Origin of the sequence: Hathewaya proteolytica DSM 3090 (genome assembly GCF_900142225.1) — a bacterium.
Taxonomy (GTDB): Bacteria; Bacillota; Clostridia; order Clostridiales; family Clostridiaceae; genus Hathewaya; species Hathewaya proteolytica.
In genome coordinates this window covers 1-57,671 of the sequence record NZ_FRAD01000007.1, presented here as the reverse complement: position 1 = coordinate 57,671, position 57,671 = coordinate 1, and the positions used below count along the sequence as shown (strand labels likewise).

Below are 57,671 nucleotides of genomic sequence, written 5' to 3'. Positions count from 1 at the left end.
TTACCATGCCTACGGGTTGGAGCAGTTTGGAGACAGCAAAATCTATAAAGGATAGGATAGAAAGTGAATTTGACATCTGTAGTACGGATTACAAAGTGGTAGCTACAGGTTATGGAAGAGTGTCAGTACCCTATGCGGACAAAACTGTCACTGAGATAACCTGCCATGGTAGAGGGGCAGCGCATTTGTATGATGACAACTGCACAGTTATAGATATAGGTGGTCAGGATACAAAGGTTATAACTTTAGAGAATGGAATGGTTACTGATTTTATTATGAATGATAAATGCTCTGCTGGAACAGGACGATTTATGGAGATTATGGCCAATGTTCTTGGTATTAGCATTGATGAACTGTGTGATCTTGCTTCAAAGGGTGGTGGTGTCACCATAAGCTCCATGTGTACGGTTTTCGCAGAATCGGAAGTTATAAGTCTTATAGGTAGAGGTGAGAAAAAGGAGGATATTGCCTTTGCGGTAATTGATTCCATTGTAAGCAAAGTTAAATCATTATGTGGCAGACATTCCTCAGGAAATAAATATTTTTTAACTGGCGGATTATGCGACTGTGATTACATAGTTGAAAGTTTATCAAAAAAACTTGAAAAAGATATAAAGACTTGCAAAGACGCAAGATATGCAGGTGCCATAGGTGCGGCATTGTTGGCAAAGAAGATTTAAATGAAGCAGGGGGAGTAATATAATGTCAAAGGATTTAATGACTCCATTGGAGAGATCAAAGGCAATTGCAAAAGGTGATAGTGCGGACAGATTACCATGCAATCCTAATATAGCCAATGGTGTAGCAAGAATATATGGATGTAAAATATCAGAATTTAATACCAGTGGTAAAGCCATAGCAGAAGCACAAATAGCGTCTTATAGAAGATTTGGTTATGATGGAGTTAGAGTATTTACTGATTTGTTTACTTGGTCAGAGGCCATGGGTGCAAAGGTTATTCTGCCAGAGGATAATACAGCTGATTTGTTGGAGCCAGCTATAAATGAATTTAAAGATATGAAGGAACTAGAAGAAAAAATAGATGCATTAAGAGAAGTAAATCCATACAAAGATGGAAGATTGCCAGTTCATGTAGAGGCAATGAAGTACCTTATAGACGGCGTAGGTACTGAGGTTCCATGTTCAGGTGGCGTAGTTGGACCATTTACAAATGCGTTTTTCCTTGTAGGCGTTCCAGTTATGACGAAACTTATGTTTAAAAGACCAGACTTAGTACATAAACTCTGCGAAATTTCTCTTAAAACATGTATAAATTACACAGAGGCTATTCTATCTTGTGGTCTTACACCAACCATATCAGAACCTATGTCATCTTGTACTGTGGTTAGTCCAAAACACTTTAGAGAGTTCTCATTGCCATATTTAAGAAGGTTGATAGAGTATATCAATTCCAAAGGCAAGGGTGTTACAATACACATTTGCGGAAAAACTGATCCAATATGGGAAGACCTTGTGGAATCAAAAATCACAGGACTTAGCATTGACAATATTGCAGACCTAGAACAGTGTAAAAAACAAGTTGGAGATAGAGTGAAGATCATGGGAAATGTGGAACCTGCCACAGTTATGTATGGTGGTACCCCAACGGAAATAAGGAAATCGGTAATAGATTGTGTAAGTAAGTGTTGGGATTCTCCAAAGGGTTATGTTATAATGTCCGGCTGTAGCTTGCCAGTAGAAACTCCATTAGAGAACATACAGGCTATGATGGATGCTGCAAGGGAAATAGGTTACCCAGTTACAGAAGAAAAACTGCATACATTACTACAGAAATAATTTTTATTGAGAAACAAAAACCATTCCTTTAGGAGTAATCCCGGGAATGGTTTTTGTTTTAGTCTTCTCTAAAAGATTCTTTAAGACTTTGCATGATTATAAGTGCTGTATCTTCAATGGCCCTTTTAGTTACATTTATTTGCTTGCAGCTTAATTTTTTAATTAATTTTTCATAGTAATCGTATTCATCTAAAATTCGCTGATCATTAGCATATTCTACTGCGGAACTGTGCATGTTTCCCAGTCTATGTTTTCGTATTTCAATTAAATGAAGTGGATCTACGGTAAGTCCAAATATTTTTCTCTTATCCATGGCAAACAACTCATCCGGTATTGGTATTTCAGGTATTACTGGTATGTTTAAAGCTTTTATACCCTTGTTGGCTAGATACATTGACAATGGAGTCTTTGATGTTCTAGAGAGCCCAACTAAAATAACGTCAGCATTTTTTATTCCTCTATAATCTTTACTATCATCGTATTGTATTGCAAATTCTATGGCTTCTATTCTTCTGTTGTAAGCTTCATCTATATTCCATACAGCACCTGGGTTGTACTCTGGCACAGTATTTAAAAGTCTTGCAGCCACGTTCATAATTGGACCAAGGACATTTGTTATACTTATGTTTTTCTCAACACACTTTTGTGTTAGAAACTCACGGACATCGGCCAAAACTATGGTGGAGACTACCATGGATTTTTCTGAAGAATCATTATCACTAGCATCTATGGAGTTTATAAATTCACTTACATCGTCCATGCTTTTAACATATGAAACTCTTTTCACATTTATATGTTCTGAAAATTGCCTAGCAGCTGCTTGAGCCACTAGTTCTGCTGTTTCACCTATGGAATCAGATACAGCATATATTGTTAACATTTCGCCACCTGCTTTCAAAATTCAATTATTCTACTATAATTAAATTATAGTCTAGTGATGTACAAAATAAAACACATAATTTATTATTTCTTTGAAGGCTTTATCATACATACACAGTCTAATGAGTGTAATACCAAAAAAGACTGGCCAGTCATATAAGGGGGTGGTTGATGTGGATATGCTTGTAATGAGGGCGAGAAGCAAAGATAAGGAAGCCTTTGTAAAACTTATGGAATTAAACATGCAGAGTATGTATAAGGTTGCCAAAGCATACTTAAAAAATGATGAGGATGTTGCCGATGCAATACAGGATACCATATTAATCTGTTATGAAAAAATAGGGGATTTGAAAAAATGCAAGTATTTTAAAACCTGGATGATAAGAATTTTAATTAATAAGTGCAAGGATTCTTTGAATTTAGGTAAAAAAATATATTTTACCGATGAAATCTTAGAAGTGCCGGTGCAAGAAATGGATTTTGATAGGATGGAGTTTGTGGAACTTCTCAAAATTGTAGATGAAAAATACAGGACAATTTTACTTTTATATTATTTAGAGGGATTTAACACTAGAGAAATATCTGAGATATTAGAGCTTAACGAAAAAACTGTTCAAACTAGACTATCAAGAGGACGTGATTTATTTTCAAAGAAGTACATGATGGAAATGAAGGGGGTTGGGTGTAGATGAATCAGTTTGAAAAGAAGTATATTGACAATATAAAAAAGGATGTGGATATACCACAGGTTGTCATGCAAAAAGCAGAGGATGCTTTTAATTCAATAAAGGATGGGAAGGGGATTAAAGAAATGAAAAGTAAGCGTTTAAAAAAGACTATTATAGGTTTAGGTAGTGCTGCGGCTGTCATGGGGGCGTTTGTTTGTACATGCTTTATGAATCCCACTTGGGCTAGTGGTTTGCCAGTTATAGGAGGGCTGTTTGAAAAGTATGAGGATAAGTCTACCTATAAAGGTAATTTTACTGAAATGGCAGAAAAGCAGAGACAGGAAGCCCTTGAAAAGGATGGAGTTACAAGTCTTCCATGTAGTAAGGAAGATGGAGATATAACTTTTACATTAAAAGAAATGTATTCTAATGATAAAGCTATGTATGCTACTATAGAGTTGAAGAATAAAGAAGGATTTTCAACTAATACTGTGCTTAGAAACGGAAAAGATGAACCTGCACTTCAGATCTACTTTGATAGTCTATTTGGCATAGAAGACAACGATATGGGAATTGTCACTGTGAATGGTGATTTCATAGATGAAAATACTTATGAAGGTGTTTTCAGAATAGGTTTAGATAGCAGGCCTATAAAAGTAGATAATGATAAGATGAAGTTAAACCTTAATTTTACAAAAATACTATTTTCACAGATTGAGAAAGGATACAATGGAGATAAGGCCTTTGAGGGAAATTGGAAATTCAATTTTGATATCAATATAGATAAAACTCAAACAAAGACTATAGTTTTAAACGATATCAAGAAAAATGGTGTAGGTATGAAATCCATAGATGTAACTCCATATGAGATGATACTTCATACTGCTGATATAGACAATGATTATGATAAGAATCCTAATGCTATATTGACTTTCCCTGTAGTTTTCGATGCCAATGGAAAGTACATGGAAACTGGAATGCCTATTGTAGATGAATATCCTATATACGGTAAAGACGTTTCAAAAGTAGACATTTATCTTTGTGAGTATAATGAATATCTTGATAAATTAAAAAGATTTAGAAATGAAGATAATTTTAAACAACTTATGGAAGAAAAAGCACTGTACCATACTACAGTAGAAATTCCATCACTTAAAAATAAATAAATAATAATTTTTCCCCTAGGAATATATAATGGATAAGGTAAGGGATCTAAGATTCTTGCCTTATCTATTTTTTATGTATAATACAATGAAACAGAGATATTCAAAATCATAAAGTTATTTTATTTTCTAACGATATTTCAAAATGGGGGGAATATAAAATCATGATTAATTATATGGGAATAAATATAGTCAATATTTTAGCAATATCTGTGTTAAGTTATATGGTATATCAAAATGAGATTATAGATGCAAAAATGAAAAGGTATTTTTTACTTGCTATTGGAGTAACCATTTTAGTTACTGCCTCAGAAATAGGTACAGTTTATTTTGAAGGTACTGGGAAGTCAATGAGAATATGTTATACAATTTTTAATGTAATTGGTTTTTCTATTTCGCCAATTATACCTGTGTTACTTAGCGCTGCCTTTTGCAACAGGCGTTTTAGCTTTAAAAATTTGTTTACGATTCCATTGGTAATTAATTTTGTATTTACAGTACTTTCGCCAAAGTTTAATCTTATTTTTAATATCAGTTCTCAAAACACCTACGAGAGGGGAAATTATTTCATAGTATATATAATTTCATATATTTCAAGCATGTTGGTGTTATTAAAGGAAACTGTGAAAGCCACTGGGAGGTATGAGAATAAAAATAGATTTACATTGTATCTAATATTTGTGTTTATATTTATAGGAACAACCATTCAAATTCTTATGCCGGATGTACATACTACGTGGATAAGTGTATCTCTTGCTATGACTATTTACTATGCGTATTTTTGTGAGCTTAGTGAAAAATATGATGTACTTACCAATCTATTTAACAGGAGGGCCTATGAGCACGAACTTCAACGGCTAGAGGAATTGGAAAATGCTGCTATTATCATACTTGATGTTGATGATTTTAAAGAAATCAATGATACGTATGGTCATCAATGTGGAGACCAATGTTTAAGTGGCATAGGTGAAATTATAAAAGATACTTTTGGGAATATTGGTTCTTGTTATAGAATAGGTGGGGATGAGTTTTCTGTTTTAAGTGAAAGTGCAACAGAAGATGACATTTTACATACTTTAAGTGATTTCCTATATAGGATAGAAACTTATAGAACAGAAGATAGTAGGATGCCATGGGTTTCAATTGGATATGCCTTTTATCATAAGTCCAAGGTTCCAATAGAAAATGTTGTAGAAGAGGCGGATAAGCAATTATACAATTATAAAAAGCAGCATAAATTGAACTCTCGTTAGATAAGACGAGAGTTTCTGGCATATTTAAAAAATTTAATAAAGGACCTCAGTAGGTTTACTGAGGTCCTTTATTGATTGCTTGCATAAATTGTTATTCGTACATTTTTGCCACGGATTTTTGTGTTTCTTCATCTTCCATGTATTCATCAAAAGTAACTTGCTTGTCGAAAACTCCATTTGGAGTGATTTCAATAATTCTGTTTGCTATGGTCTGAATGAATTCGTGGTCGTGGGATGTAAATATCAAATTACCCTTAAAGGCTATGAGCCCATTGTTAACAGACTGAATAGACTCTAAGTCTAGGTGGTTTGTTGGTTCATCTAAAAGCAACACATTGGCACCCGAAAGCATAAGCTTAGAGAACATACATCTCACCTTTTCTCCTCCGGATAATACATTTACCATCTTCAACGGTTCATTGCCAGCAAAAAGCATCTTGCCTAGGAAGCCTCTTATAAAGGTTTCAGTCTTATCTTCAGAGTATTGTCTAAGCCAGTCTATGAGATTCATATCTACACCATCAAAGAATTTACCATTATCCTTTGGTAGATAGTCTCTAGATGTAGTAACTCCCCATTTAAATGATCCCTCATCTGCTTCCATTTCACCCATTAATATTTGCATTAAAGTAGTTTTTGCAACTTCATTTCGTCCAGTAAGAATGACCTTATCATCTTTATTTAGGGTAAAGGAAATGTTGTTTAGAACCTTTACTCCATCTATGGTCTTGCTGATGCCATCTACTGTTAATATTTCTTTGCCTGCCTCCCTTTCTGGAGTGAATCCTACAAAAGGATATCTCCTAGAAGAAGGTTCTATGTCATCAAGAGTAATTTTCTCTAAAAGTTTCTTTCTAGAAGTAGCCTGCTTAGCTTTAGAAGCATTGGAACTAAATCTTTCGATAAATCTTTGAAGGTCTTTAATCTTGTCTTCCTTTTTCTTGTTCTGATCCTTCATCATCTTTAATGCTAATTGGCTGGATTCATACCAGAAATCGTAGTTACCAACAAATAATTTTGCCTTACCAAAATCAATATCCATCATATGTGTACATACCTTATTCAAGAAATGTCTATCATGGGATACCACGATGACAGTTTTCTCAAAGTGAAGAAGGAATTCCTCTAGCCATCTTATAGCTTTATAATCAAGATGGTTTGTAGGTTCATCTAGAAGAAGTATGTCAGGATTTCCAAAAAGTGACTGTGCAAGAAGCACCTTTACCTTTTCACTACCGTCTAATTCATTCATTTTCCTAGAGTGAAGTTCTTTTTCTATACCAAGACCCATTAACAGCTTCTCAGCATTTGTCTCAGCATCCCAACCGTCCAATTCCGCAAATTCAGCCTCTAACTCGGAGGCTTTTATACCATCCTCTTCCGTAAAATCAGCCTTTGCGTACAGAACATCCTTCTCCTGCATAATTTCATAAAGGCGCTTGTGCCCCATGATAACTGTTTTCAATACTTCACAATCGTCAAATTCAAAGTGGTTCTGCTTTAAAACTGCAAGTCTTTCCCCAGGAGTTATTGAAACCTCACCACTGTTTGCATCAATCTCACCAGACAATATCTTTAGAAAAGTGGATTTTCCGGCACCATTAGCCCCAATTACACCATAGCAATTTCCCGGTGTGAATTTAACATTTACATTTTCAAATAATTTTTTATCAGCGAATCTTAAGCTTAAACCTGTAACTGTAATCAAATCAATATCTTGTTATACGAAAATACCGTATAACGTCTCCCTTCTAATATTTTATGTAAAATATAATACAAGAAATGTACTATAGTATAGTCACTATCATAGTGTACACTATTTAGGCTACATATTAAAGAGATTTTTGAAAGTAGTACAGGTAGTACGGAAATGGAAATAAGCAGAGAGGGAGTGTTACAACATATAGCCATCAGATAAAAGAAGCTGCCTTGTATTAAAGCAGCTCTTCAAAGTTATGGATATACATGCTGCAGTGTGCCATGATTTCTTCCTTGTTATATGAAGAAAAACTGTCGTATACTGCAATGGTTTTTGTGCCAGCGGCATTTGCTCCCTTAAGGGCATCTAGTATGTCCTCGAAGGCTATGCATTGTTCTGGAGGTAATGCCATTTTTTCGGCACTCTTTAGGTATATATCTGGGAAGGATTTGCTTGTCCCAACTTCATCAGATGTGGTGATGGCGTCAAAATATTTAAGGATTCCCAGATTATTAAAACAAGGACATATAAGTTCCCTACAGTTGCTGGTGGCTAGGGAAATTTTTATGCCCTTATTTTGTAGCCTATCTAGCAATTTTAATGCTCCCGGCTTTAGGGGTACAGCAGTACTGTATTGTTCTATGGACATATCGTTCCATTGTTTTTTTATCTCCTCTTCTGTGTAAGGCAAATTGAATCTATTTTTAAAATATGCTGCGGTTTGTTCGTAGGTCAAAGATTCTAATTCCTTATTGAGATTTTCAGGGTAAGCTATATTATGTCTTCCTAAATACAACTTGTCTATTTCTCTCCATACCCACATGGAATCTACCAAAGTTCCATCCATGTCAAAGATAACACCTTTTATATTATCAAATATTTTATTCATATACTTATCCCCATTGTGAATTATTTTGTAAATTAAATATACTTAATAATATTATAGGTAAAAATCCACCTTGTCAATTGAATTTCTAGTAATAATTTGTAAGGAATATGAATATAATGATTTTATGTGGATTTTGTCATGATGTTTCAATTGTATTTGTGTTGTCAATTGTATATAATAAAGGATATGTGTGAGATAATAATTGATGAAAGGAAGGGTGCATATGAGTTTTTATGTATATAATACGTTAACAAGAAACAAAGATGAATTTCAGTCTGTAAATCCTGGGAAAGTTGGTATGTATACATGTGGACCTACTGTGTATAATTATGCTCATATCGGTAACCTTAGGACATATATTTTTGAAGATGTTTTGAAAAAATCACTTGAATACACTGGGTATAAAGTGAAGCATGTAATGAACATTACTGATGTAGGTCATCTTCAATCAGATGCGGATGAAGGGGAAGATAAGATGGCTCTTGGAGCAGCCCGAGAGCACAAAACTGTATGGGAAATAGCAGAGTTCTACGAAAATGCATTTTTAGATGACTGTGCAAAATTAAATATAAAAAGACCTACAGTTATTTCGAGAGCTACTGACAATATAGACGCCATGATCAAGTTTATTGAGAAGTTAGAGGAAAAAGGCTATACCTATAAGGCCAACGGAAATGTATACTACGAGATAGATAAGTTTTCTGAGTACAACAAGCTAGCCAATCTTTCACTAGATGAATTAGAAGCAGGAAGCAGAATAGAGGTAGATCCAAATAAGAAAAATCCTCTTGATTTTGTCCTTTGGTTTACGAATTCTAAGTTCTCAAATCAAATAATGCAGTGGGATTCTCCGTGGGGTAAAGGCTTTCCAGGATGGCATCTAGAATGCTCGGCTATTTCTATGAAGTATCTTGGTGAAAACATAGATATCCATTGTGGAGGTATAGATCATATTCCGGTGCATCATACCAATGAGATAGCACAGTCAGAAGCTGCTATAGGGCACAGATGGGTTAATTACTGGATGCATGGAGAGTTTTTGGTGCTAGACAATGGTAAAATGTCAAAATCCAAGGGAGAATTTTTAACCCTTAGCAGAATCATAGAGCACGGGTTCTCACCACTTGATTATAGATTTTTCTGTTTGCAGTCTAGATATAGAAAGCAATTGCTATTCAGTTTTGATAATTTAAAGGATGCTCAAACTGCATACAGCAGATTAAAAGAAAAGATAGCACTTGTAAAGGGTGCCGTAGAGATGTCTGATACTTTGGATGAAAATAAAATGAAAGTATATGATGATAAGTTCATAAAAGAAATCAGCGACGATCTAAATATGCCAAATGCATTTACTGTTTTATCTGAAGTAATAAAGGCAAAGGATTTGAATAATAAGGAAAAATTTCAACTAATAAAGAAATTCGATACAGTGCTTTCACTGGATTTGGATAAGGTAGAAGCTGAAGCAGACATAAGTAAGGCGGACGTGGATGCGGAACTTATTGATAGACTTATAGCCGAGAGAAAAGAAGCTAGAGAGACTAAAAACTGGGCTAGGGCTGATGAAATAAGGGATGAACTTGCATCAATGAATATTGAACTTCTTGACACAAAAGAAGGAACAACTTGGAAATTAAAATAGTATAGTATTTAATATAGCGACTACATTAGAACTTTTGATGTAGTCGCTTATTGTTATAAACAGAATTGCAGGGTATGTTACAACTGCTAGCCATCAGATAAATTTTTTTTATAACTTTTTATAATGTTAACTTAATATTAATAAAAAAATATAAATATTAATATAAAATTAAAAAATATGATATAATAGATACAAGGGTGACGTATATTAGTAATAATATGGTTAAATACAAAAACTAGAGAAGGAGGAGCCGTATGAATTGCTGGGAAACTTTAGGAGTAGGTCAAAATGCTACAGTAGAGCAGTTGCAAATTATTTATTATAATAAGTTAAGACAATACAGTGCTATGAGTGATAAGGAAAAGCGAGATGAACTAAAGAGAGCATATGATGAGGCACTAAATATAATAAAATGTGATAAAAGGGATGAGATGACTAATGAGTTTTTTATAGAGCTTGATGATTTGTATAAGGATTTTTCTAAGCGCATTAGTTTAACTAATTGGCAACAGTTTATTGATAAACACTATTCAGCCGAAGAAGCATTTAAAATGGGCTGCAATCTTTTGGAATTTTTGCAAACTCATAAGTATTTACCACACGAAGTATGGAAGCTTCTCTCTGAAAAATTTAAATGGAAATATTTCAGGGGAGAATTATACACTAAATTCTCAAAAGAATTTGTAGATTATGTATTAAAGTACTCTAGAAAAGAATTATACGTGGACTACGGTAGAATATACGTAGAAAACAGTGATATAGATTATGATGGCTTTATTGAAGCTATTTCCAATACTATGGAGGCCATATTTAAAGGCAAGGTAGCGGAGGCACAACAGTATTTTAATATTGCTAGAGAAAAACATCCTTCTAGTGTAGATGTGAAAATCATATTTATAAGATATAAAAAGTTAAAGGGCGAATTGGATAGATGTATAGAGTTATGCGATGTGCTTTTAAAGTCAATACCTGAAGAGAAAGTGTTGTACTCCATTAGGGGAGATGCATTTATTAAGAAAAATCAACTTGAGGATGGGTACAATGATTTTAAGAAGGCTTTGGAGCTAGAACCTATAAATAATGAAGATTATTATAATATGGCTTTTGTGTGCTTTATGCTCAGGAAAACAGAAGAGGCAAAAAAATATATAGAGCTAATTGCTGATGATGAAATATACTTGTCCTTGTCAAGAGAGCTTAGCAAGGATATTGACAGATTGGTAAAGGAATCAGAATTGCCTTATATATTGAGCGAATTAAACAAAAATCCAATGAACCTTGATCTGTATAGAAAGGCCTATGACCTTTACTATAACGTAGAGGAATACTACGAGGCGTACAATATTTTAAATAAGTTATCAAAGATAAATCAATTGGATTGGGATTTATATATGAAACAAGCCAACGTATGTATGAAATTGAGAAAGTTAGATGAGGCTCTTTTGGCAGCATACAATGGCAATAAACTTGAGCCCAACAGTTTAGAGAACATCGTGCTACTAGCAGATATTTTAGCACAATTGAACAAAAATGAAGAGGCTCTTAACCAGTACGATTCAGCATTATCAATAAAACCTTATGACCAAGATGTAATTGTAAAAAAGGCATGGGTATTGTACAATGCTGGTAGATTTAAAGAGGCAGAGGAGTATTGCAGAATATTAGATAAGGATAATCAAGAAAGCAATGTGCCCAATTGTGAAAATCTGAGCAATTTAATTGTTTCATTGCTTATTGAACTAGGCAATTATTCTGAAGCTATGTATAAGTGTGAATCCATGTTGATATACAATCCAACTTCAAGGGAAGCTTGGTTAAATAAAATCAAATTGCATAATCGATTAGGTAAGTCTCAAGATGTAATGGAAATGATGGAAGTGATATCTTCTAACTATGGTGATGATGCTAGATTTATTTATGAAAAGGCATCAGCCCTTTACAATATGTCTGCAATTGATGAGGCAAAGGGAATCTGTAAAAAGCTAATTGACGACGAGTTTGTATTCTATGGTCCTTATTATTTGTTAAGCAAAATTTTCTATAAAAATAATAAACTAAAGGATGCGCTTAAGTATGGTTTAATGGCTTTGGAAAAGAGCGCTTTCAATGTAAAGATTATGTTGTTGGTGTCCAAGGTTTATAAGGCTTCTGGGGATAAGGAGAATGCACTTAAATATGTGAATAAAGCTATTATCCAAAACCCAGAATTCGTAGGAGCATATATAGAAAGAATGGACCTGTATATGGATGAGGGTAGATACGAGGAGGCACTAGAAGATGTAACAATGTGTCTTCAGTTAGAAGAATCTCCAATATTGTATTTGAGGCTTGGAATGTTGAATGAAAAAATGGGCAACAATCCTATTAAGTTTTATGATAGAGCTATAGAGATGGACAAGTGTAATATAGACGTGTATTTAAACAGAGGTGTGTATTATGCTAAAGTTGGAAAGCATAAGGATGCTTTTCAGGATTTTGACATAGCTATACAAATTGACAGCTCATCTCCTCTACCATATTATCAAAAGGGTAATATATATATGAAGTCTGGAAAGATGTCTGAGGCTATGGAAGAGTACAATGTGGCCGTGAAGCTTGGTGTAGCTGACTGCGAAATTTACTCAAGGCTTGGTGAATGTTACAGAGCTCGAAATAACTATAAAAAATCTATCGAGTATTGTAATAAAGCTATAGAAAAAGATAGAAGTAAGGTGGATGCCTATAAAACACGAGCTATTTCATTCTACAACATTTCAGAGATAAAGCGTGCTCTTGCGGATCTAAATGTTTGTGCAGCATCTAATGAACTAAATAGTAGCTCAAAATCCAGTATATATAAGTACATGGCATACTGCTATAAAAAGTTAAATGATATTAATAATACGGAAGAGTGTTTCAAAAAAGCATTGGAATTTGAACCTAATAACTCAAATCTAAAAGAGGAATATGAGCAATTTTTAAAACAAAATTCTGGTTTTGGAAAATTAAAAGGGATATTTAAGAAAAACTAATAAAAGTCCGGCAATTTAATTTGTTTTATTGCCGGACTTTTTCCTTATAATCTATATTTCTTTTAGAAACTCTTCTCCGATTTTGTAAGCATCACCTGCGCCAAGGGTAATTATGACGTCACCGCTTACACACACTTTTTTCAGATAGCTTACTATCTCGTTAAAGTCATTCATGTACATGCATGGAGTGCCGCACTTGGTTATTCCTTGGCATAGCATTTGAGAGTTTATAATACCTGTATCTTTTTCACGAGCAGGAAATATATCTGTTATGATGAGGTTATCCATTCCTTCAAAGCAAGTGCAAAATTCATTGAACAAGGCATGGGTTCTACTGTATGTGTGAGGCATAAATATACAGTAGATATTCTTATGAGGATAGTTTAATACAGTTTTTATAGAAGCTTTAATTTCTGTAGGGTGGTGACAATAGTCGTCTATAACTGTTATATTATTTTTTACTCCTTTTATCTCAAAGCGTCTGTGTGTTCCTTTGAAGCTCAGCAAACCCTCTTGTATAAGCCTAGTATCTATGCCTAGAAAAAGGTAGGCACTGATGGCTGATAGGGCGTTAAGGATGTTATGCTCTCCAGGAACTGATAATTGGGCATTGAATAGAAATTTGCTACCATCGAACACCTGGAAGGACGCACAGGAGTGATTATCATAGGAAATATTTTTAGCTTGTATACGTCCTTTATTTATTCCGAAATCTATTATATTGCACTTGAAATTGTTGCTTTCTATCACTTGGCAAAGATTTTTGTCCTCGGCATTTGCAACTAGGCATCCGTCGGAGGGTATAAGATTTATGAATTTTTTAAAGGCTGTCTTTATTTCGTCTATATTGTGGTAGTAATCCATGTGGTCTTCTTCTATATTCAGTACAACCCCAACGTAAGGGGAAAACTTTGTGAAGGATTCTCTGTATTCACAGGCTTCAGTCAGTAAATATTGGCTGTTACCTACTAAGATGTTGCCATTTATAGCGTCTAGATTTCCACCTACCAAAATTGTTGGATCTAATTTTGCAGAAAGGGCGATGTGGGCTGCCATGGATGTAGTTGTGGTCTTGCCATGAGTTCCAGAAATAGCAATATTGTATTTGTGTTCCTTCATTAACTCTCCTAGTAGTTCTGCTCTAGTGTATATAGGTAGATTTCTATTTCTTGCCTCTAATAGCTCAGGGTTGTCTTCGCTAATAGCCCACGTGTATATAATTAAATCTGCATCTGAAATATTTTCAGCTTTTTGTCCTATGAAAACTTTTGCTCCGAGTTTTTCAAGTTTATCTGTGGCTTCACTTTTTTTTGAGTCAGATCCAGACACCTTGTAATTTCTATTTAAAAAGATTTGAGCTAAACCGCTCATGCTTATACCGCCAATACCGATAAAAAATATATTAGTATTTTTATTTTTTAATATATCTGATAACATTAGTTTTCCTCCCACTGTAACATAGTTATAATTTAATTAGTAGCTAATATAATATTATATTATAATTATATACAAAAAGAAATGATGTATACGAATAATTTCTAGTTTATAGTGGTTAATTACTGCATAATAGTGTAAAATATAATAATGAACAATGATCGTAAAGTAGATAGAAAAGTTCGTATATTTTAATAAAGGTGATGTCTATGGAGAAAAAATTTACAAGAAATGAGAGAATAAGCGCTATAACAAAACTATTAGTGGAAAATCCAAATAGAATAGTGAATTTAAACACGTTTACTAATATATTAAATGCTGCAAAATCGACTATAAGTGAAGATGTAGTTATCGTGAGGGAAAGTTTAGAAAAGCAGGGATCTGGCAAAATAGAAACTGTTTCTGGAGCTTCAGGTGGTATAAAATACGTCCCACAGGTCAATGAAGATGACAAAGAATATTTTATGAAGGAAATCTGCGAACTTCTTAGGGACAGGGAGAGAATAATTCCAGGGGACTTCCTTTATATGACCGATCTGTTATACCATCCACAAATCGTAGCTAGAGCTGGGCGTTTGTTGGCTAGTAGTTTTAAAGACAAATCTCCAGATTGCATTATTACAGTGGAGACAAAGGGGATTCCTTTAGCTTACGAGGTGGCAAAATGTTTGGGTGTAAACTTAGTCATCGTACGACACGACAATAAAGTTACAGAGGGTGCTACTGTAAGCATAAATTATGTTTCAGGAAGCACAAAGAGGATACAAACCATGACTTTGTCTAGAAAGGCTATTAAAAAAGGAAGTCAGTGTATTTTTATAGATGATTTCATGAAGGGTGGTGGAACTGCCACTGGTATCGTGAACCTTTTAGAGGAGTTTAATTGTAATTTGCTTGGCATAGGTATATTTATAAAAGACATAAGTATGCAGGAAAAAGTAAATATGGAGTATACATCATTGCTTACATTTAATGGCATAGACCAGGATGGAAGCGCTATTATTTGCCCGTGGCAAGAATAAAATATGAATTTTATTTGAACAATAAAAAATAATCGTTAAAAAAGACAATTATTTATTAAATATTTTTAAAATTTAGAAGGGAAATTAATGTTTTTGTAGAATTTATAATGTGGTAGAATAATTATATCATAGTGTAGTTATAACCAATATTGCAATATTGGTTGTATATGGAACTATGTAAACATAATTTTGGGGGTGGACTAATGCAAATTACAGATGTAAGAATTAGAAAAATTTCTTCAGACAACAAAATGAAGGCAATAGTATCAGTTACTTTCGATGGAGAGTTCGTAGTACACGATATTAAAGTTATAGAGGGTAAGAGTGGCCTTTTTATAGCTATGCCAAGTAGAAAAACTCCAACGGGAGAGTTTAAGGATATAACACATCCAATTAACACAGATACTAGACAGAAAATCCAGGACGCTATATTGGATGAGTATGAGAAGGTTAAAAACCAAGTTAGTGTTGATGGGGAAGATTTATTGGAAGAGTAAAGGGCTACTTAGTTGAGATAAAGGGGCTATAGACTTATCGAAAACTATCTTTACAGAGTATGATATTTAGCTGTTAACAGGAAAAATAGTATGATATTTTGATTTTAAATACCTAGCAGTGTTTGCTGCTAGGCATTTGGAATCATATATTGATCATTTTTTACAATACAATTTACCTTGATAATTATTCTGCTATGCTGTTTATGAGAGTGATCCATACTCTATGTTAACAGCTTTTTTCTTTTTATATAACTTTTTCACATCTAAATTCATTTTATAAGGTTGAAAATATTAGTTCTTTGCCATATAATTATATATGGTTTTCTAATTTAAATAATATTTGTATATAAAACGAGGTGTTTGTTTTGAAAAGAAGCGTTGTTGTTCTTGCAGCTGGTCAGGGTACGAGAATGAAATCTTCATTGCACAAGGTTTTACACAAAATTTGCGGTAAGGAAATGATAAATCATGTCATTGATACCATAAGGGAATCTGGTATTGAGGATATAAATCTTGTAGTCGGCAAAGATGCTGAAAGGGTTATGGAAAACACTGCAGATAGAAATATAAGTTATTCTGTTCAAAAGGAACAGCTTGGTACTGGTCATGCGGTTATATGTGCCAATGATTTTTTAAATGATATGCAAGGCAACGTTGCTGTATTTGTGGGGGATGCTCCTTTAATAACAGTTCAAATGGTGCAGGAACTTTTTAAATTTCATGAAGAGGGCCATTATGCAGCCACTGTTATAACATCTGTAGTTGAAGATGCTAAGAAATACGGAAGGATAATTCGCGACTCTAAGGGCCATGTTGAAAAAATCGTGGAGTTTAAGGATTGTTCTTGTGAAGAACTTCAGGTAAAAGAGATAAATTCAGGAATGTATTGTTTTAAGACAGAGTCACTTCAAGAGGCACTTAAAGAACTTAAAAATGACAATGCACAGGGCGAGTATTATCTTACAGATGTAATCAGCATATTAAAGGATAAATCCAATAAAATAGGAGCTTTTCAGGTTCATATAGAAGATATTACCGCAGTGAATTCTAGAGAAGAACTATCTGATGCTGAGCTTATAATGAGGAAGAGAATAAACAAAACACATATGAGCAATGGCGTTACATTGATAGATCCCAACAATACGTATATTCAATGGGATGTTAAGATTGGAAAGGATACTATAATATATCCTAACAATGTTATAGAAGGTGCTACTGTTATAGGGGAGAATTGCACTATTTATCCTGGATGTAGAATAGATAATAGTGATATTTCAAACGAAACTATCATACAAAGTTCAGTTATTATAAATAGCCGTATAGGAAAAAATGCTACAGTGGGTCCTTTTGCGTATATAAGGCCTGAAAGTAGCATAGGTGATAACACAAGAATAGGGGATTTTGTGGAGATTAAAAAGTCTACAATAGGCAATGGTACTAAAGTATCACATTTGACATACATAGGAGACGCCGAGGTTGGTGAAAAGTGTAATTTCGGTTGCGGTACTGTCATCGTAAATTACGATGGCCAATTCAAAAATAAAACTACCATAGGAGACAACGTTTTTATTGGTTGCAACTCTAATATCATTTCTCCTGTGGAGTTAAAGGACAATTCATATATCGCGGCGGGTTCCACAATTACTGAGGAAGTTCCAGAGGGAAATTTAGCGATTGCCAGAACCAGACAAACTAACAAAGCTGGCTGGGTAGAGAAAAAAGGACTAAAGAAATAATAGGAGGGTGACAAATGTCTTTTTCAGAGAAGAATATCAAGATCTTTACCGGTAATTCCAACAAAAAACTGGCTATGGACATAGCAGAAAGACTTGGATTATCACTAGGAAACTCAGAGGTTACTACTTTCAGTGACGGAGAAATTTCAGTAAATATCAACGAAACCGTGAGAGGAAGAGATGTATTCCTAATTCAATCAACTAATGAACCAGTAAACGACAACTTAATGGAACTTCTTATAATGGTAGATGCTATGAAGAGAGCTTCAGCAGGAAGAATAACAGCTGTTATTCCATACTACGGTTATGCAAGACAGGATAGAAAAGCTAAGGCAAGAGATCCAATCACTGCAAAGCTTGTAGCAAATATACTTACTGCTTCAGGTGTAAATAGAGTTCTTACAATGGATTTACATGCTGCGCAGATCCAGGGTTATTTTGATATACCTGTAGACAATTTAATGGGATGTCCAATACTTGCAAATTATTTCATCGAAAAAGGATTCAAGGACAGAGACGATGTGGTAATTATATCTCCAGATTTAGGAAGTGTTACAAGGTCGAGAAAATTTGCTGACAAACTACACGCACCTATTGCTATCATCGACAAGAGAAGACCAAAAGCCAATGTATCAGAAGTTATGAATATTATTGGAGAAGTAAAAGACAAGGTATGTATAATGATTGATGATATGATAGATACAGCGGGAACTATAACAAATGGAGCAGAAGCTCTTAAGAAGATGGGAGCAAAAGAAGTTTATGCTTGCTGCTCACATGCAGTTTTGTCTGGTCCAGCCATCGAAAGATTAGAGAATTCTGTGTTAAAAGAAGTTATAATGCTTCACACTATTGACTTGCCAGAAGATAAGATGATAGACAAATTCAAGATCCTACCTGTGGCACCTATATTTGCAGATGCAATAAATAGAATTCACGAGGATGTATCGGTAAGTAAATTATTTGAGGGATAAAAATAAGGGGCTAAAACTTAGTTTTGCTAAGTGAGCCCTTTTTTTACTATGAAAATCAAGGGTATTTATGAAATATTAAATTTTGTTTAAAAAATATTTATTACTTTTTCTATAATTATCACACAAAGGACAAATTTTGTGGTAAATTAATATATATAGTTCTATACTTTTTTTGAATGGAGATGTTAAGATGGATGGGTTAATTGCAAAGGTATTAATAGTAGATGATGACATAAATATTTGCGAAGTAATAAAAATGTATCTTGAAAATTCGGGATATAGTACTGAAATCGCTTACAATGGCAAGGAAGCGCTTGAAAAATTCAGTCAGTACAAACCGGATATTGTAATCTTGGATATAATGCTTCCATATATAGATGGTATTGACGTATTAAAGGAAATAAGAAAAAACAACGAGGTACCAGTGATATTGTTGAGCGCAAAGGGAGATACCTTTGACAAGGTTTTAGGACTAGAACTAGGTGCTGATGATTACATGGTAAAACCTTTTGAACCTAAAGAACTCATTGCTAGAGTTAAAGCTGTCATGAGAAGGTACAATTCAGATAATACCAATAAAGAGGTTATAAAGTATGATGATTTAAGCATTGACATTAATTCTTATATAGTAGTATACAAGGGAGAGGAAGTAAAAATGCCTCCTAAGGAATTTGAACTTCTGTACTATTTAGCAAGCAATAAGAATAAGGTATTTACAAGGGAACAGCTTTTATGTGAAGTATGGGGATATGACTATCCCGGAGATTCAAGAACAGTTGATGTACACGTTAAAAGGTTAAGAGAAAAGCTTCATGGAACTTTAAAATGGCAGATTGAAACAGTGTGGGGAGTTGGCTACAAGTTTGAGGTGAAATAGTTGAGAAAGAACAGCTTATTTACTAAGATGGTTGAGACATATATGTGCATTGTTATTGCCAGTTTTATAGTAGTTACAGTGGTGTTGGCAATGTGGTTTAAGGACTATTATATAAAGCAGATTAAAAAGCAAATAGACGATCAAAGAGCGGTGATAGCCAACAAGGTGCAGATGTATAGAAATGGCTTTGTTTCCTATGAAGAATTGGAGCAGCTTCTTGTAGTTACATCGGGTTATTTTAAAGCTGATGTATGGGTATACGATTATCATGGCTTTATATGTTGTGTCTCAAAAAAAGAACAGCAGAATCTTTTGGGAAAATATCTTCCCAAAAATATAAGGACAAATGGAAAAATAGATGGATGCTATGAGTTGAAAACTACCTTTGAAAATATATATAATGACCCTGTTTACAGCCTTCAGTTTCCCTTAATAAGAGGAACTACCGATTATATGGGTGGAGTAGTTGTGAATATACCCTTCGAAAATATAAGTGGACCATTGAACAGGTTTTATTGGGTTATTTGGGTGGCTGCACTGGTGGTTATGATAGGCTCATGTATAGCGATATACATATTTTCACAAAGGACAATTATTAAGCCACTGAATAACATTAATACAGTGGCAAAAAAGATAGCTAAGGGTGAGGTTGATAAGAGAGTTGAAAACAACTCTGAAGATGAAATAGGTGAGCTCAGCAGTTCCTTTAATTATATGGCAGATTTTTTAGAAAAAATTGAGGAGAACAGAAAGCAGTTTATGTCAAATGTTTCCCACGAAATAAGATCTCCTATAACCTCTATTAAGGGTTTTATTGGGGCCATGTTGGACGGTGTTGTCCCAAAGGAAAAACACGACTATTATCTTCAATTAACCTACGATGAAATACAGAGGCTCACAAGGCTTGTAAATGAACTTTTAGATTTATCTGCACTGCAGGATGGAAAGTTTAAGCTTATCATTGATGAATTAGATATTAATGAGCTTATAAGGGTTACGGTTATAAAATTTGAGAGCAGAGTAATAGAGAAAAATCTAAATATTGATGTTTTATTCCATAAGGATAAATCTATGGTCTTAGGTGATAGGGACAAATTGGCACAAGTACTCACAAATTTATTGGACAATGCTGTGAAGTATTCGGATGAAAGTACGACTATAAGTGTACGAGTAAAAGAAAAAAACAAAAAATATGTTGTGTCTGTGAACAACAAATGTGAGCCTATACCTGAAGAGGAATTAAATAAATTATGGCAAAGGTTTTATAAAGGTGACAAATCGCGAACTGTTAAAAACAGTTCCGGATTAGGCCTTTCTATTGTGAGAGAAATACTTACTCAGTTAAATCAAGAGGTTTGGGTTGAGAACGAGGATGGAGGCGTAACATTCTCCTTTACCCTTGACAAGGTTAAATAAAGTGAATAGTGGAAGGGATAAAATGAAGGAAAAATCTGATGCATTAACTAATACCAATGCTAATAATGACAATTTGGACGTTTCTGCAATAAAATTCAGAAAGAACGAATTTAAATCCTATATGCGATTATGGGTGGTGGGTATATTATTCCTGTCAGTTACAATTGTATGTGCATTTTTGTTTTACCGCTCTCATACCAAAAATTACGAAGTGGCTAAAAGCGTTATACTTAAAGAAAAAAGTGGATCGCTTTATGCTGACATAACTAAAATCGAGTCAAGCAATGTAAGTATATCAAATTGTGTGGTGGTATGTGCGGATGATTACAAGGATATAGGACTTATTTTAAATAATAATGAATATGTAGTAACTAACCTTAAGCTTATATCTAAAGCAAAGAATATTTTTGTTAAATTACCTGGTGGTGGTATACTAAAGGGTGACATGATAGACAGTGATAAGCATAGAGGACTAGCGTATTTAAAAATGATTCCATACTTAAGTGGAGAAGAGGAAAATCTAGAGGATTTAGACCCAAAGCAATATATTCATTACAGTCAGTTGCTGGATTTAAATAAAAGAACATTTATCGAAAAAAAATTGGACAGAAGAAATATTATGATTGGCGGGCAGGATGTTTATTGCATTACTGCCAACGTGGAAGAGAGAAATATCACTTCTGCCGAAGAATACTATTTGCGTGGGATAGTATTGTGCAATCAATACGGAAACGTTCTAGGTGTTGATTTTATAAATGGACTTGAAATGAAGCCCGATGATATTTATAGTTTTGTGGATATGGACTTCATAGGTCAGGCTGTGAAAAGGGTTTCTGACGATGCGTATATGATGATGAAAAAACTGGGTATGGAAGTCAGCTCTGCCACTAATAAGGACAAATTTGTAGGTATATACGTAAAAAACATTGAGGATAAGAGTCCTATGTGCGTATCAGGGGTTTTTCCTACAGATATCATAACCAGCTTACAAGATAACAACATATTGAGCATGGAGCAATTTATATCTTTGTTGGGAATGTATAAAAATAATAATAAACTACGGATAAAGGTATTGCGAAATGACCAAGTTATACAAAAAACAGTAATTGTAAATTCAAACTAACTTTTTAAGCTTTAGATGGAGTAACATTTATCTAAAGCTTATTTAGATACCAAGGAGGAATTGGATGTTTTTGATAGTGGGATTAGGAAATGTTGGAAAGGAATACGAAAAAACTCGCCATAATATAGGCTTTGATGCTATAGAAAGTTTTAGTGAAAGGTATAATATACCAATTAATGGGGAAAAATTTAAAGGTACCTATGGTGAAGGCAGAATAAATGGAGAAAAAATAATTTGTTTAAAACCTTCCACTTATATGAACCTTAGTGGTGACAGTGTAAAGTTAGCCATGGATTATTATCATATTGATTTTAATAATCTTATTATATTGTATGACGATATTACTCTTGAACCGGGAAAAGTGAGAATTAGGGCAAAAGGAAGTGCCGGAGGGCATAACGGTATAAAGGATATAATAAAAAAGCTTGGCAGCGATAGTTTTTTTAGAATAAAAATTGGTGTAGGTGCTCCAAAGGACAATCTTGTAAACCATGTTATAGGAAGATTTTCTAAGGAGGATAGAAATTGCGTAGAAAAAATATTGAATATATGCCCAGATATTATTCAGTGCATTCTTGAAAAAGGAATTACAGAAGCCATGAACCAATACAACGGTGTAGACTACAGAAAAGCTGAAATATAATGGTGAGGTGCGTTTTATGAGATATAAAGGAATAATTGAACCTCTTATAAGGGATTCGTCGTTTCAAGAGGTTACAAAGTGTATCAGAAGTGACATCTATCCCGTGGAGATAGATGATATATCTGATTCAGCACGTGCCCTCGTTACAAGGGGCATTTATGAGAGCACAGAGAAATCAATACTGGTGTTGTGCCACAATGATATAGAGGCTAGAAATATGTATGAGGATCTTAGTATACTTGTTCCCAATACATATTTTTTGCCATGCAATGATATCGGTTTTTACAACTTAGATGCTATTTCTGGGGATGTAAGGTGGGAAAGACTAAAGGTTTTGCAAAAAATATTGGAAGACAATAAAAAAATAGTTGTCACAACCATGGATGCTGTGACGAGAAGATTTATCCCAATAAATATGTTTCAAGATAATGTATTTAAGCTTTCAGTAGGGGATGTGGTGGAAACAAATGCCCTAATAAAGAGACTTATAAATATAGGCTACGAAAGAGTTCTTACTGTGGAGCAAAAGGGTCAATTTTCTATGAGAGGTGGAATAATAGATATTTTTTCACCAGTAAACAGTATGCCTTATAGAATAGAATTATTTGATGATGAAATAGACTCTATCAGAATGTTTAATGCTGAGACTCAAAGGAGTACTGATAAGGCATTTGTGGTGAATATTTTCCCTGCAAAAGAGGTTATCTTATATGATGAAAATATAGAGCGGGGTATCAATTTAATTGAATCAGAGCTGGAATCCATATCAGAGGTGTTTAAAAAGGAAAATTTGAGAGAGGAACTTCAGAAGATAAGAACCATAACAAACATGAACTTAGAAGCTTTGAGGGAGAAATCCACCTTTGAAAACATAGATAGCTATTTGCCATATTTTTATGAAGAAACATCAAGTCTCTTAGAGTACATGGGGGACGTCCTAGTGGTGGTTGACGAGCCCAAGAGAAGTGTAGGAAGACTTGAAGCCATCTATAACCAATTTAACTATGACTACAATCTCTACATTAACAGAGGAGACATATTGACTGGTCAGGCAAATTTAATAATAGAGAAAGATAAGGTAATTGATAGCATTGAGAAAATGCCATTGATCACCTTTCAAGGCATTGTGAAACCTCTTAATGAGTTTAAAGCAGTTAAAAATATCAGTATTAACGCCATTACTTTAAATGGGTTCAATGGACAACTGGATTTACTATATGATTATATAAAAGAGAAAAAGTCGCTTAATTATAAAACAGTTATTTTTTCAGGAAGCAAAAGTAGAGGTCTTAGACTAATAGATACCCTTCGAGAGAGGAATATAGAAGCAGTTTATAGGGAAAAAGCAGAGGAGCTTTACCAGGGTGAAGTAATAGTAACGGAAGGTGTACAACATAAAGGATATGAATTTCCTGAGTTAAATTTGGCAGTGGTATCTGATAGGGACTTCTTTGGAGAGGTTAGAAAAAAAAGCGTAAAGAAAAAGCCAAAGAAGGGTGTAGGAAAAATTAAAAGTTTTACAGAACTGAAGCCAGGGGATTATGTGGTCCATGAGAGCAATGGTATAGGTGTATATAAAGGTATAAAGCAAATTGAGATAAAGGGTATAAAAAAGGACTACTTGGATATCGAATATGCTGGCAGCGATAAATTATATGTTCCAGTGTACCAATTAGATCTTGTTCAAAAATATATTGGCTCAGAAGGAAAAACACCTAAGGTAAATAAACTAAGTAGCATAGAGTGGACAAAGGCAAAGAAAAAAGCTAAAAAGGCAATAGAGGAAATCGCAGAAGAGTTAGTAAAATTGTATGCAGAGAGAAGCCTGGTGAAAGGCTACAAGTATTCAGGTGACAATGTATGGCAGAAGCAGTTTGAAGAAGAATTCCCTTATGTGGAGACTGATGATCAAATAAGTGCCATAGAAGATATAAAAAGAGATATGGAATCCGAAAAAATCATGGACAGACTTCTTTGCGGAGATGTGGGTTATGGTAAAACAGAAGTGGCATTAAGGGCTGCCTTTAAGGCTGTTATGGATGGAAAACAAGTTGCGGTACTTGTACCAACTACCATATTAGCAAAACAGCATTATAGCAATTTTCTAAAAAGGTTTTCTAGTTTTCCTGTAAATGTAGACATGGCATGTAGATTTAGAACTCCTTTGGAACAGAAAAAAACCCTAAAGAACCTTAGTGATGGTAGCCTTGATGTGATCATAGGTACCCACAGAATACTTCAGAAGGACGTAAAGTTTAAGGATCTTGGTCTTCTTATAGTTGATGAGGAGCAACGCTTCGGGGTGAAGCACAAAGAAAAAATCAAAGAGCTAAAGAAAAATGTAGATGTACTGACCTTATCCGCGACGCCTATACCAAGAACTCTTCATATGTCTCTTACAGGGGTGAGGGATATAAGTGTTATTGAAACTCCGCCGGAGGAAAGATTCCCAATACAAACTTATGTGGTAGAATTTAACGATCATATGATAAGAGATGCTATTATACGTGAGATATCAAGGGGAGGACAGGTATTCTTTGTTTATAATAGAGTTGAACATATACATGAAATGAAGAGTTATTTAGAAGAACTAATACCCGAGGCCAGGATAGGTGTAGGGCACGGCCAGATGACTGAAAGGGAATTGGAAAATGTAATGGTGGATTTTATGGACAATAAATATGATATATTGTTGTGCACTACCATTATTGAAACAGGCATAGATATTCAAAACTGTAATACAATGATAATTTATGATGCTGATAAGATGGGGCTTTCACAACTTTATCAGCTGAGAGGAAGAGTTGGCAGATCTAATAGAATCGCATATGCCTACTTTACATATAAGAAGGACAAAGTTATTACAGAAGTGGCAGAAAAAAGATTGAAGGCAATAAAAGAGTTTACGGAGCTAGGGTCTGGATTTAAAATTGCCATGAGAGATTTAGAAATAAGAGGAGCAGGAAACATGATGGGTTCTGCTCAGCATGGACAAATGGCTACCATTGGCTACGATTTGTACTGTAAGATGTTAGAGCAAGCTGTGGCAGAATTGAAGGGTGAAGTAGATGAAGAAAAGATGGAAACTTCTATTGAAATCAAAATAGATGCTTATATTCCAGATACCTATGTTTCATCACCATTGCAAAAAATTGATATATACAAGAAAATTGCTGCTATTGCCGAAACTCAGGATGTTGAGGATATTAGGGATGAACTAATAGACAGATACTCTGATATTCCAACGGAAGTAAATAACTTAATTGAAATCTCTTATATGAAAAGCTTGGCAAACAAGTTGGGAGTATGTGATATAAAAGAAAATGACGATAAAATCCTTTTTGTATTTGCTAGCAGAGATAAGTTGAGTAAAAACATCATAAATAGGATAATGAACAATTACAGAAACAAGCTAATGATAAAAATGGATGAAAAACCAGTGGTGATGTACAATATAAACTCTGTGAAAAGAGAAAAAATGTTAACAAAACTAATAGAAATATTCACAGATTTACAATGTCATGTTTAAATATTCTAATCAATGTGATAAAATATAGCATAAGAGCTTAACTAAATTAAAATAACTAAAAATTTGCGTACACAGTACATCATTAGGAAAAGGTGGGAAAACAATTGAAGAAAAGCAGAAAAATTATAAGCGCGGTACTTACACTATGCTTGGGACTTAGCATAACAGGCTGCAAAATGATAGAAAAAACGCCTGAAAGAATAGCAAAGCAAGTTGTATTTAAATTTGATGGGAAAAAGGTTTTGAGAGGTGATATAGATTCTAGAATAACATACCTTCGAAATTCATTGGAAAGCAGATATGGAAAAGATTTTGAAAAAAAGAAGGAAGCCCAAGAGCAATTACTGTTAGCAAGGGAAAATGTATCTAACGTCCTAATCAAAAATATGATTATTGACAAAAAAGTTAAAGAGTTAAAGCTTAAAGTTGATTTAAGTAAGGTAGATGAGGCCTGCGAAGCTAAATTCAAAGAAACTAAGGATAGTTTCAAAACGGAAGAAGAGTATAAAAAAGCTTTAGAAACAGAAAAACTCACAGAGGCAGTTTTAAAAGAAAGACTAAAAGATGACATAATAGCACAAGCTAATCTTGATGCCTTGTTTGCATATTACACCAAAGATGTGAAGGATGTGGGAGAGGATAAGGCAAAGACTTACTATGCTGCTAACCCTGATGAATTCACAGAGAAACAGAATGGATACAATTTATCACAGATAGTTTTAAACTCTAAAGAGGATGCCAATGCTGTAAAGGCAGAGCTTGATAAGGGAGCAGATTTTGAGAAACTTGTGGCTGAAAAGAGTGTAGATGAGGAGTCTAAGAAAAAGAAGGGTAAGGTAGACTTTATTCCTGCAAAACAAATTATGTATTCAAATCCCTATACAGAGTGCTCAACTAAAAAAACAGGAGATATAGTGGGACCTGTAGAGTCAGAAGGAAAATTTTATGTAATAAAAGTAGTTGAGAAGATTGATACTCCTGCAAAGCCTTTCAATGAGGTCAAGGAAGAAATTATTAAAAAGCTTACAGATGAAGAAAAACAAGCAAAATATGCTGAAGAGGAAAAGAAATTTATTACTGAAATGCAAAAAGATTTAAAGGTATACAAGGATAATTTAAAATAATAGCGTGAGTAAAGAGAAGTCATTATGGCTTCTCTTTATTTTTGAAAATAATTTGGAAAACCAGTACAAACTTGAATAAAAATATAAAAATGACAAATAATACTTTCATAGGCAAAAGATATGTAATTAATTCAATGTACATAAGAGAAAAGGAGTATGAGACATGAAGGCAACTGGAATTGTAAGACGAATTGATGATTTAGGAAGGGTGGTAATACCAAAGGAAATAAGAAAGACCCTTAGGATAAGGGAGGGTGATCCTCTAGAAATATTCACTGATAGAGATGGTGAGATAATACTTAAGAAGTATTCTCCTATGGAGGAACTTGGAAACTTTGCAAAGGATTATGTGGAGGCTTTACAGCAAGCAACTGGCGGAAATATTATAATTACTGACAAAGATTGCATTATTGCTGTGGCAGGAGCTCCTAAAAAAGAGTATATAGATAAAAAAATTAGCGCTGATTTGGAAGACCTTATGGAGGAAAGAAAAACGGTGATACTTGGCAAGGGTTCTGGTAAGGTAATAGAGCTTTATCACGATGAGCCTGTGGAAAAATATAAATATCAAGTGGTTTCTCCTATTATAACAGCTGGGGATACAGTTGGCAGTGTGGTTTTTTACACTGAAACTGAGGATGAAAACTTTGGAGAACTCCAAGTTAAACTAGGAGAAACGGCAGCAACTTTTCTTGGAAAACAGATGGAATAGTTTATTTTTAGGGTATGGAATTATATTCCGTATCCTTTTTTTACGGAGTAGGACTTCAATATCAAATGTGTTGTAATAATAAAATACTAAGTGAAATAAACTTTAATAAGGTGAAATATCGTTGAAATCTACATTCAATGAATAATCCAATCTAGATGAAAGAGAGGTGAAATGTGGTGGGACCACGGATGATATGTTAGAACCCGCCACTAAATCATGAAAAAACAAACCTTAATTAAAGGAACTTTAATCCTTGGTATGGCTGGAGTGTTCGCAAGATTTCTTGGGCTATTTTTCAGAATTCCCATGCAAATTCTTCTTGGAGATGAAGGAATGGGGTATTATCAAATGTCATATCCCTTGTATATGACATTTATAGCTGTATCTTCGGGGATCCCCATAGCTGTTTCTAAAATAATATCTGAGATGAGCGTGACCAATGATATATGCGGTATGAAAAGAGTTGTACGAGGAAGTTTTTATATAATGATTCCTATAGCTGCTTTTTTTTCTATTGTCTTGCTTATATTTGCTAAAAGTATAATATTGTATCTAAACTGGGATATGAGATCCTACTATGCTTTGATTGCCACTGCCATGGCACCTATTTTTGTGGTTATTATGGGGGTATATAGAGGTTTTTTTCAAGGACTACATAATATGACTCCCACAGCAGTATCTCAAATATTAGAGCAAATTGGAAGGGTCTTAGGCGGCGTTGCTTTGGCCTACATATTTATTGATAGGGGATTAGAGTATTCAGCAGGGGGGGCGGCACTTGGTGCACTTGTTGGAGCTGTTATAGGATTGCTGTATTTGCTTATAAAATTCAATAAAAGTGTGAAGATAGATTTATACGAAAAGGATAAACCCTCATTGTCCACAAAGGAGTCCAAACATATAATAAAAAAAATATTAAAAAATGCAGTTCCATTTTCCTTTGGTTCTGTTATAGGAACTATTATGAGTCTTGTGGATTCAATTATTGTGCCTAGCAGGCTTGTTTTGGCGGGGCTTACTACTAGGGAATCAGCTATACTGTATGGGCAGCTAACTGGCAAGGCTTCTACTATAAGCAACGTCCCACTGGCACTTTCTATGGCAGTTTGTACTACTATAGTCCCAATAATTGCTGAGGCTTATGTAAAAAATAATAAAGCTGAGTTAAAAAATAAAATAGAGACATCTATAAAAATGGGATGTGTTATTTCTATACCTTCAGCTATGGGTTTGTTTTTTTTAGCATTTCCTGTGATAAATTTAATTTTTAGAGGAGATGCGGGAGGCTATGAGATATTAAAATACATGGCTATTTCAATTCCCTTTATTGTAATGACTCAATGCACTACAACTGTGCTGCAAGCTACAAACAATTTTTATGAACCTATAAAAAATCTTACAGTGGGGTGTGCTGTCAAAATAGTTCTTACATATGTTTTGACTTCAATCCCTAACATAAATATATACGGTGCAGTCATAGGTTCCACAGTGGGATATATAGTAACTTGTATACTAAATATGAGGTTGATTAAAAAGAGGTTAGACTTAAAAGTGAGTATATATAAGACTACAATAAAACCTATGTATGCAGCAACTTTTATGAGTATAGCCGTTATATTATCATACAAATATTTTATAGATACTATTAAAAGTTATAATATTGCTTGTATTGGGGCTATATTAGTGGGTATAATAGTTTATGGCATATTTATATTTATATTAGATATTGTTTCTTTAAAGCAAGTAAAGAAAAGAATTATGAGAAACAGAATTTAAACAATGGAGGGAATTTATGATAAAGATAGTAGGACTAGGTCCTGGGGATAAAGAATCTCTTACCATGGGCACAATAGATTGTTTAAAGCAGTGCAAAAATATTTTTTTTAGAACAGAAAAACATCCCACTGTGGATTATATAAAAGACTTGGGTATTAATTTTCATTGTTATGATGACGAATATGAAAGTAAGGAGAGTTTTGACCAAGTATATCAATCCATTGCTAGAGATTTAATATGCAGAGAGAAAAAACTAGGAGATATAGTTTATGCAGTGCCAGGCCACCCCATGGTAGCTGAAAAATCTGTAAGATTGCTTATTGACATTTGTACTGCAGAGAATATAAAATATAGTATACTACCAGCTGTAAGTTTTCTAGAAGCTATGATGCAAGCTCTTCACATTGATCCAGTACAAGGTTTGAGGGTTATTGATGCTTTTGAAGCGAGGAACTGCAAATTAAGCAATAAAGAAGCTGTGGTCATTACTCAAGTATACAATAAGTTTATGGCCTCAGAGGTAAAGCTTGCCCTATGCGAGTACTACCAAGAGGAAGAAGAAATATACTTTGTAAGAGCTGCGGGTATTAAAGATGAAGAGAGCATAAGGAAAATCAAGATATACGAGTTAGATAGACAGGATGATATAGATTATCTTACATCCTTATATATCCCTGCTGGTATAAAAGCCTATGGAGATTTTTATGAACTAGTGAGTATAGTGAAAAAGCTTAGACAGCCCGATGGATGCCCCTGGGATAAAGAACAAGATCATTTTACAATTAAGAAAAATCTTCTTGAGGAGTGCTACGAGCTAATAGAAGCTATAGAAAATAGGGACGAAGAATCCCTTATTGAAGAACTTGGGGACGTACTTTTTCAAGTGGTATTTCACTCTCAAATTGGTAGCGATGACGGATATTTCAACATATATGACGTAACAGATAGAATATGTAGAAAGATGATTGAAAGACATCCACATGTATTTAGCAATTTAAGTCTTGACAGCACGGAAAAAGTGTTAGATAATTGGGACAGCATAAAAAAGCAAGAACAAGGATTGAAGACTTATACCGATGAATTAAATCATGTAGCAAAAACTCTTCCTGCTCTTATGAGAGCAGAAAAGGTTCAAAAGAAAGCAGCCAAAGTTGGCTTTGATTGGAATTGTGTTGAACCAGCCTTAGAGAAGGTGAAGGAAGAATTTTACGAGTTGCTTCAGGTATATAATTGTGAAAATATGTCAAGAATACTAGATGAAGTTGGTGATTTACTGTTTTCAGTTGTGAATGTGTGCAGATTTCTTAACATAGATGCTGAAGAAGCCTTATCTCACACCACAGATAAGTTTATTAAAAGATTTAGCTTTATTGAGGATGCTGCAAGGGAAAAAAACATAGATATGAAATCTATGACCTTAGAACAGATGGATGAACTTTGGGAAGAAGCAAAAAAATAAAGAATGTCGTTATATTGCTATTTATATAGCTTTATATAAAAAAATATTGTGAAAAAGAAGGATTTTATTAATCCTTTGGAGAATAAGCTATTTTATGGTGTGTGAAATACACATGTCAATTTAAGGAGGTAACTAAGGTGAATAAAGCGGAACTAATTACAATTATGAGTGAAAAAGCAAATTTAACTAAGAAGGATACTGAGGCAGCATTAAAGGCATTTATTGAAGCTGTTGAGGAAACTCTTGAGAAAAACGAAAAAGTACAATTAATTGGATTTGGAACTTTTGAAACAAGACAAAGAGCTGAGAGAGAGGGCAGAAACCCTAAGACTAAGGAAACTATAAAAATACCAGCATCAACAGCTCCAGTTTTCAAAGCAGGAAAAGAGTTCAAAGAAAGAGTTAATAAATAGTTTTTACTATCTTAAAGCTTGGATTATTGTACATAGTCTAGGCTTTTTGTTTTATTAAGGTGGGATAATATGAGATTAGACAAGTATCTTAAGGTATCTAGGATTATTAAGCGAAGAACAAAGGCAAAAGAGATTTGCGACAGCGGTAGAGTTTACATCAATGATAAGGTTGCAAAACCCAGCACAGAAGTTAAAGAAGGAGATGTCATCTCCATTGTATTTGCTAAAGACACGTTAAAAGCGAAAATAGTCAACATAGCTGAACATGTTAGAAAAGAAGAGTCAAAGCAGATGTATGAAATTATTTCTGGTGCAGATGCAGAAGAATAATCTAAAATAAAAATAGTGAACACAAGAAGAATTGAAGTTAGAAAAAGGACACTTTTTATAACTCTCAATTCTTTTTTCATTAATGGAGAAACTTTTGTGCATTAAATTTACCCGTAGGCATATATATATATTGATATTTATATTTGTAAAGGGAGGCAGTTGTCATGGAAGTGGCGACTAAAAATGTATGGAATCAAGAAAAGATAATAAGCTTCTAGAAAATAAGGGCAATATAGATATTGTAGATAGAAAAAGGATTAATATAACAGGGGTTTGCGAAGTTATCAATTTTAATGAGGATGAGATAAATCTCAGCACAAATTTAGGTGGATTAAACATAAAGGGAGAGAATTTAAAGATGAATAAACTAGATGTTGCCAATGGGGAAGTGAGCATTATAGGGACAGTTAACTCCCTTACGTATAAGAATAATAAGAACTACAATAAAAAAGACAGTATTGTAGCTCGATTATTTAAATAATGATTTTAAATTTAAAGTTTCAACTCACCTTATTTGTTTTTAGCCTTTTATCAGGTATAATGATAGGTATATTTTTTGACATATATCGTATGATAAGAGGCATAAATTCCCCCAATAATATCATCACCTTTATTGAAGATCTGTTATTTTGGCTATTGATGTCTACAATTGTATTTATTTTTCTGTTGTACACTAATTATGCATATGTTAGTATATATGTGTATGTATTAATTTTTTTTGGAATGTATTTATATTTAATGCTATTCAGTCGATATATATTAAAGACACTTATAATTCTTAAAAATATCCTATTGAAAGTTTTAAGGATTACATTCAAAAACTTGTTTTTTGTCTTCGAATTGATTTTTAGCGGTTTTAAGAAAATATTTATTAATAAATAATTTACCAAATGTGAAAGGTGTGATATACTATGAAAAGGTTAAAAAAGAAAAATATATTATATGTAGTTGCCATAGTATACGTCCTTTATACCTTTGCGAGTCAAGCTATTACTTTGCAAAATCAAAAAAAAGAAATAGCAAAATACAACCAAGAATTGCAGAGGGTTAAAGCTGAGAATCAGCAGCTGCAAGATGATGCTAGCATAGCCGATACAGATGAATATTCTGAGCGCCTTGCAAGAGAACGCTTAGGTCTGGTGAAGGATGGAGAGGATATCATTATACCAAAGAAGTAGTAGGATTTTTAAAATACATTTTTATAAATATTTTTGTTTAATTTAAGGAGGATACTTTTTCAATGTCTTTACAACCAGGAAACATTTTAGAAGGCAAAGTGGTTAATATTACAAAATTCGGTGCATTTGTTGAGGTGGAGGATAAAATAGGTTTACTACATATATCTGAAATATCTAAGACCTTTGTGAAAGATATTACGAAACATTTGCATGAAAATGATGTAGTAAAGGTTAAGATCATAGGTATAGATGATTCGGGGAAAATCAGCTTATCAATAAAACAAGCTGAAGAAGAGATGGCAAAGAAGGCTAATGCACCGAGAGAGATTGATTGGGACAAGGAGAAAGAAAAATGTAAAGTCAGTCCCACGAATTTTGAAGACAATCTTTCTAAGTTTTTAAAAGAAAGTGAAGAGAGATTCAAGGAAATGAAGACTTACAAGCTATCCAAGAATCAGAGTACAAGTAAAAAAAGAGCAAAATAGCTTTAAATTTAAAGAACCTTGATAAAAGGTTCTTAATTATTTTTACTAAAGATTTTTTTTATAGAAATTTAAATTTATAAAAAAGTGTTGACATGAAAAACATATTAATATATAATAACACTTGTCGTTGGTTTCATAAAACCAATACAAGGTTATTTATGCTGGAGTGGCGGAACAGGCAGACGCACAGGACTTAAAATCCTGCGGGACTAACCTCCCGTACCGGTTCGATTCCGGTCTTCAGCACCATATAATAACGCGGGGTGGAGCAGTTGGTAGCTCGTCGGGCTCATAACCCGAAGGTCGTAGGTTCAAGTCCTGCCCCCGCAACCAATGTGGCGGAATAGCTCAGCTGGCTAGAGCATTCGGTTCATACCCGAAGTGTCGTAGGTTCAAGTCCTATTTCCGCTACCATTTTTTTTATTTTAAAATTCAATATGCTGGAGTGGCGGAACAGGCAGACGCACAGGACTTAAAATCCTGCGGGACTAACCTCCCGTACCGGTTCGATTCCGGTCTTCAGCACCAAAACACTAGAATTTCTATGGAACTCTAGTGTTTTTTGATATTATATAGGTAGGAGGGTGGGGCTGTATAAGTATAGCCTGTGGAGATAAAATGAATATTGAAAAGAAGAGAGCCTTTATTATTGACTTTGTTTATGCTGTTATTGTTATAATGCTTGTATACATAGGTATAAAATACGTTGTACCTAAATTTATGCCTTTTATAATAGGGTTAGCCGTTGCCATGATATTAAAACCTTTGATAAATTTTATCTCAAGGAAAACGGGCATAAAGAGAAAACCGGTAGCTATGATTATGGTGCTAATCTTTTACGTAGTTATAGGAAGTATACTTACCCTTATATCTATAAAATTGTTTGGATCTTTAAGGGTGGTATTGGGTAAAATTCCCGATATGTACTCAGAAACAATAAAACCTGCCATTTTGGATTTGTTTACAGCTCTACAGAACAAATTATCATCCATTGATCCATCTTCGGCCAAAGCAGTACAAAACATTGTAGATAATTTTTCAGAGCATTTGGGTGGTATAATATCCACTATTTCTTCAGGTCTCTTAGGAGTGCTTTCATACACGGCGTTTTTACCTGGGATTGTTATAGGCATTGTATTTTCTATAATATCTTCCTTCTTTTTTGCTGTAGACTATGAGAAGGTAACAGGTTTTATATTAAAGCAGCTTTCACCTAAAGTGAAAGATATTTTGTTTTCAATAAAGAATTACGTTGTGGGTACAGTGCTACAATTTATAAAAGCCTATGGAAAAATAATGTCCATAACTTTTGTGGAATTATTTATAGGGTTTACCATACTGAGAATAGAAAATGCCTTTACTATTTCTCTGATAATTGCCTTGCTAGATATAATGCCAGTGTTAGGTACTGGAGGAGTAATGATTCCCTGGGTGCTTGTAGAGATAATTAAAAGGAACTTCCCTTTGGCATTTGGATTGGGGTTATTATACATAGTAATAACAATTATACGAAATATTATAGAGCCTAAGATCGTAGGGGATGAGGTTGGATTACATCCATTGATAATGCTTATATGCATGTTCCTAGGTGTAAAACTTTTTGGGGCTCTTGGATTGTTCCTTATGCCAATAACTGTGGTGGTCATAATCAATTTAAATAGTACAGGAAAGATAAATTTATTTAAATAAAGAATAAGGTTTTACGAAATCTGTAGAGTTTTCTACAGATTTTTTTTATAAAAAATATATCGTAATATGTCTTACGAAAGTTCATATTCATGTACATAAAACGACAAAAATATCTCAAAACAACTGGTATAATATGGATACAAAAATATCTAGTGAGGTGTTATTATATGCAATATGGAATAGAGATATTACCTTATAAACGTTCAAAACAAAAGAAGAGTGATGAGGGAGGCAAAAATAAAAAACAAAGAGTGTTAGAAGCTGCCAAACCCTATATATTTTTTGGGTTACTCACTTTTTTATTTTCTAGAGTAAGGCTCATAAATGGAATGGCCCCTTTTGGCATCGCTTTTATACTTTGCATGGCAACGGGTGTGTCTAAGGAGATTTTTATATCAGTGAGTGTATCAGGAATTTTAGGTTACCTTACACTTATGAACAAAATAGATTTCATTGGCCAGTACATAATATGCTGTAGTGGGCTTATTTTACTCAATAATCTGTTGGGCAAGGAAAAAATTAAAATTAGATTTATTTCTATGACAAGCTACATATTTACAGAGTATGTAATAATGAAGATCTTGTTTTTTAACTATAGTGTTGTAAGTGCTTTAATTTACTCTCTTATGGAAATTGCCATAGTTCTGTCAGTATATTATATTATAAATAAAGGAATATTATGCTTTAAAGAAATGGACAATAGGAGATTGTATAGCAATGAAGAGTTGATAAGCATGGCTGTTATAATGGCCATAGTCATAACAGGTACATGGGGTATAAAGATAATGAGCGTAAGTTTAATCAACGTTATTGCACTATACTTTATTGCCATGGCGGGGTATATATGCGGAGTAGCCAAGGGAGCTGCCATAGGGGTTACTCTAGGAGTAATTGTAGGTATGACACTTGGAAACATGGCTGTATATATATCTATATTTGGAACTTGCGGCATTATAGCAGGGGTCTTTAAGGATACAAACAAGTATTTTATGTTGTTGGCATACGTAACTACATTTTTTATTATGCAAATATCTATGAACGGTAGGAGCCAGCTTTTAGGGGTGGAATTAGTATTAGCTGTTGTGGCCCTTGGGTTTACATCAAAAAAGTGTATTGATAAGCTTAATATGGATTTTAATTTTGAGTTTAAGAGGGAAGAAATAAAAGAAGATTATTCTGAGAAGATTAGGGCAGTGTACCATGGGCGGATGAAAAATCTTTCCGGATTGTTGTATAACATATCAGAAACGTTGGACAACCTTGTTGACAATGAAAAACTAGAGTTAAAAGAAAAAAGTTCTGCCATAATTGAGAACTTGGCGGATAGGGTTTGCAGTAAGTGTTCTATGAGAAGTACATGTTGGAAGAGAGAAATGCATTACACCTATTCGGCTTTCTCACAACTAATACAGAATTATCAAGAAAATATAAAAGAAATACCATTTGAATTGGAGAATAAGTGTATAAATAGAACCATATTAATGAAAAATACAGAGGAGATTGTAAATAAATATATTCTAGAAGAAATGAAACACAATAGCCTTTGTGAAGGAAGAGAGATAATAGCAGCTCAAATGAATAATATGGCCCACACTATAAACGATATAGGTGGCGAGATTGGTGATAAGATATATATAGACATAACTCTAGAGACTAAAATAAGAAGGCTTTTAGACAAGAATTCTATACCCTATCTAGATGTGATGTGTATAAGAGAAGGTGCTCATAGGAACACAGTAAAGATAGTTGTAAGGGCTATAGCGCAGAAGTATTGTCAAAAAGAAATTCTAAGTCTTGTAAGTGAGGCCAACAATTCTCCAATGATCATAAACAAAGAAGGTTGTGTAATAGACAGCTCTAAGAATACCTGTACTGTGGTGTATGAAGAAACTCCTAAGTACCACATTGATACTTATGTGGCTGTGAAATGCAAAGAGGGTGAGAATTGCAGTGGAGATAGCTATATGTTTGAAAAGTTAAGGGATGGAACTCACCTAAATATAATAAGCGATGGCATGGGGACTGGTCCACAGGCAAAAATCGAAAGTGAGGCCGCTGTGAAGCTTATTCATGAATTCTGTCAAAGTGGTTTTAGCAAAAATGCTGCCATCAGCACAATCAATTCAATCATGGGTATTAAATTCTCTGAGCGAGAAAAATTTGCTACTATGGATCTTTGCAGCGTGGATTTGTACACAGGTGAGGCTCAGTTTATGAAGGTAGGAGCTGTGGACAGTTTTGTAAAGAAGAAGGGGAAGGTGAAGGTTATAGGGTGCAGCTCTTTGCCTTTTGGCATATTAGATAAAGCAGATGTGCAGGTTGAAGAGGTGGATTGCGAAAATGGGGACCTTATTGTCATGGTAAGCGATGGTGTTATAGATTATAACGAAAGTGACAATCTGGACAGCAATTGGATGGAGCAATACATGAAGACTACAGAATTAAATACTCCTAAGGAGATTGCTATGGATATCTTAGAACAATCACTTTCTAGAAACAATGATAAGGTTAAGGATGATATGACAATACTCGTTTCAAAAGTTTACGCTGTATATTGATGTTAAAAATATTGTATAATAGTATTGCATTATATGAGAATAATAAATATAATTAGTTTTAACGTTAAAAATATTGAGGAAATGATTGAAATGATTGAAATGATTACAGAAAGAGTGTATAAATATATAATTGAGAATAGTATGATCAGTGAAGGCGATAAGGTTCTCGTAGCATTTTCAGGAGGCCCTGATTCAGTATGCCTTTTAAATTTGTTATATGAACTACGTGAAAAGCTTAAAATAACCGTAAGCGCTGCTCACCTAAACCATGGTTTAAGAGGATGTGAAGCAGATAGTGATGAAATGTTCTGCAGAGAATTTTGTAAGGAAAGAAATATACAGTTTTTTTCAAGAAAAGTCATGATAGATGAAGTCCGTGTAGAAAAAGGGGTATCTTGTGAGGTGGCGGGTCGAGAAGCCAGGTACTCCTTTTTTCAAGAGCTTAAAAAACAATATGATTTAAATAAAATTGCATTGGCACACAATGCCAACGATCAAGCAGAGACTGTTTTGCTTAGGATGGTGAGAGGCACTGGAATCCATGGATTGTGTGGAATTAGACCTGTACGGGATGGTATTTATATTAGGCCAGTGCTGTGTTTAGAGCGAAATCTTATAGAAAAGTATTGTGAGGAAAAGGCTTTGAGTCCTCATATCGATAAAAGCAATCTAGAAAACATTTATACGAGAAATAAGGTGCGCCTTGAACTTATACCCTATTTAAGGGATAATTTTAACTCTGATATTGTGGGTACTTTAAATAGGCTTTCTCACGTGATGCAACAGGAACAAGAGCTGATTGACACCATCATGGTGAGATACTATGATATGTACTGTACAAACAACTTAGGTGAGGTTACAATAAAAAAGGAAGCTTTTAAAGAAGAAGATGGTTTATTGTCACAATTAGTTAGAATATGTTATGAGAAATTCAATGGACATCTTAAGAATTTAGAAAAATGTCATATTTTTGATGTTATTTCCTTGGGAAGGGGTAACACAGGAAAGTATATCATGTTGCCCAATGGAGTAAGGGCATACAATGATTACGGCGATGTCATATTCCGACGTGGCGAGGCTCTTGAAATTCAAACCCAAAGGGAACAGGAGTATGTTCTCAGTTTGGAAAAGGTGAATATTGTCCAAAATATGAAAATTACTATGGAAATTATTAATAATCATAAAAAAATTAAATTTGATGACAATAATTTATACAAAAGATATTTCAATTATGATAAAATAATAGGAAGTATCTATTTAAGGTACAGAAGAGAAAAAGATGAATTTAATCCGCTGGGTATGAAAGGGACAAAATCTCTTAAAAAGCTTTTTATTGATATGAAAATATCTAGAGATCAAAGAGACAATATACCGCTCATTTGTTTTGGTGATGATATTGCTTGGATTGTAGGGTATAGGGTATCGGAAAAGTACAAAATTACAGGCCATACACAGCGAGTATTATGCATAAATTTTGAGAGGTGAGTATTAAGATGATGAATGATATTGAAAAGGTACTTTATACGGAGGAACAACTAAGAGAAAAAGCTAGGGAGATTGGTCGAAGGGTAAGTGAAGATTACAAAGGCGAGGAATTAGTTGTTGTTGGAATATTAAAGGGCTCTATTATGTTTATGGCAGATGTTTTAAAGGAGATTACTATACCGTGCGTTATGGATTTTATGGCTGTATCGAGCTATGGAAACTCCAGCACTTCATCGGGGGTTGTTAGAATACTTAAGGATCTTGACCAGCAAATAGAAGGTAAGCATGTACTTATTGTTGAGGATATAATAGATTCAGGTACTACACTTAAGTATCTTGTAAAGTATTTTGCAAATAAAAACACGAAAAGTGTAGAAATCGCATGTTTGTTAAATAAACCGGAGAGAAGGAAAGTTGAACTTGACATAAAATATTTAGGATATCAGGTTCCAGACTATTTTCTTGTTGGATACGGCCTTGATTTTGCCGAGAAGTATAGAAACCTTCCGTATATAGGCATACTAAAACCAGAGGTATACGAGGGTAAATAAATATACTTGTTGTAAATAAAATTTTGCTATGATAGAATTTTATATGTTGGATATGTATAATTTAGTAATGAATTGTTTTATTATAAGCGAAAATAATAATATAAAAAAGAGAGGGGGGCCAGCATAAATGAAAAAAGTTTCAAGTGCAATGGTCTGGATAATAATTTTGGGTATTGCCATGTTTGCCGGCATGTTATATTTAAATTCCGACAGTGGTTCGAATGCGATGGTTTATAGCGACTTTGTACAAAAAGTCAAAAGTGACAGTATCGAAAACGTAAAGGTGCAGCAGGAGGGGAGTATTTCTGTTGTTACAGGAGAGTTAAAGAGCAGTAAGGAGAAATATGAAGTTACCATATCTACAAGATTATTGGATGAGTTAATATCTAGCGGTAAATTAGACAACTCAAAAGTTGAATATATAAAGCCAGAGAGCATTCCTTTATGGATGCAATATTTGCCACAAGTGATTCTTGTAATAAGCATAGTATTTTTTATATTTTTCATGTTCGCGCAACAGTCTCAAGGTGGAGGCGGTCGTGGAGTTATGAGCTTTGGTAAGAGCAGAGCAAAGATGGCTACTCCTGATAAAAAGACTGTGGGATTTAAGGATGTTGCAGGTGCTGATGAAGAAAAGGATGAGCTTGCTGAAGTAGTTGATTTCTTAAAACAACCTAGAAGATATGTAGAAATGGGTGCTAGAATTCCTAAAGGAATACTCCTTGTGGGACCACCAGGAACAGGTAAAACCTTATTGGCAAAAGCTGTTGCGGGGGAAGCTGGTGTTCCATTTTTCAGCATTTCAGGTTCAGATTTTGTAGAAATGTTTGTAGGTGTTGGTGCATCTAGAGTTAGAGATCTGTTTGAAAAAGCAAAGGAAAATGCACCTTGTATTATATTTGTAGACGAAATTGATGCAGTGGGAAGGCAAAGAGGAGCAGGTTTAGGCGGAGGACACGATGAAAGAGAGCAAACTCTAAACCAATTGCTTGTTGAAATGGACGGTTTCTCAGCCAATGAAGGCATTATAATGGTGGCTGCTACTAATAGACCTGACATTCTGGATCCAGCATTATTAAGACCAGGAAGGTTTGATAGACAAATCCTTGTGGGCGCACCTGATGTTAAGGGAAGAGAAGAAATTCTAAAGATACATTCAAGAAATAAACATCTAGCAGAGACAGTAGAGTTAAAAGTACTAGCAAAGAGAACTCCTGGATTTACAGGTGCTGATCTTGAAAACCTTATGAATGAGGCAGCGTTGCTTGCTGTTAGGGAAAACAAAAAGGTAATAGGTATGGACGAATTAGAAGAAGCTATAACAAGAGTTATAGCGGGTCCAGAAAAGAAGAGTAGAGTTATAAATGATGAAGATAAAAAGCTGACAGCTTACCATGAAGCAGGTCACGCAGTTGTTATGCAGCATCTTAAACACTCCGATCCAGTTCACGAAATAAGCATAATACCAAGAGGCATGGCTGGAGGATACACCATGAATCTTCCGGAAAAGGATACTAGTTATACATCAAAATCTAAACTTTTAGATGAGATGGTAGGTCTTCTTGGGGGAAGAGTGGCTGAAAAGCTTGTTCTTGGGGATATTAGTACTGGTGCAAAAAATGATATTGATCGAATGAGTTCTATAGCTAGAAAAATGGTGCTTGAATACGGTATGTCTGATGAATTAGGACCTTTGTCCTATGGAACCAATCACGGTGAAGTTTTCTTGGGCAGGGATTTAGGTCATGAGAGAAATTACAGTGAGGAAGTGGCTGCAAAAATAGACAAAGAAGTTAACAAGCTTAGCTTTGATGCTTATGATAGAGCTGAGACCATCTTGAAGGAAAATATAAAGGAACTTCATGATGTGGCAAATGCCCTATTAGAAAGAGAACGTTTATCAGGAGAGGAATTCCTTATGGTTCTTCAGGGAAAAGAACTACCACCTGTAGAGCATTCAGAGGATGCAAAGGGTACATCATCATCTCCAGTTGAGAACAGCAAAGAAAAACAAGAAGATGTGGTAGATGTTAAAGAAAAAACGACTACAAATTCAGAAGAAGAACTATTGCTTCAAAAAGATGAAAACAAAGAAGAACTTAAGGACGAAGAGAAGTAAGAAAGTCCATGTTCTATAGGTTAACTTAAAATGAATTGACGGACGTATAAAATGGAAAAATACATTTTGTACGTCTTTTTTGTCAAATGTGTTTATTTTATCGTTAAAAAATTGTTTTTTATAGGATATATGGGTTTTATGTGATATAATAAACGCATAATCTTTATTTATGCAGTAAAAAATATTCGTGTTTAATTATAAGGAGGATAAGCCATGAAATCAGACATTGAAATTGCACAGGAAGCGAAAATGTTAAACATAATGGAAATTGCCAGAAAAATCAATGTTCAAGAAGAGGAAATTGAACAATACGGAAGATACAAGGCTAAAATTAGTTTAGATGTTTTGAATAAAGACAGTGATAAAAAAGGCAATCTTATTCTAGTTACTGCTATAAACCCAACTCCAGCAGGGGAAGGCAAATCTACAGTTACTATAGGCTTAAGTCAGGCGTTGAATAAAATAAATAAAAATTCCATTGCTGTTTTAAGGGAACCATCCTTAGGACCTGTATTTGGTGTTAAAGGAGGAGCAGCTGGTGGAGGATACGCTCAGGTTGTTCCTATGGAAGATATAAATCTTCATTTTACTGGAGATATGCATGCTATTACTGCAGCAAATAATTTATTAAGTGCAACTATAGACAATCATATACATCAGGGGAATCAATTAAATATTGACAGCAGAAGAATTAAATTTAAAAGAGTAATGGATATGAACGACAGAGCTCTTAGAAGCATTGTAGTTGGCATGGGTGGAAAACCAAATGGATATTTAAGAGAAGATGGTTTTATGATAACTGTGGCTTCTGAAATTATGGCTATTCTTTGCCTTTCAAAAGATCTTATGGACTTAAAGGAAAGAATGGGGAACATACTTATTGCATATTCCGTGGACAATAAACCTATATATTGCAAGGATCTTAAAGTAAATGGAGCTATGGCTCTTCTTATGAAGGATGCTATAAAGCCAAATCTAGTGCAGACTTTAGAAAACACTCCTGCTATAATACATGGTGGTCCGTTTGCTAACATTGCCCATGGTTGTAACAGTCTTATTGCAACAAAGATGGGATTGAAATTATGCGATTATGCAGTAACAGAGGCAGGTTTTGGTGCTGATCTTGGTGCTGAAAAATTCTTCGACATAAAATGCAGATTTGGAGGATTGAAGCCGAATTGTGTAGTTATAGTTGCTACAATTAGGGCTTTAAAGCATCACGGTGGAGTTAAGAAGGATGAGTTAAACAATGAAAATATGGCTGCTCTTGAAAAGGGTATAGGAAACCTTGAAAAACACATAGAAAATGTGAAGAAATATGGTGTTCCTTGTATAGTTGCTATAAATAAATTCTCTAGTGACACTGAAAATGAGGTTAAGTTCATCGAAGATTTCTGCCGTAGCCATGGAGTGGAAGTATCTCTTTGCGAAGTATGGGGCAAAGGTGGAGATGGTGGAGTAGATTTAGCAGAAAAAGTGGTAGATTTAATAGAAAGAGAAGAAACACATTTTAAACCTATATATGATGAAAATTTATCTATAAAGGAAAAAATACAGATTATAGCCAAGGAAATCTATGGTGCTGATGGTGTAGAATTTGAAAGTGGAGCATTGAAGAACATAAAAGAAATCGAAGACATAGGTCTAGATAAAATGCCTATTTGTATGGCTAAAACACAGTATTCTCTATCTGATAATCCATCTCTTCTTGCAAAACCAAATGGATTTAAAGTAACAGTAAGAGAAGTAAGAGTTTCTAGTGGAGCTGGATTTATTGTGGCTCTTACGGGAAGCATCATGACTATGCCTGGACTTCCAAAAATACCAGCTGCAAACAATATGGATATTTCAACAGATGGTGTAATTACAGGCTTATTCTAAAAAAAGTACCTAGGTATAAAAAATAGGATAAATATTGGGTCTCTACAGGAATTTTTCTGTGGAGGCCTTTTTCTACAGGAATACTTGTTGTTAATACAATTAAAATGATATAATAGCTGTAAACATAATTTTTAGCTTTATAATTGATAAATGAGGTGAACAAATGTGAATGCCTATAACATAATGTATGTGTGTATGGACATGGTGGGAATTGCTATTTTATCATTAATGTACTTTAACTTTGGCTACAAATATATAAAAAAAAGTGAGATGGATGATAAATTATTTTCAGTTATGCTTGTTCTGAATATACTATTATTAGTGACAGATATGCTCATGTGGTTGCTAAACGGCAAAATGTTTTGGGGCGCAAGGAATATGAATATTGCCTCTACTGTCGCGTATTACATTATGCATCCTATGATATGTTGCACTTGGCTTCTGTACTGTGATTACAAAATTTATGAAGATGTTAGGAGAATAAAAAAGCGAATTATTATATATATAATGCCTATATTGATTACTTTAATACTTATTTGGAAAAGCTTCGCTTCGCCTATCTTGTTTAACATTAGTGCTGAAAATATATATAGCCGTGGGAAATATTACTTTGTATGTGTTATTATTAATGTAATGTATTTTGTCCATGCTTATCTTGTAACCATATTATTTCTTAGGAAAAGCAAACAAATTTTAAAGAAGGAAAAGATCAAATTTTTATTGAAATATCCCATAGTGCCAATTGTAGGTCTAATTATACAAAATTTATTTCTAGGTGTGTCAGTGTTGTGGACTTCCTCTGCCATAGCATTGCTAATTATCTATATTAACCTTCAAAACACTAAAATGACTACGGATGCACTTACGGGGATTAATAATAGGTTAACATTCGAATCCTACATAGATTACAAGATTCGATATAGAAATAAGGGGAATTTACTATTTATTTTGATGATAGATATTGATAAATTTAAAAGCATTAATGATAATTATGGCCATTTGGTTGGCGATGAGGCTTTAAAGGACGCAGCTAAGATCCTTGCTAGTTCAGTAAAGCGGTCAGATTTTGTGGCTAGACTAGGTGGAGATGAATTTGTAGTTATTGGTGAAAGAGGTAGAGAAACGGCGGTTATAGATACTATAAAGACAATAAACGATGAAATTCACAAGTTTACAATGGAATCCGACAAACCTTATGTTTTGTCTATGAGTATTGGGTACGCAGTATTGGCACCTAATGAAATTAAAAGCGTGGATGAGCTTACCTCTGAGGCTGATGAGAGGATGTATATACAAAAGCAAAGCACTAAATAGCCTTACTTCCCATATATAGACATATGAAGATATAGTAAAAATTTAAATTGATTATTAAATTAACTTGACAAAAATATTTCAATTGATAAAATTAGAGTATTGATTATAGGAAAATAAAAGCGGCTTTGTGCTGCTTTTATTATTGCTAGGAGTATTGCTAGGAGGTGTTTTTTTAAGTGATTCTGGTTATGGATATAGGGAATACCAATATTGTTATAGGTGCCTATAAGGATGAAATTCTTCAGGGATATTGGAGGATGTGTACAGATACCAGTAAAACCTGTGATGAATATGGTGTTTTGATTTGCAAAATGTTTGAAATAAGTAATATACATATTGATGATATAAAAGGTGTTATTATCTCTTCTGTAGTACCACATATAATGTATACTATAGAGCATATGGTAAAAAAATATTTCGACAAGAAACCCGTCATCGTGGGGCCAGGTATAAAAACGGGAATAAATATAAAATATGATAATCCTAAAGAGGTTGGGGCTGACAGAATAGTCAATGCTGTATCTGCCTACGAGAAATACAAGCGCCCTCTAATCGTTATAGATTTTGGAACAGCTACTACCTTTTGTGCTATAACAAAAAAAGGCGATTATTTAGGTGGAACCATATGCCCAGGAATTAAGATTTCTACGGAAGCTCTAATTCAAAAAGCAGCAAAACTACCGGAAGTAAACTTGATAAGGCCTAAACAAGTTATATGTACCAATACTATTTCAGCAATGCAATCTGGAATTATATTTGGGTATGTAGGTCAAGTGGATTACATCGTCAATAAGATGAAAAAAGAAATGATGTCTATGGGAGAGGATGAGCCATATGTAATTGCAACGGGTGGTCTATCTTCGTTAATATATGAGGATTCTATTACTATAGATAAGATAGATCCATTTCTTACTCTTGAAGGGCTAAAAATTATATACAATAAGGCTATGGCAAAATAGAAGGTAAAGGATGAAAATATGAAAATAGGCGATTTAAAATTTGATGTACCTGTGTTCTTGGCACCTATGGCAGGGGTTACAGATGTAGCCTATAGAGAGATCTGTTCCTCCATGGGGTGTGGATTAACTTACACTGAAATGGTCAGCGCAAAAGGATTATACTACGGCAGTGAAAACACTGAAGCTCTAATGAAAGTTTCAAGGGCCTGTGGACCTAGCGCCATACAGATTTTTGGCAACCATGCTGAAATCATGTCTGAAGTTTGCCAAAGATATATAAATCCAAACCCAGATTTTTGCCTTGTAGATATTAATATGGGATGTCCTGTGTCTAAAATAGTTAAAAACGGAGAAGGCTCTGCGTTAATGAAAGAGCCTTTGTTAGCTGGGCGTATTGTGGAGGCTATGAAAAAGGTAAGCACCAAGCCTGTTACTGTTAAGATGAGAATTGGATTTGACGATGAACACAAGAATGCCGTTGAGTTTGCCAAGGTGTTAGAGTCCTCTGGGGCTGATGCTATAGCGGTTCATGGAAGAACGAGACAGCAGATGTACGAGGGAAAAGCTGATTATGATATGATAGCAGAGGTGAAATCAGCTGTGGCTATACCTGTAATTGGCAACGGTGATGTTTTTTCCGCTGAGGATGCTAGAAATTTAAGAAAGATTACTGGCTGTGATGGTATACTTGTGGCTAGAGGGGCCATGGGGAATCCATGGATTTTCCAACAGATTGACTCCATGATAAGGGGCGAAGAAGTTGTTTACCCTACTGACAAGGAAAAGGTAGCGCTGTGTATAGAGCATTATGAATTGGCCTTGAAGTATGAAAACGAGTATAAGGCCGTAAGAGAAATGAGAAAGCAAATAGGGTGGTATCTTAAAGGAATTCCACGTTGTACTGACATAAAAAAATTAGTAAATTCAGATACAAATCCCGAAAAGGTACTAGAAATTTTGAAGGCTTATGAGAATGAAATTCCTATGTAAATCATATAATCAGCATATGATCGCGGTATTTCTTGACTTTGTATAGCTACTGTTTTATAATGATTAAAAGTTAATTTTAGGAACGAACAGCGAAATGAAGGGAAAAGGAGAATTTAACATGGTGGAAGCAAAAAAATTCATGATGACTCCAAATGGAATCAAAAAATTAGAAGATGAATTAGAATTTTTGAAAACTGTAAAGAGAAGAGAAATTACAGAGAAAATAAAAGTGGCATTATCCTTTGGTGATTTAAGTGAAAATGCAGAGTACGATGAAGCTAAGAATGAACAGGCATTTCTAGAAGGAAGAATAGCCGAAATCGAAAATACACTTAGAAATGCAGAAGTTATAGATGAAACAGATCTACAAGATGATATCGTAAATTTGGGTTGTATAGTAACAGTAAAGGATTATGAATTTGATGAAGAAATAGACTTTAGTATAGTCGGAACTTCTGAAGCTGATCCTATGAATTATAGAATATCAAATGAATCTCCTGTAGGAAACGCTCTTATGCGCAAAAAAGTTGGAGATGAAGTTGAAATAACAACACCAGATGGCGTTGTTAAGTACAAGATATTAGAGGTAAAAAGAGGATAGGAGGAAAAAGAATGTCAGAAGAAAAGCAATTAACAAAAGAACAGATAAAGGAACAGCGTTTGGCTCAAAAAGCTGAACAAGAATATAATGAACAGATGGGACTTAGAGTTGCAAAATTGCAGGAACTACAGAAAGACGGAAGAGATCCCTTCGATGTGTATTCTGTAAATGTAACTCATTCTTCAAAGCAAATTGCAGATAATTATGAAGAACTTGAGGGCAAGGAAGTAACCGTTGCCGGAAGACTTATGTCAAAAAGAGTCCATGGTAAGGCAGGTTTTTCAGATATTTTCGATAAAGACGGAAAAATTCAGATGTACATCAAGGTGGATGACGTTGGAGCAGAAAAGATACAAGAGTTTAAATCTTTTAATATAGGAGATATTCTTTCTGTTACTGGTCTTGTATTTAAGACTCAAACTGGTGAGGTATCTATACATATAAAAGATTTTCAGCTTGTTTGTAAGTCTATTAGACCTCTTCCAGAAAAATGGCATGGATTAAAGGATCCGGATTTAAGATACAGACATAGAGAAGTAGATGTTATAATGAATCCTGAGGTAAAAGAAAGGCTTAGAAACAGAAGCAAAATCATAAGATACGTAAGAGAATTTTTAGACAATATGGACTACTTGGAAGTTGAGACACCTATTTTATCTCCAATTGCAAGTGGTGCTGCTGCTAGACCATTTGTAACTCACCACAATTCTCTAGGTATAGATATGCACCTTAGAATAGCAACAGAGCTTTTCCTTAAGAGATTAATTGTGGCAGGTTATGACAGAGTATATGACTTAGGAAAGAACTTCAGAAATGAAGGAATAGATATAAGACACAACCCAGAGTTCACCATGATAGAGTTATATCAGGCTTATGCTGATTACAATGATATGATGGAGATTACTGAAAACATGATATCCTACGTATCACAAAAAGTTCTTGGCACTATGAAGGTAAACTACCAGGGTACTGAAATAGACTTAACTCCTCCATGGAGAAGGATTACTATGGTAGATGCAGTAAAAGAACATGCTGGGGTGGATTTCTCACAGATTAAAACTGACGAAGAAGCACAGGCTCTTGCAATAGAAAAACACCTAGAATTCAAAAAAGATATTAAGCACTGTACAAAGGGTGATATCTTAAATGCATTCTTTGAGGAGTATGCAGAGGAGAAGATGATACAACCAACTTTCATATGTGACTACCCAGTAGAAATTTCACCTCTTACAAAAAAGAAGAGAGGAAATGAAGAGTTTACAGAGAGATTTGAAGGCTTTATATATGGAAGAGAAATCTGTAATTCTTACTCTGAGTTAAATGACCCAATAGTGCAGAGGCAGAGATTTGAGCAGCAAGCCAATGAAAGAGAGCTTGGAGACGATGAAGCATACCAGATCGACGAAGATTTTATGTACTCTCTTGAAATCGGTATGCCACCTACAGGAGGGCTTGGTATAGGCCTTGATAGAATAATCATGTTCTTGACAGATGCTTATTCTATAAGGGACGTAATACCTTTCCCAACCATGAAGCCATTGAGCACTGGTTCAGAAAGTTCCAAGGAAGCACCAGCACTTGCTCACAAGGTTTCAGAAAAAGCTGATTCAGTTTGTGAAAACATAGATTTTTCTAAGGTTGAAATCGAACCTTTGTTTAAGGATTGTATAGACTTTGAGACTTTCGCTAAGTCTGATTTCAGGGCTGTGAAGGTTAAAGAGTGTACAGCTGTGCCTAAGAGTGCAAAACTTCTTAAGTTTGTTTTAGACGATGGAAGTGGTGAGGACCGTGTAATTTTAAGTGGCATCCACGATACCTACGAGCCAGAAGAACTAATTGGAAAGACGCTTATTGCAATTACAAACCTTCCTCCTAAAAAGATGATGGGTATAGATTCTTGTGGTATGATTATTTCAGCTGTTCACCATGAAGAGGGTGTGGAGAAACTTCATTGCCTAATGGTAGACGATCACATTCCAGCAGGTGCAAAGCTGTATTAAATTTTAGGAATAGATATTTGTATTTTAAAGAGGAAACCCTATGGTAAATATTTAAAAGGGGGTTCCTCTTTTTTATTGTAGTTATAAACTTTAGTTGCCCTAAAAGGAAAAAAACTATATAATCTATATATCTAATGAAATAAGATTAGGAGTGAAAATTATGGCAGTTGAAAAAACTATGGAAAAAATCGTTGCACTGTGTAAGACTAGAGGCTTTGTCTTTCCAGGGTCAGAGATATATGGAGGACTTGCAAATTCGTGGGATTATGGTCCTCTTGGTGTAGAGTTAAAAAATAACGTTAAAAAAGCATGGTGGAAGAAGTTTATACAAGAGAGCCCTTACAATGTAGGTATAGATTCGGCTATAATCATGAATCCAGAAACTTGGGTAGCTACAGGACACGTGGGAAACTTCTCCGATCCTCTAATGGATTGTAAGGATTGTAAGTCTAGATTTAGAGCAGATAAAATCATTGAGGATTACATGACATCCCAGGGTGCAGAAGTGGCATCAGCAGATGGGTGGACTAATGAACAGTATGCCGCTTACATTAAAGAACACGAAATAGTGTGCCCAAACTGTGGAAAAAAGAATTTTACAGATATAAGAAAGTTTAATCTTATGTATAAAACTTTTCAAGGTATAACAGAGGATTCAAAATCAGAAGTATACCTAAGACCAGAAACTGCTCAAGGGATATTTGTGAACTTTAAATCTGTGCAGAGAACTACAAGAAAGAAAATCCCCTTTGGTATAGGACAAATAGGAAAATCCTTTAGAAATGAAATTACACCAGGTAACTTCACTTTTAGAACAAGAGAGTTTGAACAGATGGAATTAGAATTCTTCTGTAAACCAGGTACGGATCTTGAATGGTTTGCATTCTGGAAAGAATATTGCCTAAATTTCCTTTACAATTTAGGATTATCAAAGGAAAATGTAAGATATAGAGATCATGAGGAGAAGGAATTATCCTTCTACAGTAATGCCACTACAGATATAGAGTACTTGTTCCCATTTGGGTGGGGTGAGCTTTGGGGCATAGCCGATAGAACAGACTACGACTTAAATAGACATGGAACACATTCAGGCACTGACATGAGCTACATGGATCCTAATACTAATGAAAAATATGTACCATACTGTGTTGAACCATCTGTAGGTGCAGATAGAGTTACTTTGGCTTTCCTTGTAGAAGCTTATGATGAGGAACAACTTCAGGATGGAGATTCAAGAAATGTACTTCATTTCCATCCAGCCTTGGCTCCGTTTAAAGCTGCGGTCCTACCTCTTTCAAAGAAGCTTTCTGAAAAGGCCGATGAAGTATATGCAGAGCTTAGAAAGAAGTACAATGTGGATTATGATGAAACAGGAAGTATAGGAAAGAGATATAGAAGACAGGATGAAATTGGTACTCCGTATTGTATCACTGTGGACTTTGATACCTTAGAGGATAACACTGTAACTGTAAGAGATAGGGATAGCATGGATCAGATAAGAATAAAAATAGAAGAGCTAGATAAATTCATAGAAGAAAAGATTCAATTCTAGAACTAGAATTTAGGTGGCATTTTTAGGTGGTGTGAAAATGAGAAAGAACTTTGAAGAATTTAAAAAATTCATAAAAGGTAAAAACGTAGCAGTGGTGGGTGTAGGAATAAGCAATATGCCTCTTATATTCTTCCTAGTAGAGCTTGGGGCAAAGGTAACTGCCTTTGATAAGAAAACTGCAGATAAAATTGATGATGAGTTTATGAAAAGAGCTAGGGAAAATCATGTGGACCTTGTACTAGGGGAAGGATATTTGGATAAACTTGTAGGTTTTGATGTGGTGTTCAAAACTCCTGTTATGAGAATAGACAATGCTGCTCTTGTAAAAGCAAAGGAAGAAGGGGCATATATAACTTCGGAAATGGAGGAATTCGTCAAATACTGTCCGTGTAAAATTTACGGTGTGACAGGTAGTGACGGAAAAACTACTACCACGACCCTTATATATAAAATGCTTTCAGAGCAAGGATTTAAAACATGGGTCGGCGGAAATATAGGAAAACCTTTATTTGCCTCTATTGAAGAAATAACAGCTGGGGATAGAGTGGTTGTAGAACTTTCAAGTTTCCAACTTATGACCATGGACGTTTCTGTTGATATAGCAGCCATCACCAACTTAAGCCCAAATCATCTTGATATGCATAAAGATATGCAGGAGTATATTGATGCAAAGAAAAATATTTTTAAATATCAGCAACATGATGGAAGATTGATATTGAACAGGGAAAATGAAATAACATACTCCATGATTTCAGAAGGAAAAGGATCCGTCGAACTTTTCAGTAGTAAAAGGGATATTGAAAGCGGGGCATACTTTAAGGAAAATGTATTGTATGTTAAAGATAAAGCAGTTTGCAAAAAAGATGATATCGTGATAAAAGGTATGCACAATGTGGAAAACTATCTAACAGCGTTTTTAGCTGTAAATGAGGAAGTTGATATAGAAAATATGAAGAAGGTTGCAGAAACCTTTGCTGGTGTTGAGCATAGGGGTGAATTTGTAAGAGAAATTAAAGGCGTTAAGTACTTTAATGACTCTATTGCCTCTAGCCCAACGAGAACTCTTGCAACTATGAGTTCTTTCCCTCAGCCGGTGATACTTATTGCCGGGGGCTATGATAAAAATATTTCTTACCAGCCCTTAGCTGACCAAGGTTATAAATATATAAAGTCCATGATTCTTTTAGGTGACACAAAAGTGAAAATTCAAGAGGCATTCATGAAACTAAAAGAAGAGAAAAATATAGAAATTCCTACTTGTGTTGTGGATAACATGGAGGAAGCTGTGAATAAGGCTAAAGCTATTGCAGAAAATGGGGATTATGTACTTTTATCACCTGCCAGTGCTAGTTTTGATATGTTCCCCAATTTTGAAGTGAGAGGCAATATATTTAAATCAATTGTGAACAACTTAGAGTAGTCATAGTTTTAAAATGGTTTAAGTGTGAAATTATTTATTAATAAAGAGCAGTGTTGCTTTGATTGTACATCATGGTAGCGCTGCTCTATTTTTGCGCCCTTTGATGGAAGAGGAGAAGGACAATTTGTGAACTTTTTTTGAACTTTTTTAATTAGTTCAAAAACAATATTAAAAAAAAATAATTATTGAATACCAAAAAAATACATAAATATAGAAAACCTTATCATTGTTAAATAAATAACAATAAAGTTTTAATGAAATTTAAGGTTTTCGCAAATTTTGTTTTATATAATATATAAATTAAAAACAAATAATATTTAAGAATCACCAAGGCATACATATAAAGGAAATTTTTTTTGAGAAACATATATTTATTTATAAAATGTATTAATTTATCCAGCGATAATGTGAACAAATTTTGAAAAATAAAAATCGACATGACAATACAATAACATTATACATAATATTGAGAAAATTATAAAATGCACTTTACAAAACGTTAAAAAAGTATTAACATAATATTAACCTAAATAAACAAAAGCTTTTCACGGAAACACAAGTGATTGCGATACTAGAATAGTTTTATTTGATTTTATAATAATTTAAGAAATATGTATTTATAATACAAATTCTGCAAGAACATTAAGGCGTAATTGCAAAATTGTTGCCGGTGATGATTTTAATAATTATTATAATAGGACAATCACTTTCGTTTAAATAAGCCTTTGTTAACGAAATAACTATATTGCTAAAAGGGTGATTTAGGCCAATTGCTTTATTAAAAAAAGGTTTCTTGCTTTAGCAAGGGTTGCTATAGCTAAAGCTTGGAACAATTAATTATTGTTCAACACAAAAATAAAAAAATAAAAGGAGAGGGAAAAAATGAAAAGAGAAACAAAGAAATCTAGCGGATTAAGACAGAAGTTAGCTCTAACATGTGTAGCTGTATTTACAGCTGTAAATACAAGCTCAGTAGTTCTTGCAGCAGCACCAGTAAGAAACATGGTTCCAGTTAACCAAAAAATCCAGAAGGATCAGAAGACTTTGGATTTAAGCAGTGCAAGCAAAGATGAAGTAACTAAGGCTATAATGGGAATGAGAGAGGAATCATCAGATGACTTCATGTTCGTAAGAGATAAGGATATGAAAGCTATCAAAACAACTATGCCAAATAAGCCACAGAACGCTCCAAGTGGACAGAGAGCTGTTGCAGGTCTTCCTTCATACACTTTAGCACAGTTAAAATCTATGAGCTACTCATCAATGATGAACGCAATTGCAAGTACTTCATGGGAAAACATTTCAGATTTATTCCAGAACACTGCAGAAAGTAGATCATTCTACAATGATACAGCTCGTTTCAAATATTTATTATCTGATCTTGCAACAAGAGGAGCTAGCTTTACATCAACTGATGATAAGGGAATACCTACTATAGTTGAGGTTATAAGATCAGGTTACTATTTAGGATACTACAATACAGCTGATTTCCCAGGAATGTGGACAAAGGATATGGCAAAATTAGCACTTCCTGCACAGAGAAACATCCTAAATAACCCGTATTGCAACTACGGAACTGAAGTTCAAAACAATGTTATAGAAGCTTTCGGTTCGTTGATCGGAAACTCAACTTGTGATACAACCATTGCAAATCAAGCCGCAAGATTAATAGAAGACTTTAGAACGAATTATGTTGAATACTTAAAGGACCTTAAGAAATCTAATGCGGTATTTAAAGTAATGAGCGGTGTAGGATATGTATACTACATGGAAACCTACGATTATTGGGGACAAGATGCTACATCAATGCCATCTTTCGGGAAAATTGATACATTCATTGATGCCTTAATTCATATATCTGATTTGAGAAATTTGAGTTCAAATGATCAGTGGTTAGTTGATAATGGATTATACTACATGGGTCAGTTAGGAAAGCTATATAGCAATCAAAATTATATATTACAGTTATTAACTACAAAAATGGACAATGCACAAAAATACTCGGCAGTATTCTTCTCAGCTGCAAGTCAGATAAGTGAAAACTTTAATGGCATAAACTCTCGTGGACAAAACATCAACTACGAACAACTTCAAAAAGAAGGTAATGAGTTCTGGATGCCTAAACACTATACATTTGACGATGGAGCAATCCAGATTCAAGCTGGAGACAAAGTATCACCAGAAAAGATCGAAAGAATGTATTGGGCAACTAAAGAAGTTGAATCTCAATTCTTCAGAGTTAATGGAGTTGATAAAGCTTTAGAACCAAACAATGCTGATAAAGTTCTTACAATCAGATTATTTAACTCACCAGAAGAATACAAGATGAACTCCTATTTAAATGGAATTAGTACCGATAATGGTGGTATGTATATCGAGCCTTATGGAACATTCTACACTTATGAAAGAACTAGAGAGGAAAGCGTATACAGCTTAGAAGAATTATTCAGACATGAATTCACTCACTATTTACAAGGTAAGTACCAAGTGCCAGGTATGTGGGGCCAAGGAGACTTCTACAAAAATAATGAATTAGAATGGTTTGATGAAGGAACTGCAGAGTTCTTCGCAGGTTCAACAAGAACAAATGGTGTTCAGCCAAGATCTGCTATTATAGGCTACCTTTCTTCAGATCAGGCTAAGAGGTTTACTCTAAGCAGATTATTCAAATCAGGATATGCAAGTGGATGGGATTTCTATAACTATGGTTGGGCGTACGTATCATACATCTACAATAATGATATAGCAACATTAAGAAATATAAATGAAAGTATAGTTAAATCTGATATAAATTCATTTAGAACTATTCTACAAAACCAGGCTAACAACTCAAACACAGAAGCTGCTTACCAGGCATACATGGAGAGGGTTCTAGCTGATTCTACAATAGGAACTCCACTTGTATCAGATGCTTACGTACAGACTCATGCAAAAAGAAGCTTAGCTCAGATAAAAAGCGACTTAATGAGTGCTACAGGAATAAACAGCTTCAGTGAATCTAAAACTACTTCACCAAAATTCAGCACATTTAAATTAGAAGGAGTTTATACAGGTTCAGCTTCACAAGGCAAGACAGCAGACTGGAAAGCAATGAACGCAAAAGCAAATGAAATGCTTGCACAGTTATCAAATATGGGATGGTCAGGCTACGAAACAGTAACTTGCTACTTCACTAACTACAAAGTTGTTAATGGTGCATACCAGTTTAACATAGTATTTAGAGGATTATTAAATGACAACAGCTCAGTTGTAAATCCAGAAAACCAAGCTCCAATAGCTGTTATAGATGCAAAATCAGCTGCAAAAGTAAATGAATCAGTAAGCTTCAGTTCAAGCAGATCTGCTGATATGGATGGAAGAATAGTATCTCAGAAATGGAACTTTGGTGATGGAACTACAAGCACAGAGGCAAATCCAACTCACGCATTTGCAACAGATGGAACATTTACAGTAACATTAAAAGTTACTGATGAAAAAGGTGCTACAGGTGAAAAAACAATGACTATAGTTGTAACTAAAGATGTTGTTGTAGACCCAGTAGACCCAGTAGATCCAGTAGATCCAGTTACTCCAGGTGCTGCTTTAACAACTGAAAAAGAATCAAATGATACTTTTGCAGATGCCGATAAGAACGGTTTCCTTGGAAACAACGTTGTTCTAAATGGTAGACTTAGCGATACAGATGACTTCGACTACTATGCTTTTGAAGTTGATAAGTCAGGGGAAGTAGAGATAAAAGTTACAGGCGTTAATACAAGTGCAACATGGGTTGTATTCAATGCTAATAACCCAGGCAGCTATGTTTGTTGGCCACAGTACACAGACGGAAACTCTAAAATTGGTAAATTCAATGCTGCACCAGGAAAATACTACATCCAGTTCTACGCAACAAGCAGTGTATACAACAGAGACTATAGCTTAGTAATGTCTGGAATAAAATCTTACGGATCAAACCAGGGACAACCAGTAGATGGTATCGTAAACGAAATCGAGCCAAACGATACTGCTTCACAAGCTAGTGCTGTTATAAAGAGTAATACAAAAGGACAAGGTACATTAACTGCAGGTGATTGTGATTTATTCGCATTTAATGTAGACAACTATGGAAAAGTTGATATAAGAGTTGACGGTGCAGGATATAACTACACATGGGTAGTATTCAGAGAAGGAAATGAAAATAACTTTGTATGTTGGAACCAGAATTCTGACGCACAGGGTGGTTCAGGAAGCTTTGAAGCTGCTCCAGGTAAATACTTTATCATGTTATACTCTTACGGTAGTTCAAATATAAACTACAACGTATCAATAAAAGGTATAAGATAAGTAAAATTTAATTTCACAAAACAATAGATAATTGATTCTATAATGAACAATTCTAAGCTTTGGTTAGAGTTCTTGCTCTATACCAGAGCTTAGAGTTTGTTTTTTACAAGATTATTAGTAAAATATTTAAAGAAATGTATTGACAAATAAATATGAACTTGATATTATGTTAAAGTAGCTTATGTAGCTACATTGGTCTTTGAAAATTAAACAGAATAAAAGAAATAAACAAACTCGTATTCTTTTGAATAACAAGTAAGTAAAATGCTTAGCAAGTAATGCTTCGAGCAAGAGATAATATCTCAATAAAAGAGCAGATACAAGTTAGGGTAGCAAGGTAACTCCTCAGCGCAGCTGATGAGTAAGATGCTGCACGAAACAAGTTTCTAGCATCATCTTAAATTGAGAGTTTGATCCTGGCTCAGGACGAACGCTGGCGGCGTGCTTAACACATGCAAGTCGAGCGATGAAATCCCTTCGGGGATGGATTAGCGGCGGAC

At 34.4% G+C, this 57,671-nt stretch carries 44 protein-coding genes, 4 tRNA genes and 1 rRNA gene (1 of these 49 running past the window's edge); 45 read left to right on the top strand and 4 right to left on the bottom strand.

The window, feature by feature from the left end; genetic code table 11:
• Both BUA73_RS04815 and BUA73_RS04810 read left to right on the top strand, forming a co-directional pair.
• Positions 1-680 carry the 3' portion of an acyl-CoA dehydratase activase gene (locus BUA73_RS04815; RefSeq protein ID WP_072902972.1) on the top strand. 79 nt of this gene lie to the left of the window's left edge, so the window shows 680 of its 759 coding nt (coding positions 80-759); its start codon lies beyond the left edge, outside the window; it ends in the stop codon at positions 678-680.
• 22 nt (positions 681-702) lie between these two features.
• Complete coding sequence (locus BUA73_RS04810; protein ID WP_072902970.1) at positions 703-1,797, top strand: uroporphyrinogen decarboxylase family protein; 1,095 nt, start codon at positions 703-705, stop codon at positions 1,795-1,797.
• A 58-nt stretch (positions 1,798-1,855) separates the two neighbouring features.
• Here the strand turns inward: BUA73_RS04810 and BUA73_RS04805 are convergent, their stop codons facing one another.
• Complete coding sequence (locus tag BUA73_RS04805; RefSeq protein ID WP_072902968.1) at positions 1,856-2,677, bottom strand: pyruvate, water dikinase regulatory protein; 822 nt, start codon at positions 2,675-2,677, stop codon at positions 1,856-1,858.
• A 178-nt stretch (positions 2,678-2,855) separates the two neighbouring features.
• On the opposite strand from BUA73_RS04805, the gene BUA73_RS04800 reads away from it, so the two are divergent.
• The 3 genes from BUA73_RS04800 to BUA73_RS04790 all read left to right on the top strand — a co-directional run bounded on the left by BUA73_RS04800 (position 2,856) and on the right by BUA73_RS04790 (position 5,760).
• Complete coding sequence (locus BUA73_RS04800; RefSeq protein WP_072903101.1) at positions 2,856-3,368, top strand: RNA polymerase sigma factor; 513 nt, start codon at positions 2,856-2,858, stop codon at positions 3,366-3,368.
• Positions 3,365-4,510 carry a DUF4179 domain-containing protein gene (locus BUA73_RS04795; protein ID WP_072902965.1) on the top strand — a complete coding sequence of 382 codons (1,146 nt, stop codon included), beginning with the start codon at positions 3,365-3,367 and terminating at the stop codon, positions 4,508-4,510. The genes BUA73_RS04800 and BUA73_RS04795 overlap by 4 nt, the downstream gene beginning before the upstream one ends.
• Positions 4,511-4,671: 161 nt before the next feature.
• The gene (locus tag BUA73_RS04790) at positions 4,672-5,760 is read left to right on the top strand and encodes a GGDEF domain-containing protein (RefSeq protein WP_072902963.1); all 1,089 of its coding nucleotides are present in this window, start codon (positions 4,672-4,674) and stop codon (positions 5,758-5,760) included.
• A gap of 91 nt (positions 5,761-5,851) precedes the next feature.
• Here BUA73_RS04790 and BUA73_RS04785 read toward each other — a convergent pair whose 3' ends face one another.
• Complete coding sequence (locus BUA73_RS04785) at positions 5,852-7,468, bottom strand: ABC-F family ATP-binding cassette domain-containing protein (protein ID WP_072902961.1); 1,617 nt, start codon at positions 7,466-7,468, stop codon at positions 5,852-5,854.
• Positions 7,469-7,694: 226 nt separating this feature from the next.
• Entirely contained in the window at positions 7,695-8,348 is a 654-nt protein-coding gene (locus BUA73_RS04780; RefSeq protein WP_072902959.1) for an HAD family hydrolase, read from the bottom strand.
• Between the two features lie 223 nt (positions 8,349-8,571).
• Here BUA73_RS04780 and cysS point away from each other — a divergent pair, with 223 nt between their 5' ends.
• A complete protein-coding gene (cysS, locus tag BUA73_RS04775; protein WP_072902958.1) occupies positions 8,572-9,990 on the top strand; it encodes a cysteine--tRNA ligase in 1,419 nt (472 codons plus the stop codon).
• A gap of 254 nt (positions 9,991-10,244) precedes the next feature.
• Complete coding sequence (locus BUA73_RS04770; RefSeq protein ID WP_072902956.1) at positions 10,245-13,001, top strand: tetratricopeptide repeat protein; 2,757 nt, start codon at positions 10,245-10,247, stop codon at positions 12,999-13,001.
• A gap of 51 nt (positions 13,002-13,052) precedes the next feature.
• Here the strand turns inward: BUA73_RS04770 and murC are convergent, their stop codons facing one another.
• Positions 13,053-14,438 carry a UDP-N-acetylmuramate--L-alanine ligase gene (gene murC, locus BUA73_RS04765; protein WP_072902953.1) on the bottom strand — a complete coding sequence of 462 codons (1,386 nt, stop codon included), beginning with the start codon at positions 14,436-14,438 and terminating at the stop codon, positions 13,053-13,055.
• Positions 14,439-14,644: 206 nt separating this feature from the next.
• On the opposite strand from murC, the gene purR reads away from it, so the two are divergent.
• From purR to BUA73_RS04575, 38 genes are all read left to right on the top strand, one after another.
• Positions 14,645-15,457 (top strand): pur operon repressor, encoded by an 813-nt coding sequence (gene purR, locus BUA73_RS04760; RefSeq protein ID WP_072902951.1) that lies wholly within the window; start codon positions 14,645-14,647, stop codon positions 15,455-15,457.
• Between the two features lie 203 nt (positions 15,458-15,660).
• Positions 15,661-15,954: a septation regulator SpoVG gene (gene spoVG, locus BUA73_RS04755; RefSeq protein ID WP_072902949.1), complete on the top strand. Its 294-nt coding sequence runs from the start codon at positions 15,661-15,663 to the stop codon at positions 15,952-15,954.
• Between the two features lie 365 nt (positions 15,955-16,319).
• Complete coding sequence (gene glmU, locus BUA73_RS04750; protein ID WP_072902947.1) at positions 16,320-17,690, top strand: bifunctional UDP-N-acetylglucosamine diphosphorylase/glucosamine-1-phosphate N-acetyltransferase GlmU; 1,371 nt, start codon at positions 16,320-16,322, stop codon at positions 17,688-17,690.
• A gap of 14 nt (positions 17,691-17,704) precedes the next feature.
• Positions 17,705-18,664 carry a ribose-phosphate diphosphokinase gene (locus BUA73_RS04745; protein ID WP_072902944.1) on the top strand — a complete coding sequence of 320 codons (960 nt, stop codon included), beginning with the start codon at positions 17,705-17,707 and terminating at the stop codon, positions 18,662-18,664.
• Positions 18,665-18,854: 190 nt separating this feature from the next.
• The gene (locus BUA73_RS04740) at positions 18,855-19,541 is read left to right on the top strand and encodes a response regulator transcription factor (RefSeq protein ID WP_072902942.1); all 687 of its coding nucleotides are present in this window, start codon (positions 18,855-18,857) and stop codon (positions 19,539-19,541) included.
• Positions 19,542-20,957 carry a sensor histidine kinase gene (locus BUA73_RS04735; protein WP_084672066.1) on the top strand — a complete coding sequence of 472 codons (1,416 nt, stop codon included), beginning with the start codon at positions 19,542-19,544 and terminating at the stop codon, positions 20,955-20,957.
• Positions 20,958-20,979: 22 nt separating this feature from the next.
• On the top strand, positions 20,980-22,080 hold the full coding sequence (locus BUA73_RS04730; RefSeq protein ID WP_143146972.1) for a PDZ domain-containing protein: 1,101 nt from the start codon (positions 20,980-20,982) through the stop codon (positions 22,078-22,080).
• Positions 22,081-22,144: 64 nt separating this feature from the next.
• Positions 22,145-22,723 carry an aminoacyl-tRNA hydrolase gene (gene pth / locus BUA73_RS04725; protein WP_072902937.1) on the top strand — a complete coding sequence of 193 codons (579 nt, stop codon included), beginning with the start codon at positions 22,145-22,147 and terminating at the stop codon, positions 22,721-22,723.
• Positions 22,724-22,739: 16 nt separating this feature from the next.
• Positions 22,740-26,252, top strand: coding sequence for a transcription-repair coupling factor (mfd, locus tag BUA73_RS04720; RefSeq protein WP_072902935.1), 3,513 nt, complete (start codon positions 22,740-22,742; stop codon positions 26,250-26,252).
• Between the two features lie 104 nt (positions 26,253-26,356).
• The gene (locus BUA73_RS04715; RefSeq protein WP_072902933.1) at positions 26,357-27,376 is read left to right on the top strand and encodes a SurA N-terminal domain-containing protein; all 1,020 of its coding nucleotides are present in this window, start codon (positions 26,357-26,359) and stop codon (positions 27,374-27,376) included.
• Positions 27,377-27,539: 163 nt separating this feature from the next.
• A complete protein-coding gene (spoVT, locus tag BUA73_RS04710) occupies positions 27,540-28,088 on the top strand; it encodes a stage V sporulation protein T (RefSeq protein WP_072902931.1) in 549 nt (182 codons plus the stop codon).
• A 216-nt stretch (positions 28,089-28,304) separates the two neighbouring features.
• A complete protein-coding gene (locus BUA73_RS04705) occupies positions 28,305-29,864 on the top strand; it encodes a putative polysaccharide biosynthesis protein (RefSeq protein ID WP_072902929.1) in 1,560 nt (519 codons plus the stop codon).
• A 16-nt stretch (positions 29,865-29,880) separates the two neighbouring features.
• Positions 29,881-31,323 carry a bifunctional methyltransferase/pyrophosphohydrolase YabN gene (gene yabN, locus BUA73_RS04700; RefSeq protein ID WP_072902926.1) on the top strand — a complete coding sequence of 481 codons (1,443 nt, stop codon included), beginning with the start codon at positions 29,881-29,883 and terminating at the stop codon, positions 31,321-31,323.
• A gap of 101 nt (positions 31,324-31,424) precedes the next feature.
• On the top strand, positions 31,425-31,736 hold the full coding sequence (locus tag BUA73_RS04695) for an HU family DNA-binding protein (RefSeq protein ID WP_178139223.1): 312 nt from the start codon (positions 31,425-31,427) through the stop codon (positions 31,734-31,736).
• Positions 31,737-31,805: 69 nt separating this feature from the next.
• The gene (locus BUA73_RS04690) at positions 31,806-32,066 is read left to right on the top strand and encodes an RNA-binding S4 domain-containing protein (protein ID WP_072902921.1); all 261 of its coding nucleotides are present in this window, start codon (positions 31,806-31,808) and stop codon (positions 32,064-32,066) included.
• Positions 32,067-32,253: 187 nt separating this feature from the next.
• Positions 32,254-32,547: a sporulation protein YabP gene (gene yabP, locus BUA73_RS04685; RefSeq protein ID WP_072902919.1), complete on the top strand. Its 294-nt coding sequence runs from the start codon at positions 32,254-32,256 to the stop codon at positions 32,545-32,547.
• Positions 32,547-32,948, top strand: coding sequence for a spore cortex biosynthesis protein YabQ (gene yabQ / locus BUA73_RS14585; protein WP_072902917.1), 402 nt, complete (start codon positions 32,547-32,549; stop codon positions 32,946-32,948). The genes yabP and yabQ overlap by 1 nt, the downstream gene beginning before the upstream one ends.
• A 29-nt stretch (positions 32,949-32,977) precedes the next feature.
• Complete coding sequence (locus BUA73_RS04675; RefSeq protein ID WP_072902915.1) at positions 32,978-33,244, top strand: FtsB family cell division protein; 267 nt, start codon at positions 32,978-32,980, stop codon at positions 33,242-33,244.
• 62 nt (positions 33,245-33,306) lie between these two features.
• Positions 33,307-33,729, top strand: a complete 423-nt coding sequence (locus BUA73_RS04670) for a S1 RNA-binding domain-containing protein (RefSeq protein ID WP_072902913.1) — start codon at positions 33,307-33,309, stop codon at positions 33,727-33,729.
• A gap of 160 nt (positions 33,730-33,889) precedes the next feature.
• Positions 33,890-33,978, top strand: a tRNA-Leu gene (locus BUA73_RS04665).
• An 8-nt stretch (positions 33,979-33,986) separates the two neighbouring features.
• Positions 33,987-34,062 (top strand) — tRNA-Met (locus tag BUA73_RS04660).
• 4 nt (positions 34,063-34,066) lie between these two features.
• Positions 34,067-34,143, top strand: a tRNA-Met gene (locus BUA73_RS04655).
• Between the two features lie 25 nt (positions 34,144-34,168).
• A tRNA-Leu gene (locus tag BUA73_RS04650) sits at positions 34,169-34,257 on the top strand.
• A gap of 90 nt (positions 34,258-34,347) precedes the next feature.
• A complete protein-coding gene (gene ytvI, locus BUA73_RS04645; RefSeq protein WP_072902911.1) occupies positions 34,348-35,418 on the top strand; it encodes a sporulation integral membrane protein YtvI in 1,071 nt (356 codons plus the stop codon).
• Between the two features lie 167 nt (positions 35,419-35,585).
• Complete coding sequence (gene spoIIE, locus BUA73_RS04640) at positions 35,586-37,976, top strand: stage II sporulation protein E (RefSeq protein ID WP_072902909.1); 2,391 nt, start codon at positions 35,586-35,588, stop codon at positions 37,974-37,976.
• Between the two features lie 90 nt (positions 37,977-38,066).
• Positions 38,067-39,461: a tRNA lysidine(34) synthetase TilS gene (gene tilS / locus BUA73_RS04635; RefSeq protein WP_242942332.1), complete on the top strand. Its 1,395-nt coding sequence runs from the start codon at positions 38,067-38,069 to the stop codon at positions 39,459-39,461.
• An 8-nt stretch (positions 39,462-39,469) separates the two neighbouring features.
• Positions 39,470-40,012: a hypoxanthine phosphoribosyltransferase gene (gene hpt, locus BUA73_RS04630; RefSeq protein WP_072902906.1), complete on the top strand. Its 543-nt coding sequence runs from the start codon at positions 39,470-39,472 to the stop codon at positions 40,010-40,012.
• Between the two features lie 127 nt (positions 40,013-40,139).
• Positions 40,140-42,131, top strand: a complete 1,992-nt coding sequence (gene ftsH / locus BUA73_RS04625) for an ATP-dependent zinc metalloprotease FtsH (protein ID WP_072902905.1) — start codon at positions 40,140-40,142, stop codon at positions 42,129-42,131.
• Positions 42,132-42,344: 213 nt separating this feature from the next.
• On the top strand, positions 42,345-44,012 hold the full coding sequence (locus tag BUA73_RS04620) for a formate--tetrahydrofolate ligase (RefSeq protein WP_072902903.1): 1,668 nt from the start codon (positions 42,345-42,347) through the stop codon (positions 44,010-44,012).
• Between the two features lie 165 nt (positions 44,013-44,177).
• Positions 44,178-45,326: a GGDEF domain-containing protein gene (locus tag BUA73_RS04615; protein ID WP_072902900.1), complete on the top strand. Its 1,149-nt coding sequence runs from the start codon at positions 44,178-44,180 to the stop codon at positions 45,324-45,326.
• 176 nt (positions 45,327-45,502) lie between these two features.
• Positions 45,503-46,285: a type III pantothenate kinase gene (locus BUA73_RS04610; protein WP_072902898.1), complete on the top strand. Its 783-nt coding sequence runs from the start codon at positions 45,503-45,505 to the stop codon at positions 46,283-46,285.
• A gap of 18 nt (positions 46,286-46,303) precedes the next feature.
• Complete coding sequence (dusB, locus tag BUA73_RS04605; protein WP_072902896.1) at positions 46,304-47,275, top strand: tRNA dihydrouridine synthase DusB; 972 nt, start codon at positions 46,304-46,306, stop codon at positions 47,273-47,275.
• 118 nt (positions 47,276-47,393) lie between these two features.
• Positions 47,394-47,876 carry a transcription elongation factor GreA gene (greA, locus tag BUA73_RS04600; protein WP_072902893.1) on the top strand — a complete coding sequence of 161 codons (483 nt, stop codon included), beginning with the start codon at positions 47,394-47,396 and terminating at the stop codon, positions 47,874-47,876.
• Between the two features lie 11 nt (positions 47,877-47,887).
• The gene (lysS, locus tag BUA73_RS04595; RefSeq protein ID WP_072902891.1) at positions 47,888-49,876 is read left to right on the top strand and encodes a lysine--tRNA ligase; all 1,989 of its coding nucleotides are present in this window, start codon (positions 47,888-47,890) and stop codon (positions 49,874-49,876) included.
• A gap of 160 nt (positions 49,877-50,036) precedes the next feature.
• Entirely contained in the window at positions 50,037-51,428 is a 1,392-nt protein-coding gene (locus tag BUA73_RS04590) for a glycine--tRNA ligase (protein WP_072902889.1), read from the top strand.
• 37 nt (positions 51,429-51,465) lie between these two features.
• On the top strand, positions 51,466-52,848 hold the full coding sequence (murD, locus tag BUA73_RS04585; protein WP_072902886.1) for a UDP-N-acetylmuramoyl-L-alanine--D-glutamate ligase: 1,383 nt from the start codon (positions 51,466-51,468) through the stop codon (positions 52,846-52,848).
• Between the two features lie 882 nt (positions 52,849-53,730).
• Positions 53,731-57,171 (top strand): collagenase, encoded by a 3,441-nt coding sequence (locus BUA73_RS04580; RefSeq protein WP_072902883.1) that lies wholly within the window; start codon positions 53,731-53,733, stop codon positions 57,169-57,171.
• Positions 57,172-57,569: 398 nt separating this feature from the next.
• Positions 57,570-57,671, top strand: a 16S ribosomal RNA gene (locus tag BUA73_RS04575); the annotation flags it as partial.

Coding starts and splice junctions, on each gene's coding strand:
- BUA73_RS04790 (WP_072902963.1), top strand. CDS start 4,672: ATGATTAATTATATGGGAATAAATATAGTCAATATTTTAGCAATATCT.
- yabN (WP_072902926.1), top strand. CDS start 29,881: ATGATAAAGATAGTAGGACTAGGTCCTGGGGATAAAGAATCTCTTACC.
- cysS (WP_072902958.1), top strand. CDS start 8,572: ATGAGTTTTTATGTATATAATACGTTAACAAGAAACAAAGATGAATTT.
- BUA73_RS04690 (WP_072902921.1), top strand. CDS start 31,806: ATGAGATTAGACAAGTATCTTAAGGTATCTAGGATTATTAAGCGAAGA.
- ftsH (WP_072902905.1), top strand. CDS start 40,140: ATGAAAAAAGTTTCAAGTGCAATGGTCTGGATAATAATTTTGGGTATT.
- spoVT (WP_072902931.1), top strand. CDS start 27,540: ATGAAGGCAACTGGAATTGTAAGACGAATTGATGATTTAGGAAGGGTG.
- murC (WP_072902953.1), bottom strand. CDS start 14,438: ATGTTATCAGATATATTAAAAAATAAAAATACTAATATATTTTTTATC.
- murD (WP_072902886.1), top strand. CDS start 51,466: ATGAGAAAGAACTTTGAAGAATTTAAAAAATTCATAAAAGGTAAAAAC.
- BUA73_RS04590 (WP_072902889.1), top strand. CDS start 50,037: ATGGCAGTTGAAAAAACTATGGAAAAAATCGTTGCACTGTGTAAGACT.
- tilS (WP_242942332.1), top strand. CDS start 38,067: ATGATTGAAATGATTACAGAAAGAGTGTATAAATATATAATTGAGAAT.
- BUA73_RS04670 (WP_072902913.1), top strand. CDS start 33,307: ATGTCTTTACAACCAGGAAACATTTTAGAAGGCAAAGTGGTTAATATT.
- BUA73_RS04780 (WP_072902959.1), bottom strand. CDS start 8,348: ATGAATAAAATATTTGATAATATAAAAGGTGTTATCTTTGACATGGAT.
- BUA73_RS04810 (WP_072902970.1), top strand. CDS start 703: ATGTCAAAGGATTTAATGACTCCATTGGAGAGATCAAAGGCAATTGCA.
- BUA73_RS04795 (WP_072902965.1), top strand. CDS start 3,365: ATGAATCAGTTTGAAAAGAAGTATATTGACAATATAAAAAAGGATGTG.
- BUA73_RS04770 (WP_072902956.1), top strand. CDS start 10,245: ATGAATTGCTGGGAAACTTTAGGAGTAGGTCAAAATGCTACAGTAGAG.
- BUA73_RS04745 (WP_072902944.1), top strand. CDS start 17,705: ATGTCTTTTTCAGAGAAGAATATCAAGATCTTTACCGGTAATTCCAAC.
- yabQ (WP_072902917.1), top strand. CDS start 32,547: ATGATTTTAAATTTAAAGTTTCAACTCACCTTATTTGTTTTTAGCCTT.
- BUA73_RS04800 (WP_072903101.1), top strand. CDS start 2,856: ATGCTTGTAATGAGGGCGAGAAGCAAAGATAAGGAAGCCTTTGTAAAA.
- yabP (WP_072902919.1), top strand. CDS start 32,254: ATGGAATCAAGAAAAGATAATAAGCTTCTAGAAAATAAGGGCAATATA.
- spoVG (WP_072902949.1), top strand. CDS start 15,661: ATGCAAATTACAGATGTAAGAATTAGAAAAATTTCTTCAGACAACAAA.
- dusB (WP_072902896.1), top strand. CDS start 46,304: ATGAAAATAGGCGATTTAAAATTTGATGTACCTGTGTTCTTGGCACCT.
- BUA73_RS04730 (WP_143146972.1), top strand. CDS start 20,980: ATGAAGGAAAAATCTGATGCATTAACTAATACCAATGCTAATAATGAC.
- mfd (WP_072902935.1), top strand. CDS start 22,740: ATGAGATATAAAGGAATAATTGAACCTCTTATAAGGGATTCGTCGTTT.
- BUA73_RS04705 (WP_072902929.1), top strand. CDS start 28,305: ATGAAAAAACAAACCTTAATTAAAGGAACTTTAATCCTTGGTATGGCT.
- BUA73_RS04740 (WP_072902942.1), top strand. CDS start 18,855: ATGGATGGGTTAATTGCAAAGGTATTAATAGTAGATGATGACATAAAT.
- BUA73_RS04805 (WP_072902968.1), bottom strand. CDS start 2,677: ATGTTAACAATATATGCTGTATCTGATTCCATAGGTGAAACAGCAGAA.
- pth (WP_072902937.1), top strand. CDS start 22,145: ATGTTTTTGATAGTGGGATTAGGAAATGTTGGAAAGGAATACGAAAAA.
- BUA73_RS04580 (WP_072902883.1), top strand. CDS start 53,731: ATGAAAAGAGAAACAAAGAAATCTAGCGGATTAAGACAGAAGTTAGCT.
- spoIIE (WP_072902909.1), top strand. CDS start 35,586: ATGCAATATGGAATAGAGATATTACCTTATAAACGTTCAAAACAAAAG.
- BUA73_RS04675 (WP_072902915.1), top strand. CDS start 32,978: ATGAAAAGGTTAAAAAAGAAAAATATATTATATGTAGTTGCCATAGTA.
- hpt (WP_072902906.1), top strand. CDS start 39,470: ATGATGAATGATATTGAAAAGGTACTTTATACGGAGGAACAACTAAGA.
- purR (WP_072902951.1), top strand. CDS start 14,645: ATGGAGAAAAAATTTACAAGAAATGAGAGAATAAGCGCTATAACAAAA.
- ytvI (WP_072902911.1), top strand. CDS start 34,348: ATGAATATTGAAAAGAAGAGAGCCTTTATTATTGACTTTGTTTATGCT.
- lysS (WP_072902891.1), top strand. CDS start 47,888: ATGTCAGAAGAAAAGCAATTAACAAAAGAACAGATAAAGGAACAGCGT.
- BUA73_RS04620 (WP_072902903.1), top strand. CDS start 42,345: ATGAAATCAGACATTGAAATTGCACAGGAAGCGAAAATGTTAAACATA.
- greA (WP_072902893.1), top strand. CDS start 47,394: ATGGTGGAAGCAAAAAAATTCATGATGACTCCAAATGGAATCAAAAAA.